This window comes from Marinomonas posidonica (genome assembly GCF_043643765.1).
In the GTDB taxonomy this organism is placed as follows: Bacteria; Pseudomonadota; Gammaproteobacteria; order Pseudomonadales; family Marinomonadaceae; genus Marinomonas; species Marinomonas posidonica_A.
In genome coordinates, this window is the sequence record NZ_JBHZSP010000019.1 from 1 (window position 1) to 45,888 (window position 45,888).

The 45,888-nt window shown below is 43.6% G+C and carries 44 protein-coding genes and 5 tRNA genes; 23 read left to right on the forward strand and 26 right to left on the reverse strand.

The genetic code is table 11. The features are described from left to right. Positions 1-221: 221 nt before the first annotated feature. The 3 genes from ACHUFM_RS17130 to tyrS all read right to left on the reverse strand — a co-directional run bounded on the left by ACHUFM_RS17130 (position 222) and on the right by tyrS (position 4,807). A complete protein-coding gene (locus tag ACHUFM_RS17130) occupies positions 222-2,237 on the reverse strand; it encodes an acyl-CoA dehydrogenase family protein (RefSeq protein WP_394183784.1) in 2,016 nt (671 codons plus the stop codon). A 126-nt stretch (positions 2,238-2,363) separates the two neighbouring features. After that, entirely contained in the window at positions 2,364-3,383 is a 1,020-nt protein-coding gene (locus tag ACHUFM_RS17135; RefSeq protein WP_394183786.1) for an AraC family transcriptional regulator, read from the reverse strand. 119 nt (positions 3,384-3,502) lie between these two features. After that, positions 3,503-4,807 (reverse strand): tyrosine--tRNA ligase, encoded by a 1,305-nt coding sequence (tyrS, locus tag ACHUFM_RS17140; protein ID WP_394183788.1) that lies wholly within the window; start codon positions 4,805-4,807, stop codon positions 3,503-3,505. 105 nt (positions 4,808-4,912) lie between these two features. Here tyrS and ACHUFM_RS17145 point away from each other — a divergent pair, with 105 nt between their 5' ends. Beyond that, complete coding sequence (locus ACHUFM_RS17145) at positions 4,913-6,313, forward strand: peptidoglycan DD-metalloendopeptidase family protein (protein WP_394183789.1); 1,401 nt, start codon at positions 4,913-4,915, stop codon at positions 6,311-6,313. A gap of 63 nt (positions 6,314-6,376) precedes the next feature. Here the strand turns inward: ACHUFM_RS17145 and trxA are convergent, their stop codons facing one another. The 6 genes from trxA to lptM all read right to left on the reverse strand — a co-directional run bounded on the left by trxA (position 6,377) and on the right by lptM (position 10,419). Continuing rightward, on the reverse strand, positions 6,377-6,703 hold the full coding sequence (trxA, locus tag ACHUFM_RS17150; RefSeq protein WP_063334390.1) for a thioredoxin TrxA: 327 nt from the start codon (positions 6,701-6,703) through the stop codon (positions 6,377-6,379). Between the two features lie 102 nt (positions 6,704-6,805). After that, positions 6,806-7,519, reverse strand: coding sequence for an HAD family hydrolase (locus ACHUFM_RS17155; RefSeq protein WP_394183790.1), 714 nt, complete (start codon positions 7,517-7,519; stop codon positions 6,806-6,808). After that, entirely contained in the window at positions 7,516-8,181 is a 666-nt protein-coding gene (locus ACHUFM_RS17160; RefSeq protein ID WP_394183792.1) for a DUF484 family protein, read from the reverse strand. Before ACHUFM_RS17160 ends, ACHUFM_RS17155 begins: the two co-directional genes overlap by 4 nt. 7 nt (positions 8,182-8,188) lie before the next feature. Beyond that, a complete protein-coding gene (gene dapF, locus ACHUFM_RS17165) occupies positions 8,189-9,019 on the reverse strand; it encodes a diaminopimelate epimerase (protein ID WP_063334393.1) in 831 nt (276 codons plus the stop codon). A gap of 10 nt (positions 9,020-9,029) precedes the next feature. After that, on the reverse strand, positions 9,030-10,283 hold the full coding sequence (gene lysA, locus ACHUFM_RS17170) for a diaminopimelate decarboxylase (RefSeq protein WP_394183794.1): 1,254 nt from the start codon (positions 10,281-10,283) through the stop codon (positions 9,030-9,032). A 10-nt stretch (positions 10,284-10,293) separates the two neighbouring features. Continuing rightward, positions 10,294-10,419, reverse strand: a complete 126-nt coding sequence (lptM, locus tag ACHUFM_RS17175; protein WP_394183796.1) for an LPS translocon maturation chaperone LptM — start codon at positions 10,417-10,419, stop codon at positions 10,294-10,296. A 178-nt stretch (positions 10,420-10,597) separates the two neighbouring features. Here lptM and ACHUFM_RS17180 point away from each other — a divergent pair, with 178 nt between their 5' ends. Beyond that, the gene (locus tag ACHUFM_RS17180) at positions 10,598-11,323 is read left to right on the forward strand and encodes a hypothetical protein (RefSeq protein WP_394183798.1); all 726 of its coding nucleotides are present in this window, start codon (positions 10,598-10,600) and stop codon (positions 11,321-11,323) included. A gap of 87 nt (positions 11,324-11,410) precedes the next feature. On the opposite strand, the gene argH is transcribed toward ACHUFM_RS17180, so the two are convergent. Further along, positions 11,411-12,811, reverse strand: coding sequence for an argininosuccinate lyase (gene argH / locus ACHUFM_RS17185; RefSeq protein ID WP_394183799.1), 1,401 nt, complete (start codon positions 12,809-12,811; stop codon positions 11,411-11,413). Between the two features lie 156 nt (positions 12,812-12,967). Here argH and hemC point away from each other — a divergent pair, with 156 nt between their 5' ends. The 4 genes from hemC to ACHUFM_RS17205 are packed head-to-tail and all read left to right on the forward strand — an operon-like array spanning position 12,968 to position 17,196. Then, positions 12,968-13,891, forward strand: a complete 924-nt coding sequence (hemC, locus tag ACHUFM_RS17190) for a hydroxymethylbilane synthase (protein WP_394183801.1) — start codon at positions 12,968-12,970, stop codon at positions 13,889-13,891. Positions 13,892-13,908: 17 nt separating this feature from the next. Next, positions 13,909-14,661 (forward strand): uroporphyrinogen-III synthase, encoded by a 753-nt coding sequence (locus ACHUFM_RS17195; protein ID WP_394183803.1) that lies wholly within the window; start codon positions 13,909-13,911, stop codon positions 14,659-14,661. Between the two features lies 1 nt (position 14,662). Beyond that, positions 14,663-15,961: a uroporphyrinogen-III C-methyltransferase gene (locus ACHUFM_RS17200; protein WP_394183805.1), complete on the forward strand. Its 1,299-nt coding sequence runs from the start codon at positions 14,663-14,665 to the stop codon at positions 15,959-15,961. After that, positions 15,958-17,196, forward strand: coding sequence for a heme biosynthesis HemY N-terminal domain-containing protein (locus ACHUFM_RS17205; RefSeq protein ID WP_394183807.1), 1,239 nt, complete (start codon positions 15,958-15,960; stop codon positions 17,194-17,196). Before ACHUFM_RS17200 ends, ACHUFM_RS17205 begins: the two co-directional genes overlap by 4 nt. Positions 17,197-17,266: 70 nt before the next feature. On the opposite strand, the gene ACHUFM_RS17210 is transcribed toward ACHUFM_RS17205, so the two are convergent. From ACHUFM_RS17210 to ACHUFM_RS17220, 3 genes are all read right to left on the reverse strand, one after another. Then, entirely contained in the window at positions 17,267-18,814 is a 1,548-nt protein-coding gene (locus ACHUFM_RS17210) for a methyl-accepting chemotaxis protein (protein WP_394183809.1), read from the reverse strand. A 96-nt stretch (positions 18,815-18,910) separates the two neighbouring features. Then, complete coding sequence (locus ACHUFM_RS17215; RefSeq protein WP_394183811.1) at positions 18,911-19,822, reverse strand: hypothetical protein; 912 nt, start codon at positions 19,820-19,822, stop codon at positions 18,911-18,913. Between the two features lie 50 nt (positions 19,823-19,872). Then, a complete protein-coding gene (locus tag ACHUFM_RS17220; protein WP_394183813.1) occupies positions 19,873-20,058 on the reverse strand; it encodes a hypothetical protein in 186 nt (61 codons plus the stop codon). A gap of 91 nt (positions 20,059-20,149) precedes the next feature. On the opposite strand from ACHUFM_RS17220, the gene yaaA reads away from it, so the two are divergent. Next, the gene (gene yaaA / locus ACHUFM_RS17225; RefSeq protein WP_394183815.1) at positions 20,150-20,932 is read left to right on the forward strand and encodes a peroxide stress protein YaaA; all 783 of its coding nucleotides are present in this window, start codon (positions 20,150-20,152) and stop codon (positions 20,930-20,932) included. Between the two features lie 68 nt (positions 20,933-21,000). Here the strand turns inward: yaaA and prmC are convergent, their stop codons facing one another. The 3 genes from prmC to hemA are packed head-to-tail and all read right to left on the reverse strand — an operon-like array spanning position 21,001 to position 24,223. Beyond that, positions 21,001-21,855 carry a peptide chain release factor N(5)-glutamine methyltransferase gene (gene prmC, locus ACHUFM_RS17230; protein ID WP_394183817.1) on the reverse strand — a complete coding sequence of 285 codons (855 nt, stop codon included), beginning with the start codon at positions 21,853-21,855 and terminating at the stop codon, positions 21,001-21,003. A gap of 8 nt (positions 21,856-21,863) precedes the next feature. Beyond that, on the reverse strand, positions 21,864-22,952 hold the full coding sequence (gene prfA / locus ACHUFM_RS17235; RefSeq protein ID WP_063334406.1) for a peptide chain release factor 1: 1,089 nt from the start codon (positions 22,950-22,952) through the stop codon (positions 21,864-21,866). A 2-nt stretch (positions 22,953-22,954) separates the two neighbouring features. Then, positions 22,955-24,223, reverse strand: a complete 1,269-nt coding sequence (hemA, locus tag ACHUFM_RS17240; protein WP_394183820.1) for a glutamyl-tRNA reductase — start codon at positions 24,221-24,223, stop codon at positions 22,955-22,957. Positions 24,224-24,462: 239 nt separating this feature from the next. On the opposite strand from hemA, the gene ACHUFM_RS17245 reads away from it, so the two are divergent. From ACHUFM_RS17245 to ACHUFM_RS17305, 13 genes are all read left to right on the forward strand, one after another. Then, complete coding sequence (locus tag ACHUFM_RS17245; RefSeq protein WP_394183822.1) at positions 24,463-26,241, forward strand: tetratricopeptide repeat protein; 1,779 nt, start codon at positions 24,463-24,465, stop codon at positions 26,239-26,241. Next, positions 26,238-26,813 carry a lipoprotein insertase outer membrane protein LolB gene (lolB, locus tag ACHUFM_RS17250; RefSeq protein ID WP_394183824.1) on the forward strand — a complete coding sequence of 192 codons (576 nt, stop codon included), beginning with the start codon at positions 26,238-26,240 and terminating at the stop codon, positions 26,811-26,813. The genes ACHUFM_RS17245 and lolB overlap by 4 nt, the downstream gene beginning before the upstream one ends. A 5-nt stretch (positions 26,814-26,818) precedes the next feature. Continuing rightward, the gene (gene ispE, locus ACHUFM_RS17255) at positions 26,819-27,676 is read left to right on the forward strand and encodes a 4-(cytidine 5'-diphospho)-2-C-methyl-D-erythritol kinase (RefSeq protein ID WP_394183825.1); all 858 of its coding nucleotides are present in this window, start codon (positions 26,819-26,821) and stop codon (positions 27,674-27,676) included. Between the two features lie 56 nt (positions 27,677-27,732). After that, positions 27,733-28,680: a ribose-phosphate diphosphokinase gene (locus ACHUFM_RS17260; protein WP_394183827.1), complete on the forward strand. Its 948-nt coding sequence runs from the start codon at positions 27,733-27,735 to the stop codon at positions 28,678-28,680. 70 nt (positions 28,681-28,750) lie between these two features. Beyond that, on the forward strand, positions 28,751-29,329 hold the full coding sequence (locus ACHUFM_RS17265; protein ID WP_394183829.1) for a 50S ribosomal protein L25/general stress protein Ctc: 579 nt from the start codon (positions 28,751-28,753) through the stop codon (positions 29,327-29,329). A gap of 17 nt (positions 29,330-29,346) precedes the next feature. Next, entirely contained in the window at positions 29,347-29,931 is a 585-nt protein-coding gene (pth, locus tag ACHUFM_RS17270; RefSeq protein ID WP_113875869.1) for an aminoacyl-tRNA hydrolase, read from the forward strand. 25 nt (positions 29,932-29,956) lie between these two features. Further along, positions 29,957-31,048: a redox-regulated ATPase YchF gene (gene ychF, locus ACHUFM_RS17275; protein ID WP_394183830.1), complete on the forward strand. Its 1,092-nt coding sequence runs from the start codon at positions 29,957-29,959 to the stop codon at positions 31,046-31,048. Positions 31,049-31,159: 111 nt separating this feature from the next. Beyond that, positions 31,160-31,234 (forward strand) — tRNA-Gln (locus tag ACHUFM_RS17280). A 10-nt stretch (positions 31,235-31,244) separates the two neighbouring features. Further along, positions 31,245-31,321 (forward strand) — tRNA-Met (locus ACHUFM_RS17285). A 17-nt stretch (positions 31,322-31,338) separates the two neighbouring features. After that, a tRNA-Gln gene (locus tag ACHUFM_RS17290) sits at positions 31,339-31,413 on the forward strand. Positions 31,414-31,426: 13 nt separating this feature from the next. Continuing rightward, positions 31,427-31,503: transfer RNA gene (locus ACHUFM_RS17295), tRNA-Met, on the forward strand. A 17-nt stretch (positions 31,504-31,520) separates the two neighbouring features. Further along, positions 31,521-31,595 (forward strand) — tRNA-Gln (locus ACHUFM_RS17300). Between the two features lie 114 nt (positions 31,596-31,709). Next, the gene (locus ACHUFM_RS17305) at positions 31,710-32,309 is read left to right on the forward strand and encodes a TIGR04219 family outer membrane beta-barrel protein (protein WP_063334415.1); all 600 of its coding nucleotides are present in this window, start codon (positions 31,710-31,712) and stop codon (positions 32,307-32,309) included. A gap of 108 nt (positions 32,310-32,417) precedes the next feature. On the opposite strand, the gene clpB is transcribed toward ACHUFM_RS17305, so the two are convergent. The 3 genes from clpB to rluD form a co-directional block, all read right to left on the reverse strand. Beyond that, positions 32,418-34,997: an ATP-dependent chaperone ClpB gene (gene clpB / locus ACHUFM_RS17310; RefSeq protein ID WP_394183832.1), complete on the reverse strand. Its 2,580-nt coding sequence runs from the start codon at positions 34,995-34,997 to the stop codon at positions 32,418-32,420. Between the two features lie 121 nt (positions 34,998-35,118). Then, the gene (gene pgeF, locus ACHUFM_RS17315) at positions 35,119-35,856 is read right to left on the reverse strand and encodes a peptidoglycan editing factor PgeF (protein WP_394183833.1); all 738 of its coding nucleotides are present in this window, start codon (positions 35,854-35,856) and stop codon (positions 35,119-35,121) included. A 55-nt stretch (positions 35,857-35,911) separates the two neighbouring features. Further along, a complete protein-coding gene (gene rluD, locus ACHUFM_RS17320; RefSeq protein ID WP_394183835.1) occupies positions 35,912-36,895 on the reverse strand; it encodes a 23S rRNA pseudouridine(1911/1915/1917) synthase RluD in 984 nt (327 codons plus the stop codon). A gap of 160 nt (positions 36,896-37,055) precedes the next feature. Here rluD and ACHUFM_RS17325 point away from each other — a divergent pair, with 160 nt between their 5' ends. Then, the gene (locus ACHUFM_RS17325; RefSeq protein ID WP_394183837.1) at positions 37,056-37,898 is read left to right on the forward strand and encodes an outer membrane protein assembly factor BamD; all 843 of its coding nucleotides are present in this window, start codon (positions 37,056-37,058) and stop codon (positions 37,896-37,898) included. A 23-nt stretch (positions 37,899-37,921) separates the two neighbouring features. On the opposite strand, the gene ACHUFM_RS17330 is transcribed toward ACHUFM_RS17325, so the two are convergent. Next, positions 37,922-38,584: a glutathione S-transferase gene (locus ACHUFM_RS17330; protein WP_394183838.1), complete on the reverse strand. Its 663-nt coding sequence runs from the start codon at positions 38,582-38,584 to the stop codon at positions 37,922-37,924. 106 nt (positions 38,585-38,690) lie between these two features. Continuing rightward, positions 38,691-38,903, reverse strand: coding sequence for a cold-shock protein (locus tag ACHUFM_RS17335; protein WP_013795222.1), 213 nt, complete (start codon positions 38,901-38,903; stop codon positions 38,691-38,693). 438 nt (positions 38,904-39,341) lie between these two features. On the opposite strand from ACHUFM_RS17335, the gene ACHUFM_RS17340 reads away from it, so the two are divergent. Next, positions 39,342-40,553 (forward strand): ammonium transporter, encoded by a 1,212-nt coding sequence (locus ACHUFM_RS17340; RefSeq protein WP_394183840.1) that lies wholly within the window; start codon positions 39,342-39,344, stop codon positions 40,551-40,553. Positions 40,554-40,663: 110 nt separating this feature from the next. Then, positions 40,664-41,122, forward strand: coding sequence for a DTW domain-containing protein (locus tag ACHUFM_RS17345; RefSeq protein WP_394183841.1), 459 nt, complete (start codon positions 40,664-40,666; stop codon positions 41,120-41,122). Here the strand turns inward: ACHUFM_RS17345 and ACHUFM_RS17350 are convergent. The 5 genes from ACHUFM_RS17350 to ACHUFM_RS17370 form a co-directional block, all read right to left on the reverse strand. Next, positions 41,112-41,819, reverse strand: coding sequence for a fumarylacetoacetate hydrolase family protein (locus ACHUFM_RS17350; protein WP_394183843.1), 708 nt, complete (start codon positions 41,817-41,819; stop codon positions 41,112-41,114). The two genes, ACHUFM_RS17345 and ACHUFM_RS17350, sit on opposite strands and share 11 nt — an antisense overlap. 19 nt (positions 41,820-41,838) lie before the next feature. Then, a complete protein-coding gene (locus ACHUFM_RS17355) occupies positions 41,839-42,474 on the reverse strand; it encodes a cupin domain-containing protein (RefSeq protein ID WP_394183844.1) in 636 nt (211 codons plus the stop codon). A 257-nt stretch (positions 42,475-42,731) separates the two neighbouring features. Beyond that, positions 42,732-43,667, reverse strand: a complete 936-nt coding sequence (locus tag ACHUFM_RS17360; RefSeq protein WP_394183845.1) for a porin — start codon at positions 43,665-43,667, stop codon at positions 42,732-42,734. A gap of 374 nt (positions 43,668-44,041) precedes the next feature. Continuing rightward, the gene (locus ACHUFM_RS17365) at positions 44,042-44,587 is read right to left on the reverse strand and encodes a DUF2058 domain-containing protein (protein ID WP_394183846.1); all 546 of its coding nucleotides are present in this window, start codon (positions 44,585-44,587) and stop codon (positions 44,042-44,044) included. A 143-nt stretch (positions 44,588-44,730) separates the two neighbouring features. After that, positions 44,731-44,940 carry a cold-shock protein gene (locus tag ACHUFM_RS17370; RefSeq protein ID WP_013795215.1) on the reverse strand — a complete coding sequence of 70 codons (210 nt, stop codon included), beginning with the start codon at positions 44,938-44,940 and terminating at the stop codon, positions 44,731-44,733. Positions 44,941-45,888: the final 948 nt, after the last annotated feature.

Consider the following 45,888-nt stretch of genomic DNA (forward strand, 5'->3'; position numbering starts at 1 on the left):
AGACTTCAATTTCTTTTTTGAAGCCCCAGCGAGCGCCCACACAAATTATCTGATTATCTATTTTAAAGAGCGTTGCCGTTACACTTAAGCTGCTTCGTTTCTCTTAGAGAGTGAAGCCCTGTCCGTGTCAGCGAGGGCGTATATTAAGGATCTACAGATTTTTAGCAAGTACTTTTTAATTCTTTTTTAAAAAATACTTTTGCGGCGTTTCTTCCACCCTTTTACTCATCCCAAGGGTGAGCAAAAGGCTGTGCTTTTATCGACTGAATCAAACTGCATTCTTCTTGTGATAAATCCTTTGCAACTCCTTTGACGGCGATGCGCAATGATTCCATACGCTTTACCGACATCGTGTTCCCCTCTAGCTCCGAACGTAAGATTTCAATTTGCGCTAATGCAATTCTTTGCGTTGATTCATCAAGCTGACTGGCATGAGCACAGAGTGTAGCAATACACACTAGGGTCTCTATGCGCTTGCCTAATTGTTGTAATGGCAATTGCGCTTGCGTTAACTCCAACTGATAAGTGGCACTCATTTTAAAATAATGCCAACGACATTGTCGAAGTTGATACTCCGCAAATCTTAGATGCGATTTTAATGGTGGCGGTATACTCTTGTACCGTTTTATCAATCGACTAGGTAACCACTGTACACAGCGATCAATCAGGCTCAACACCGTATTTCGAGTTACCCAACCTAAAAGGCGCCAGAATCCCGTATTCATTGTTAGAGATAACAGAAGACTAGATATTCTTATTGGCGATTTAATAAAGCGACCTAAAGAGAGCTTTAGAATACGTTTTTCCTTAGCAACTGGTCGACCATTTTTATCCGTGTTTGCCCGTTGCAAAAGATTTAACAGCCCAGCCATGTAGTTTTCAGTGAACGACTTCGTTAAGTCCCTTACCATTCCCAGCCGGATCAGATCATCTTCCCCCTCAACAATACCAAAGGCATGTGCTGTCGCTCTAATATCTGAAATACGAGAACCTTTATCCAAACTGCGCCCTCCCATAACCCGTTCACAGGCAATTAAAGAGCCCAATAAATAATGAGCACTGGCCGATTTAGTAACGTCTCTTAATCCCGCCAAATCTACTTTATCCTGATCTTGTGCTAAGGCTAAATGTGATAGAGCTTGTGCCGTAAGCGCTCCACCCAATATTTTTGCCAGTGCCAAGCGAGGCAATTCATGCTTAATAACCTTCCCACCAACACCTTCTCTTTGAATCGCATAATGCACAGCATCGGCTGCCATCATTCGTTGAAACCCTGCGGCTTGTGCCGCCAACATGCAACGTCCCATTCTTAAACAGTAAAACAATACTTCAACGCCATTGCCTAAAATTTCCTGCTCATAAGGGATTGGGAAATTTTTAAAATGAATTCGTGAGTTAATATTTTGTTGAAACGCACTTACATTGGAGCTTTGACAATGAAAAGAGAATTCACCATCGATGTCGGCTTCGGGTAACTCAGTAACAAACAACGCCAACTCTTTGCTGTCTTTACCCTTCCGTGCCACGATCGCCATCAGACCACCATGTGTAGCACTGGTAATGTAGAGTTTATTGCATTCGCCTTCTGCAAAGAGACGCCAGCAAGCATTCTCTTCATCCTTTTCCACATAAGCCTTAACCCGTTTGGCATTCACCCCAACCCCGACCTCAGTCAAAGCAAAGGCAATAAGTTGTCCACCACTAATAACGGGCAAATATTTGTTTTTTTGCGCTTCTGTGCCATAACCAAGCAAAGCGCTGGAACCTATGGTTAATTGCCCAGAAATTTCAACCGATAAAGCCCCTAAACCATTAGCTGCAAAGTTTTCCATTAAACATGCAAACTCACTGTAACGTTTACCTTGTCCGCCATATTGAATTGGCACAGTAAACCCATACCCTCCTTCTTTGGCCACTGCCTTACGCAATGCAGAAGTTATTTTTCCATCTTCACCAAAGGCCTCACCCTGCTGCAAACAAGACAATCCGGACTGCAATATAGAAGAAGCTTCAGAAGTCACTGACTGTTTCATATTGTCGACGCCCGAAATCAGCTCTTCGATATCAGGTTGAGGACCGTAAATCATGCGTTCAATTAAACTAGATCGAGTGGTTGCAAGATGTCGACCCGCAGCATCTGCCGCTTGCTCTAAAGCGGCAACGTCTTCTGCTTGAGCAAGGTCGCCCGCGGCCTTTAAAGCTTGAGCAGAAATCGAGGTAGGAGATTCATGAGCCATACAATATTCCTCAATAAAGTGATTAAGGAAAAGGTACGCGAGGAAAAGATATTGAGGAATAGCACAAGATGCCGATCATTAATGCAAATAGTGCCAACCTATTAATTTATGCACAGAAACAAAAAACTAAACCCGAGCATGTAACACTCTATAGTCAGTTGGACTCAACCCAGTCCAGCGCCGAAACGCTCGCGCAAACACCGCCGCATCGGAGAAGCCAACTTTTTCAGCGACCGCCGCGATGGAAACCCCTTCTTGCGATAACCAGTAGCTCGCTCGATCTTGACGCATAAGATCTTTAATCTGTTGAAAAGATGTACCCTCTTTTTCTAACTTACGAATCAAGGTTCGTCGGGACATATGCAAGCTCTTAGCCGCCTCATCAATATCAGGAAAACCGGTACCAAACGAGCGATTAAGTAAGGCTCGCAGATCACTAGCCACGCTAATCTCTCCCGGCTGCTTCAAAAATAATTCAATTGGGCAACGCTTCATGTAGGCTTTTAAAGCATCTAAACTTTGCACATTCTGTCGAGCTAAATAAGATTGACTAAAAACCAATTTCAAGGCGTCTTGATTGAACCGACGCTTGCAAGGATAAAGCTTGGCATAATCATGTTGCTGTGGTTCCGCATATGGAAAATGCACCGCCACTAAGGGAATACGCTCTTGAATCAACCAAGAAGCATAACTGTGCCAAGCCAATAAGGTCATATCTGAAAACAAGTGAGACTCATCCAAACTTGTATCCGCCAACTTAAACGCTAATACAGCCGTATTATCCACCTCACTCAGTGTCATTTCATAAGCGTCAGACACCATATTGTAGAAGCGACACGCCAGTTGCAGAACTTTACCCAAGTTCACCTCATGTACGGTGGCACGCCCCATCATAAAAAAAGCCCCAGCCGGTAAAGGCGAGCTGGCTAACCCCATGGCCTCGTCTTGCAACAAATCCCAAATCCCCTCCACAATACCTGCCAGCTTCTCGATTTCAATTTCAACATACAAATCTTCGATAACACCTGGGTCCAAATTGGCACGTTTAAAAAGCGAGTCCGCGTCCAAGTCTTTCTCTCGTGCTAACCGATATAAACGGCCTATATAATGATTTGGGGTGGTTAAGGTTTGTCTATCGTGAGACATAGCATTTCCTGTGTCGCAATCAATTCCATACTCTGTATACACCATTCATCCCGAACGGGCACTGATAAAACGAAAAAAGGCGCCGTAGCGCCTTTTATAACATCACAAATTAAGCCCGATTACAGGGTGAACAAATGATGCTTTTTCTTACCCAATTTCACTAGGAAGAATTTGCCGTAGTAACCTTTTTCAGATGAAAACATGTCCGCTGCTGACATGTTATCGTCCATGCTCTTTGCCTCGCCATTTACAAACACTGAGTTACGCTGCAATGCGTCTTTTACCTGCTTACCTGAAGCGGCTAGACCCGCTTCTGCCAATAAGCTAGTCAGAGGCGTTTCCGCAAGATTAGCCTCAGCAAGAGAACTGCTTGGCAGACCATCTAATTGAATTTGCTCTAGATCTTGTTCACTTAACTGATCCGCTTCTCCACTAAACAATGCTTGAGTAATTCGCTCAGCGGCGGCCAAACCGTCTTCGCCATGAACTAAGCGCGTTGCTTCGCGTGCCAAAATAGACTGTGCCTGCGGTTTGCCCGTACTGTCTTTATCCGCTTGCTCAATGGCATCAATTTCTTCCATACCAAGGAAAGTAAAGTACTTAAGAAATTTATAAACATCTGCATCCGCTGTGTTCATCCAAAATTGGTAGAAAGCATATTGCGATGTTTTCTTAGGATCCAGCCAGACAGCTCCCGATTCAGTTTTACCAAATTTAGTACCATCTGATTTCGTTACCAAAGGTACAGTCATACCAAAGGCTTGCGATTTATTCTGACGACGAGAAAGGTCAATACCACCAACGATGTTGCCCCACTGATCACTACCGCCAATTTGAATGGTACAGTCGTACTCGCGATTTAACTCAGCGAAATCCATACCTTGTAACAAGGCATAAGAAAACTCGGTAAACGAAATGCCAGCGCCTTCACGATTCAAACGTTGTTGCACAGACTCTTTATTGATCATGGCGTTTACTGAGAAGTGCTTACCAATATCACGCAAGAAGTCGAGCACATTCATGTTGCCCGCCCAATCTAGGTTATTTACCACGCGAGCAGGATTGGAAACATCATCAAATTTTACAAACTGACTAACCTGCCCACGAATTTTCTCAGCCCAACCAGCCACAACATCAGAGGTATTTAGCTGACGCTCTGCTGCTTTAAAACTCGGATCACCAATCAATCCTGTGGCACCGCCGACTAAAGCAATCGGGTTGTGGCCAGCATCTTGAAATCGTTTCAACACCAACAAAGGCACTAAGTGACCTAGATGCAAACTATCAGCCGTAGGATCAAAGCCACAATAAAGCGTACGACTGCCACTCGCCAAATGAGATTTCAGCTCGTCTTCTGAGGTCATCTGCGCGATCAAACCACGAGCTTGCAAGTCGGTTAAAAGGTCGTTACTGCTTACTGTCATTTTATAGATCCACTTCTTATAGAGTTAATTTCGTCAAAGCATTCAATTATAAAAGTAATATTGGTACGATTACAGAGCTTTAACAAAGAATTTTAGGTACATATTTTGATTAAACTGATACCCACTAAGCATCTACTTCTTATTGCTGTGGTATGCGTCCTGCTAGCCATTGTCCTGATTGCAATTCCTGCAGACGAAGCTACCGACGAAACACCCATCTCTATCCATGCTAACTTACAGGTGATAGATCAATCGCAAGTTATGTTAACTGAGTTGCAAGAATTAACCCCCAAAAGCAACATCATGCCATCTATATCAACATCCGGGATCGTCTCCGGTTACGATGTACCAACACCAGACAATCTCGTTAAAAAGAACAGCGCCCCAACGTTCAAAGACCATTCCGTCATCGTTAAGTCCGGTGACTCTTTATCGAAAGTACTCTCTAGTAGAGGCATTTCACCACAAGATATCTACAAGGTCTCACAGGCTGACAAGAAGCAGAAGTCATTAGTTCGAATGCTGCCTGGCCAAACATTAAACTTCACCACCAACGAAAAAAGTGGTGAGCTAACAAAATTGACACTCATTCAAAACCGTTTAGACAGCGTTATATTTGAACGAGAAGAAAACAAGTTCACTCGCACAACGGAATCTAGAACCCCTGAAATCGTTCAAACCTATAAAGAAGCAGAAATCAATAATTCACTGTTTGTTGATGGTCTTAAGGCTGGCATTAGTGAACCACTCATTATCGAAATTGCTAATATTTTTGGTTGGGATATCGACTTTGCCTTGGACATCCGTAAGGGCGACAGCCTAAGCGTATTATATGAAGAGAAGTTCTTGGATGGTGAAAAAATTGGCAATGGCAACATCATTGCCGCACAGTTCATTAACAATGGACGAACCTTTCAAGCCATTCGTTTCCAAACGAAAAAAGGCGCCCATTATTACACCCCTGATGGGTTAGCAATGCGCAAAGCGTTCATCCGAACACCGGTCGACTTTTCACGCATCTCATCGAAATTCAACCCAAATCGATTGCATCCAATCTTTAAAACTAGCCGCCCACACCGAGGTGTTGATTACGCTGCTTCCAGTGGCACTCCTGTAAAAGCAGCTGGTGACGGTAAAATTTCCTTTGCGGGCAAACAGAACGGTTATGGTAATGTCGTCATCATCGACCATGGACGAGGCTACCAAACTCTGTATGCTCATTTACGAGGTTTTGCCCGAGGCACCAAACGTGGCGCTCGCGTAAAACAGGGCAAGATCATTGCCTATGTTGGTCAAACCGGTTGGGCTACTGGGCCACACTTACATTATGAATTTCGCATTAATGGTATTCACAAGAACCCAGTGACAGTGAAACTGCCCAACGATGACCCTATGCCGAAAAGCGATTTGAAAAAATACTTACCTTACGCACAACAGGTGGTCGCCACGCTAACCAACTCTCATTCACCTGCTTTTGCTCGAAAATTAGCCGCATTGAAGCGATAACATAAAATAAAGACATAAAAAAAGCAGCCGAAGCTGCTTTTTTTATGTCTTATCGAAACAGGCTTAAACAGCGCTGTTTACGAACTCAATCAGTTGAGACTTAGAAACAGCGCCAACTTTTGTTGCGACTACTTCACCGCCTTTAACGATGATCAAAGTTGGAATACCACGTACATTGTACTTAGGCGCCGTTTCAGTGTTTTCGTCAACATTCAACTTAACCACTTTCAACTTACCGGCAAACTCATCAGCTACATCTTCTAAAACAGGCGCGATCATTTTACATGGGCCACACCAAGGAGCCCAAAAATCAACAAGCACTGGCACGTCTGAGCTCAACACTTCTTCAGCGAATTGAGCATCCGTAATTTGGCTAATATTTTCACTCATAAAAAATTCCTTAAAATCTATATTGTTCAATGAATGAGGCTAGTGTAACACTAAATCACTGGGGTAAAAATCGATTCTCTTTAATTCCACAATAGAAAAACACTATTGCGTAAGGGCTTGAATAGCTGAAGGTAATTCCAATAGAGAGTGAATTTCTGCATGAGAACGAGCACCCCAATTCTCTCCCCAACGACGCGCACCATGACGATTAAACCAGATGCTTCGAGCTCCCGCATTTGCTGCCCCAAGCACATCATCAACTGGATGATCGCCAATATGAATCAAGCTTTCCGCCGCCACACCTGCCTGATTAGCAGCATATTGAAAAAGTTCAGGAGCAGGCTTCGCCACACCATGTTGATCTGCACGTACCGCAAATTCGAAATAGCGTCCTAATCCAACATAAGGATGGAATACATCGGCATTACCATTGGTGATGACCGCTAGTCGATAATCCTGATGCAATTCCGCTAACACATCGCTCACATGTGGAAACAAGTCTACTTTTTGACGCCACTCACAAAAATGCACTAACGCCGCTTGAGCAACCATATTGGCTTCCTCTGTTGGCAAGCCAAATGCTTTTAATGCGCGTTGATAAATAAACAATCGCAAACGCGTTAGGTCTGCGATCAGGGTTGGCTCTTGCGCTAAAATTTGCTGTCGTATGGCCTGCTGACCATCACTGCCATACTGCAAGTAAAAACCAGGAAAGCGCTCTTCAAACCAAGACTCCATCGCGTACTCAGCACGGACAATCACTGGCGAGACATCCCACAATGTATTGTCCAAATCAAAGGTTATGAGTACCGTCATGGTGTCAGCCTTAGTAAAATGGCACTTAATAAATCGGCCAAATGCTGTAAGAAGAAGGTGCCTTTTTGCTGATCGAAGGTAGTGGCTTTATCCGAGCCTAATACCAGTAAACCTCGCTTTTTAATGTCACCACCAGCACGAGACAAAAGAGGCAGCACAGCAACAGAGTTCACCTGCCCCGCCTCTTCAGCAAACAAATAGGCCATTTCTTTTTCAGGTAAGATGCCACAAAAACACTCATCTAAGTTCATCGTAAAAGGCATCAAACCTTGATCAACATCCAGATTATGACATTTGATTGAACTGTCTTGATGATCGCCAAATAAAATCAAAGTATGGAAAGCGACGTCAAAATCGACCCTCACCATATCATCAACGGCCACCGCTAAATCATCGAGCGAACGGCAATTCAATCCAGCCAAAATCAGGCGACGACTTTTCTGCATGGTCGACTCATTTTCGCGAGCCACATCGACTAAGCGCTCAAATTGACCGCGGTATTCCGCCGTCGACTTTCGCAAATGGTTGACCTGATATTCCAATAAGGAAATCGCACGGCCATTAACAGGATGAGGAATCGTGAGACCATCCAACACATCTGCATTGCGCACAAAAAAGTCCGGCGTATTGGATAAATATTGAATGATTTCCTCTTCGCTCATATCGCCTCTATAGGTAAATTTGACCTTCAAACACTTTTTCAGCCGGACCTGTCATAAGAATCGGTTCGCCTTCACCTGCCCATTCAATATGCAAATCACCACCCCGTAAATGCGCTGTCACTTTAGGTGCCAGCCAACCTTGCTTAATACCTGCTACAACGGCCGCACAGGCGCCAGTACCACAAGCTTGCGTTTCACCAACGCCACGCTCAAACACTCGCAAGTTAATTTCAGATGAATTAACCACTTGCATAAAGCCCACATTAACCTTATTTGGAAAACGCTCATGAGACTCGATTTTAGCCCCTAGACTCTGTACCTGTTCATCCTGCAAAGTATCGACTTTTAACACCGCATGAGGGTTACCGACAGAAACTGGCGTAATCTGATAATCCTCACCATCAACCGTTAGTGGGTACAAACCGTCGTTAAGCTCCGCAGAAAAAGGCAGATCCGCCGGAACGAAGCTAGGCGCTCCCATATCCACGGTGACGAGTCCATTGTCCATCACTCTAAGTTGAATGGCACCCCGCTTGGTTTCAACATTAATGACGCGTTTATGAGTCAGTTCGCGATCCAATACAAACTTAGCGAAACAACGCGCACCATTGCCACAATGCTCTACTTCACTGCCGTCTGAATTATAAATTCGGTATCGAAAGTCCATGTCTGGATTAGAAGGTGGCTCAACAACCAACAGTTGGTCAAAACCAATTCCCCAGTTACGGTCACTTAAACGCTCGATTTGTGATTTATTAAAAAACACCTTACGAGAAACCGCATCTACCACCACAAAATCGTTGCCGAGACCGTGCATTTTTGTAAACTTCAATAACACAACAGCCTCCTCAGTCTGGCAGAACTTGTTCGCCAACCAACTGATGTTCAATGGTTTCACGTGCGCGTATCAAATAAGCTTTATCACCATCCACCATCACTTCTGCAGCACGATTTCGACTGTTGTAATTCGATGCCATGGTAAAACCATACGCACCCGCAGAGCGAACAGCCAATAAATCGCCTGCCTGAATATCCAGTTCACGATCCTTACCTAAGAAGTCACCCGTTTCACATACTGGGCCGACTAAATCGTATACGCGCTTACCTTCCGCTGTTGGCTGCTGAGAAACTGGCACAATGTCCATCCAAGCGCTGTATAGGGAAGGACGAATCAAATCGTTCATCGCGCCATCAATGATGGCAAAGTTTTTATGATCATTACATTTCAGGAATTCCACCTGAGTCAACATCACGCCAGCATTGGCAGCAATGGAACGGCCAGGCTCAAACGCCAACGTCACGTCCATGCCTTTGACTTTTTCTAACAGTAATTTAGCGTAGTCAGCTGGTTTTGGTGGCACTTCATCACGGTAACGAACACCAAGACCACCACCTAAATCCAAATGCTTGATTTTGATGCCCACGGCGGCCAATTCTTCCAACAATCCAACTAAACGGTCAAACGTGTCCAAGAAAGGTTTTAATTCCGTCAATTGCGAGCCAATATGACAATCCACGCCCATCACATCAAGATTCGGTAATTCATTGGCGATTTGATAAATACGAACCGCCTCTTTGATGTCGATACCGAATTTATTTTCTTTAAGGCCAGTGGAAATATAAGGGTGAGTCTTCGCATCGACATCAGGATTAACGCGTAAGGAAATCGGAGCTTGTTTGCCCATTTCTCCGGCCACCTTGTCTAAACGATACAATTCCGCCTCTGACTCAACATTGAAGCAGTGAATACCCACTTCCAAAGCACGGCGCATTTCTACTTCTTGCTTACCCAAGCCAGAGAACATAACCTTCGCAGGATCGCCTCCTGCTTTTAATACTCGCTCAAGTTCTCCAATAGAAACAATATCGAAGCCCGCTCCTAAGCGTGCTAGAACATTCAAAATAGCAATATTTGAACAAGCTTTAACGGCATAACAAATCAGCGTGGGATGAGCCGCAAATGCTTCCGCATAATCCATATAATGGCGTTCAAACATCGCTCGTGAATAAACATAGCAAGGGGTGCCAAATTGTTCGGCAACATCAGACAAGGCAACGCCTTCTGCATGTAAAGTCTGATTTGAATAAGCAAATAAATCCAAAGGGGAATCCTCAATTTTGTGACGATGTAAGTTGTGACGGCAGATTATTCTCAGGCAAATAAAGCGCACCTTTATTACCACAAGCAACTATGAGTCCGGTCAAAATAAAAATTGCTAGCCACTTAGACATCGTCATATCTCTTCATTTTTTGATGATGCTAGTATACCTTGCCAATCATGGGTTTCCCAACCCTAGCACACGAAATAGCGGGATATTCTTTACCCTAAAGAAAAACAGAGAACGCTTGAATTTACCTACAAGAACACCAAGATAAAGACAGTCATTTTCACCAGAGGTTAGCTTAGAAAGCAGAATGAAGAACAAAATCCTACCATGGAGCATCGCATTAGGTTGCGCCATTGTTCTACACATACTGTTACTAGAATGGTCGGCACCAGCAAGCTGGTTAAGCGATCGGGCGAATGTGACTCACCCTGAGCTTTTTATTCTCAAGACAAATACTACTCCTCAATCATTGGCAACGGACAGTCGACCATTGGAAAGCTCTGTCAGAGATGAACAACAAAACACATCAAACGACGTCAACCGCATACAGCCAACTGAAGTCATTATGAACAACAAAGACGCCCAAATAGAAGCAACTGAAATGCCCTCTTCGGAGTTTAACCATCAAACCGATTTACCGACAGAACGGTCATCTCAGCTTGTCGAAGACCTACATGCAAAATCGCCACTGCTAGAATTAAGTCCCCCTTCATCAAGCCAAAACGACAGCGAGACTGATGGAATCTTCTCCCCAGCACTAAGAGCCAAAATAGAAAAAGCCAAACAAGATCAAGAAGCCTATTTAAAAGGACAACAAGAAGAGACCGCTTACCCCATCACTGAAGATGCTGATGGCACAAAATACGTCAATATTGAAGGAGTCTGTTGGCGCATACCTGAACCAGGAAGCGATACAGCTTGGGCGATTGTTTTTGCTGGCTGCAATGGCCAAAAGGAAACCTTCCATTTCGAACTAAACATTGCCCCAAGTACCTTCTTAGGCCCTGACGGTGCCTTCCCTCTTGCTGAGTAATGACCGATCTTGCGCTTTAATTACCCAAAAAAAAACGACGACCCTAGGTCGTCGTTTATCTTCAACAATGTCAGTAATGCTGTTCGATTATCGAGCGGCTAACTCTGATTTTGCGCGCTCTACAGCACTTAACACTTGCGCAGGCGCGGTCCCACCAATGTGATCACGTGCTGCCACAGAACCTTCTAATGTCAGTACATCAAACACATCTTGCTCGATCATATCGCCGAATGACTGCAGTTCTTCCAAGGTCATCTCAGACAAGTCCTTGCCTTCTTTCACACCATACCCAACCGCTTTACCAACTATTTCATGAGCATCGCGGAATGCCACACCATGGCGAACCAAGTAGTCAGCCAAATCGGTGGCCGTTGAGAAGCCACGACGCGCCGCTTCATACATGTGCTCTTTACGAGATTCGATCGCCGGAATCATGTCAGCAAACGCACGCAAAGACCCTTTTAATGTATCAACAGTATCAAACAGAGGCTCTTTGTCTTCTTGATTGTCCTTGTTATAAGCCAAACATTGAGACTTCATTAAGGTAAGCAGTCCCATTAAGTGACCATAAACTCGACCCGTTTTACCACGCACTAATTCTGGTACATCCGGATTTTTCTTCTGCGGCATAATGGAAGAACCGGTACAAAAGCGATCTGGCAAATAAATAAAATTGAACTGAGCTGAGGCCCACATCACCATTTCTTCAGCCCAACGGGACAAGTGCATCATGATAATAGACGCTGCAGACGTAAACTCGATGGCAAAATCACGGTCACTGACGGAATCCAAGGAATTATAAGTCGGACGCTCAAACCCCAACAGCTCTGCTGTCATGCTGCGATCAATTGGGTACGTTGTTCCAGCCAATGCGGCCGCGCCAAGCGGCAAAATATTGATACGCTTACGGCAATCCACAAGACGCTCGTAATCACGCTGCATCATTTCATACCAAGCCATTAGATGGTGCCCAAACGTCACAGGTTGCGCCGTTTGCAAATGCGTAAAGCCAGGCATAATGGTGTCGGCTTCTTTTTCCGCCAGACTTAAAATACCTTGTTGCAAGCGTGTCACTTCTTCTAATAAAAAGTCCACTTCATCACGCATGTAAAGGCGAATATCCGTTGCAACTTGGTCATTACGAGAACGACCTGTGTGCAGTTTTTTACCCGTAATACCGATTTTTTGAGTCAGACGCGCTTCAATGTTCATATGAACGTCTTCTAGCTCAATTGACCACTCAAACTCACCTCGAGCGATTTCCTCTTCAATTTCAGTCAAGCCCTGAATAATCTGATCACGCTCTTCTTCTGTTAGTACACCAATACTGGCCAACATTTTGCCATGGGCAATGGACCCTTGAATGTCTTGTTTCGCCATTCTTTGATCAAACTCAACAGAAGCCGTAAAACGCGCAACAAAAGCATCAACAGGCTCAGAAAAGCGACCACCCCATTGCTGGTTTGTGGTTTTATTTGTATCCGTCATTCGGTTAGTTCCTACACTGGGTTCATTTTGCTGCAAAGAGTACCTTATGCGCCTTCACTTATAAAGTATTGAAAGATGACGAAGGAGTGCTTAACGAGTATCATGAACAACAAATTTTAAGGATTTTCATCGGTCCGCAACGCACTAGGAGACACAGTGAAAGATAAAATTGTGATCGCAACTCGAGAAAGCCAACTCGCTCTTTGGCAAGCCAACAACGTCAAAGCTCAACTCGAAAGTCTGTACCCTGATTTAACCGTGGAACTGCTTGGCATGACCACCAAAGGCGATCAAATTTTAGACTCCCCACTGTCCAAAATTGGCGGCAAAGGACTCTTTGTCAAAGAACTGGAAGCGGCCCTATTGGATGGACGAGCGGACATCGCCGTTCATTCCATGAAAGACGTACCAATGGCTTTTCCAGAAGGCTTGGGGCTTGCCGTTATTTGCGAGCGTGAAGACCCTAGTGATGCTTTCGTGTCTAATCAATACGCCACCTTAGACGATCTTCCTGCTGGCGCAGTTGTCGGCACCTCCAGTTTGCGTCGTTCTTGCCAGCTAAAAATGCAGCGCCCTGACCTTATCATTAAAGATTTACGTGGTAACGTTAACACTCGTTTGAAAAAAATGGACGAGGGAGAATATGACGCCATCATTTTGGCAACCGCTGGCTTGCTTCGCCTTGAAATGCAGGAGAGGATTCGTCAAAAAATGCCAGCGGAATTGAGCCTTCCCGCTGGTGGACAAGGTGCCATGGGAATTGAATGTCGTGCCGATGATCAACCTACGTTTGACTTACTTGCGCCACTTCAGCACGAGGAAACCACCTACCGAGTCACCGCTGAACGCGCCTTAAACGAACGATTAAATGGCGGTTGCCAAGCACCAATCGCCTGCTTTGCAATTCTTCAGCAAGATGAAATTTGGTTACGAGGGTTAGTAGGAAGTCCTGATGGCAAGTCCATGATCCAAAGTGACATCCGAGGACACAAAGACGACGCCAAAAAATTGGGAGTAACGCTGGCCGAAGAGCTACTTGCTCGTGGTGCTAACACCATCCTTGATGCCATTTATCAATAAATTAAGGTCTTTTCGCCGTGCCCAATCATCATATTCTGATTACACGTCCAGAACCTGAAAACCAGCTAAGCTGTGAGCGAGTCCTCGCTCATGGTTGGCAACCTATATCCTTACCGATGCTGAGCATTGAAGCGGTGAATGATCCACAAAAGATCGCAGAAATTCGCTCACAAGTTTTCAATATTGACGAGTTTAATTACGTCATTTTTGTCAGTAAAAACGCCGCGAGATTAGCCTGCGAATGGCTTGATCAATGTTGGCCCATGCTACCTGTCAGTATCAACTGGATCGGTATTGGTCAAGGTACCACTCAAACACTGTTAGATGAAGGCGTCCCCGCTATTGCGAATCCAGGCCACACAACAGAGGCGTTATTGGCTTGGCTTAAACCGGTTAAAATGCGCGATCAAAAAATCCTCATCGTTCGTGGGTATGGTGGTCGACCAGAACTTGCACAACAACTGGAAGACAGAGGCGCAAAAGTCAGTTATCTTTCTCTTTACGAAAGAAAAAAACCTCTATATCACACTCAAACTTTCTTCATGCTGCCCGATATTAATTTAATATGGGTCACCAGTGGTGAAGGATTAACACATCTTTCAGAGTATGCGATGCAACATAAACCGGAATGGCTGTCTCTGCCTATTTTTACGCCCAGCGAAAGAGTCAATCAACTGGCATTTGAATTAGGTTGGAAAAAGGCGATATGCGCTCACGGAGCGGATGATACAAGCCTAATCAACACGACGGAAATTCACACAGGACATTAGAATGACTGATAACAACAAGCACGAATCCAATGACACCAGCCTCTCAAAGAGCCCAGAGCAAAACAACGCCGCTACCGAAAGTGCTGATGAGGTTACTCGTTCTAATTCTGCTACTCCAGCCAAAGACAAGGGGAGCAATCATGGTTTCACCATGACGCTGACGTCTGTCTCTCTATGTGTCTCTTTAATAGCAATCGCCACCAGCGGCTGGCTGTATTATCAGTCAACTATCAGTCCCTTTCCTCAGAATATCCAGCAACTTAAAACGCAGCAAGATACACTCACAGCGGCATTGCAGACTAGTCAAACCAGCAAGACCCAACTCGAGCAAGTGGCAAAAGACGTCATCCGAGCTCAACAATCCGCTCAGCAAGAAACCACAAAGCTAGAACAAAAACAGATTGAGCAAAGCAACAAAATACAGTCCTTAGAAGCTAAGTTACAGCGTTTAAACAATACCACCAAAGAAGACTGGAAACTGGCCGAAGCAGAATACCTTATCCGCCTCGCCAACCAGCGATTATTGCTTGAAGCCGACACCAAAGGGGCCATCTCATTATTAAGCAATGCCGATGACATTTTAAAAGAACAGCAAGACCCAATTACGTTTGACACCCGCAAGGCCTTGGCGAAAGACATTCAAGCGTTGAGTGCAACCAGCCAATTTGATTTGGAAGGCAAATACCTACAACTCACAGCGTTGCATGACAGCATTATCACTTTGCCGCAAAGAGAACCCTCAAAAGAATGGCAAAAGAGTCAGCAAGATACCAGCTCCGAAGACACAGCAACTACCAGTCGCATTGAGTCAGAACTGCAAAGTTTCTGGCAATCATTGCGCTCTTTAGTGGTGATTAACTATCAGCACAAACCAATCAAAGCTTTGCTACCGCCAGCAGAATATCAAGAACTAACAACAGGCCTACAGTTACAGTTGGATGTGGCACAGATCGCCCTGATGAAAGGTGAAAGCCTCATTTATCAGCAAGCTTTATCCCGTGTCGCTACGGCCATCACGGAACACTTTGACACCCAATCAAACCTAGTCACGTCTTTCCTTGCCAGCTTAACCGAATTGCAACAAATCGACCCATCACCCACCTTGCCTTTGCCAAGATCGTCTTTATTAGCCATGAAAAACCTAATGAAAGACTGGAATCAGCGTCAACCCACTGATAATAATGCTGACCCAGCGAGCACGGAACAACCATCCGCTGTTGAGAACAAGACAAAAATAATGGACCAAGAAGAAAACGCAAACGCTGTGGATGACGCTCGCTCTGAAGGAGAAAATTCATGAGAAAGCTACTCTTTCTACTGGTGATCATGATGGCAGCTGGAGGTATCTTAGGACTCCTTATGCGCCAAGACTCTGGCTATGTGCTTATTGCGTTCAATGGCGTCACAATCGAAACGAGTTTTTGGGTATTACTAGCCGCTATGATCGTCACGTTATTTGTGATGAGCTGGATTAAACGCATTTTATTTATCACTCTCAGACCCAGTAACTCCATTGCGAAAGTCACAGGCAACCTAGCCCAAAAAAGGGCCTCACGTAATACCATTCGAGGTCTGTTGGAATTAGTCGGCGGCAACTGGCATCGTGCTGAAAAGTTGCTCACCAACAGCGCTGACCGTGTACCTTATCCACTCATTAACTATATTGGCGCCGCATATGCTGCCAGCGAACAAGAAGAACATGAGCGCTCTAAATCTCTTCTTCGCTCCGCTCACAAGTCAACGCCTGAAGCCGAGTTTGCAATTGGTTTTGCACAAAGCCAATTGCAAATCAAACAAGAGCATTACGAAGGAGCATTGGCTTCATTGTTGCGACTTCACAAACTGAAACCCAAGCACCGCCAAGTTGTCAAAATGCTGGTGTCCGTTTACACCAAATTGAAAGATTGGGATGCTTTGTTAGCGTTAACCCCGACACTTAAAAAAGACGGCATTTTTGATGAAGACAATATGCTAGAATTAGAGCGCAATGCATTCTTAGCCTTGTTAGATAAAATAAAATTCCGCAATAAATTAGGCCAAAACAGCAAAGAACTGGTTGCTGAAGTAGAGTCTTTATGGAACAAGCTGGACACCCTCTCACAAGACGATCGTATGCGTCAGCTTTATGCACAAACCTTGATTCACTTTGGCGATGACACCAAGGCCGAACATTTTATTCGTCAGAGTCTAAACCAAAAATGGTCAGAAAAACTCGTCTATGAATACGCTAACATTCAACAAGGCAATGTAAAAAAACGCCTAACAAACTGTGAAGGTTGGCTAAAGAAAGAACCTGCTAGCGCAAACTTATATCTAGTAGCAGGACGTTTGAGTCAAACCATGATGTTATGGGGTAAGGCGAAAGACTATTACGAACAAGCGCTATCCCTCGATGGACAAAGTGAGGCCTTGGCAGAGTTAAGCCGCTTACTTGATGCTATGGGCGACAGTAAAGCCAGTCAAAACTTGATGATGATCAACCTAAATCAAGCCAGTAACCAATTAAAGCCTCTACCTTTACCCTCTCCTCATTAAGCAAAAAATAGAAGCTGCCCAAAGGCAGCTTCTATTTTTGCGTTTGCGTTTCAGATCAAATGGATCAAAACTATTTAAATCGCACCACTAACTCATGCATATCGTCTGCCACTCTTTGTAACAAACGAATGCTGTCGCTGGAGAGCTGCGATTTCTCAGAGCTTTGCTCAGCCAAATCAGAAATACGGACAACTTGACGATTAATGTCTTCAGACACTTGTGCTTGCTCTTCTACTGCGGCAGACATTTGAATCGACATATCAGTGATATTCGACACGGAAACCACAATTTCCTCAAAAGCCTGAGCCATTTCAACGATTTTTTGCAAACCTTGCTCGGCATCTAACTTGCCCTGATGAGCGACTTTTACCGAGCTTCCAGCACCCACTCTCAAAGTTTCAATGATCTTATGAATATCTTGAGTCGAGCCCTGTGTACGCATCGCCAGCTGACGAACCTCATCAGCAACCACCGCAAAGCCTCGACCATGCTCTCCAGCACGAGCCGCCTCAATCGCCGCATTAAGTGCTAGTAAATTTGTTTGCTCTGCAATTTGATCGATCACTTGAGCCACATCGGCAATTTTTTCCGAATGCTGAGCTAAGTCCTGAACCGTCGTACTGATCTCATTCACTGTTTCACTGAGGTCTTGAATTGAAGCTTGTGCATCCGTAATGATCACCTGACCAGATTGCGCAGAATGAAGCGAGGATTTCGCACTGTCGGCCGTCACTTGAACATGATGCGCCACATCATTAATGGTTGATGTCATTTCTTGCATAGCGGCAGCCACATCTTGCGTTTCATGTTGTTGACTCACCATGCCTTTGGTCGTTTCCATAGTGAAAGAAAGCCCGACTCTCGATTGTTCAGAGACTTTAGATGACTCATCTTCAAAGCGTGTTAGCACCGCATCAATACGAGACATCAGACTCTTCGCTCCAACTTCCAGTTGAGCAATAGAAAGTACTTGATCTGAATAGGTCACGGCCGCTAAAGGATGCATAAAAGCAGTAGATAATCGGCTTTTTAGTTGTTTATTCAAATTGACTTGATAACGCCAAAATAAGACATTCGCTAGCAAACTGGCTAACAGCAACACGCCCAAACCAAGGTAAATATTTTGCAACGCAGACAATAGGGACGCAGCCACCAAAACTAGAGGCAAAAGAAGCTGCCACGATTGCCATATTCTAGGAACGACCTGCTTCCCTTGGCGAATTGCTTTATATTGCTTCTCCGCTCGTGCCACGTCTTCACGTTTCGGTAATGTTCGCACCGATTCATAACCAACGACCTTGCCATTCTCCGTCACTGGTGTGACATAGGCATCTACCCAGTAAAAATCGCCATTTTTACAACGATTTTTTACCAACCCCATCCAAGCCTTACCCTGTTTAAGGGTTTGCCACATCACCTCAAACGCCTCTTTCGGCATATCTGGGTGTCGAACTAAGTTATGGGGACTGCCAATCAGTTCTTCTTTATCAAAACCACTCACTTGAATAAAAGCATCATTACAATGAAGAATCGTACCTTTAAGATCTGTTGTGGAAACCAGTTTAACACTCGGATCAAAACTTCTTTCTTGATCCGTTACTGGGGTGTTGTTGCGCATAACATTATCCTTAATCAGTTTACAATTATTTCCTTCACCTTAGGCATACCCTAAGGCACAGCGAGGATATCAAATTCATAAACAATGAATTAAGAATTACTGTAGTAAGTTTTTATGTAGCCAGCGAGTAACGACAGGCAACAGATATGTAGGGATTTGTAATGCACCGGCTAAGGGTAAAAAGGCCGGTCCTAAAAGGACTCCTGCCACACTATAAGTTAGCAAGACATTACGATTCCCTGAGGTAATCGCCGCCGTTAACGCAATTTCTACTCCCTGTTTACGAAACACCATAAAGGTAGTCACGAAAAACGCCATGCACAATGCCACCGCAATGATGAAGTAGCGCAACGCCATCATAGGATCAGCATCAAACATCAAACGAAAGCTCCCCACTAACCCTAAAGGAAAAGCAAACACGAGCAATATGGTATAAGGAGAAATTTTCAACAAAACACGATTAAGCGGCTCTGTAGGGCAATAAGCATGCACTAAAAATGAGAACACCATAGGACCAAAAATAAAAATAAGAAGACGAGCAAAGTAACTGATCCAATCAAGCCCCAAGTCATTCAAAGGCGCACTCAATAACGCCACACTGACCGTAATAGGTAAGAGCAAGGTCGTTGCAATGGTCATGGCCATAGCTTCAATATTATCAAAGCCCAATGCTTTGACGATGGCCGGCGTAGCAAACAAAGAACCAGTCGCTGCGACAGCCAGTATCGCCAGCAACAAATCATTTGTTAATGAAAACACCCAACCTAAAAGCGTCGCCAACCCCATAAAAAAGAACGCGTGTAAAACAGCATATCGCCAAACACGAATCTGGCTCAATCGCTTCAGTAATTCGCTCTGTTTCATGCCAAGCAGTGTTAACGTCATTAAGCTAAATAACACCAGAGGTAAATAAGGAAAAACGGCCAGAGAGAGAGATGGGAAGACAAATCCTAATAAGGTAAACAAAAACATAAAAGGAAGAGAATGGCGAACCAAAAAGGACAACATGACGGCACCTTAGTTAGGCAGCCCTAGATAAAATTCGTCCGTAAGTGCGATTATTTTTCCGAGCCACAATATCGTTTATTATTTTCAGGCAATTCAGCCATTTCTAATGACCAGTCCTCACGAGCACGCTCGAACTCTTCACGTAGAGCAATCAACTCAGCACGCTTTTCAACCGGCCATCGACTTTCATTAGAACGCTGATTTACTCTCGGGAATAGTATCAGATTATCATTCATAAATTATCTCTATTAATGCATTGTCTGGATATCTATCGACACTCTATGGATAATCTTTAGAAAACGCAAACTCGACGTAGATGAGAATATTATGAAATGTTTAATCTCCCCAGCAAAAACTCTGGACCTAACCTCTAAACCAAGCTTTACGCTTTCTAGCTTGCCGCAACTCACGCAGGAGTCTCAAGTATTAATCAAGACATTGTCTAACTATTCTCCCGCTGATATCGCCAGCTTAATGAAACTCAGCGACAAACTGGCAACCCTCAACGTTGCACGCTACCAAGCATGGCAAGAAAACCACACCAGAGACAATAGCCGACCGGCTATTTATACCTTTATGGGCGATGTGTACACCGGCTTAGATGCCTACTCCCTAAGCGAAGAAGACATGCAGTATGCACAGCAAAACTTAAGGATTTTGAGTGGGTTATATGGCCTATTAAAGCCTCTTGATCTTATGCAGGCTTATCGTCTTGAAATGGGTACCAAACTCACTAATCCTCGTGGTTCTAATCTTTATCAGTTTTGGGGAGACATTATTGTCGACAAGCTTAACCAAGAACTGGATGAAAATGAGCTATTGGTTAACCTAGCATCCAATGAGTATTTTAAAGCCGTCAATAAGAAAAAACTGACTACGACACTGGTTAGCCCTAACTTCTTAGACGAGAAAAACGGTCAGTTTAAAGTCATCAGTTTCTACGCCAAAAAAGCACGAGGCTTAATGGCTCGATACTTAATTGAAAACCGCTGTCAGACATTAGAAGAGTTAAAAGCATTTGACCTGGTTGGCTATCGTTATGATGCTGATCGCTCAACCTCCGACATCCCTGTGTTTATCCGCCCGGAAAGCGCACAACCAAATAAGTAAACGTAGCAAGAAATGGACTCAGTGACACTTAAGACAAATTAAATAGCCTGAGTATCACTGAGAGGTCCTTATGAAGGATCAGGGCGAGACAAACACCCCATTGTCACACGGTCATTACCGCCAAAATCCTGAACACTTTGAACATCATGGAAACCCGCGGCAATCAACAAACCACGGACAGCTTCCGCTTGGTCATAGCCATGCTCAAACATAAGATGACCGTCTTGCTTCAAAAAGGTTGCGGCTTGTTCAATGATATGCTCAATATCGGACAAGCCATGGTTTTCAGCTACCAGCGCCGTCTTTGGCTCAAAACGTACATCGCCTTCAGACAAATGATGGTCCTCAGGGTCGATATAAGGTGGGTTTGATACAATCAAATCAAATTTACTCGATTCTGGTAACTGCTCAAACCAACAACTCTGCACAAAACGAGCATTGCTAATATGATGGCTGGCGGCATTTCGCTTAGCCAACGCTACCGCATCGGCAATCAGGTCTACCCCAAGCACCTCTGCATCACGACATTCCATCGCCAACGCCAAGGCGATCGCTCCAGTGCCCGTGCCTAAATCCAGTATTCTTTTACCTTTAGGAACATCCAATACCGCCAGTGCGGCTTCGACTAAACATTCTGTATCCGCTCGAGGAATTAACGTGCAAGGTGATACTTCTAGATCTAAGGTCCAAAATGCTTGCTTACCTAAAATATAGGCAATTGGCTCCCCCTGCTCTCGGCGCTTAAGAAGTACATCGAACTGAGCCTGCTCGCTATCCGTTAATATCTTTTCTGGCCAAGAGTAAAAGTAAGACGTTGCGACATTTAGCACTTGCGCCAATAATAATTGGGCATCAAGTAATGCAGTGTCAGACATAAAACGAAGGCGCTCTACAGCGCCTTGTAAGGATTCATCTATACGCATGGGCGAAATCAATGATCACCACTTAATGTAGCAAGTTGTTCTGCTTGGAACTCATTTACCAAAGGATTAATCAGAACATCCAAATCCCCTGTCACAATTTCGTCTAGCTTATACAAGGTCAAATTAATTCGATGATCGGTCACTCGACCTTGAGGGTAGTTGTAAGTTCGAATTCGTTCTGAACGGTCACCACTTCCCACCAAAGATTTACGTGCTTCGGATTGCTCGCTAGCAGCCTTTTCTTGCTCAGCAGCCAACAAACGAGACGCTAATAAAGACATGGCTTTAGCTCGGTTCTTATGTTGCGAACGCTCATCCTGACACTCCACCACAACACCGGTTGGAATGTGTGTAATACGAATCGCAGAATCAGTTTTGTTGACGTGCTGACCACCGGCACCGGATGCACGAAAGGTATCCACGCGTAAATCAGCCTTATTAATATCAATGCCTTCCACCTCATCCATTTCTGGCATGATGGCAACCGTACAGGCAGATGTGTGAATACGCCCCTGAGATTCGGTCGCTGGCACACGCTGTACACGGTGGGCTCCTGATTCAAACTTTAACTTAGAATAGGCACCGTCACCAACAATACGAGCAATGACCTCTTTATAGCCACCATGTTCGCCCTCACTGGCACTGACGATTTCAACTTTCCAACGCTGGGTTTCAGCGTAACGAGAATACATGCGGAACAAATCACCAGAGAAAATAGAGGCTTCATCACCACCTGTTCCAGCACGAACCTCAAGAAAAACGTTACGTGAGTCATTCGGGTCTTTTGGCAACAAGAGTTTTTGCAAAGTTAGCTGCAAAGCTTCTTGCTGCTCCTGACCAGCTTTCATTTCTTCTACACCCATTTCTTTGATGTCTGGGTCAGAGTCGGTCATCATCAGCTCAGCTTCTTCGATGTTTTCCACTACCTGCTGGTACTCATTAAAACACTGCACTACCGGCTCAAGTTCCGCGTACTCTTTTGAATAGGAGCGAAATAAATCTTGATCCATGATCACGTCGGCTTCACTCAATAAAGCAGCCAATTCCTCATAGCGTTCTGCCAAGCTTTCTAGTTTTAACTTAATCGATTCTTTCATTTTTAATTATCTTTTTCTTCATTAATGCCGAGCACATCTGCGGCAATGGTTAATGCTTCTTGGTCGGCTTCACTACCAGCCTCCCGTAAATAACGGGTCGGAGCATGAATCAGCTTGTTCATCAAACCATGAGCAAGTTTATTCATAACTTGCTCTGGGGATTGACCACTTTCTAAACTTTTTAAGGCCTTTTCTAACTCAGCCTGTTTGGTCATTTCAGCAGATTGGCGAAAGCTGACAATTAAGTCTGATACTTTTCTAGATTCCAACGTTTTACGATAAGACTCAACACCTTGCTCAATCAAAGCCTCAGCGGCTTTTGCGGCATCTTGCCGCGCCCTGACATTTTCTTCGATAACAGAATGCAGATCATCAACGGTATAAAGATAGGCGTCTTTAACGTCTTCAACTTCTGCTTCAATATCACGAGGGACCGCAATGTCCACCAGCAACATTGGCGAATGGCGTCGTTGAGCCGTGGCTCGTTCAACCATGCCTTTACCTATGATCGGCAACTGACTGGCGGTTGAGGAGATCACAATATCAGCCTGTGACAAATAGTCTCCAAGCTCACCCAGCATAATGGCTTCAGCATTCAACTCATTAGCAAGAGCTTCAGCTCTTGCTAGGGTGCGGTTAGCAACAATAATTCGCTTGACACCATTCTCTTTCAAATGACGCGCCACTAATTCGATGGTTTGTCCTGCACCAATCAGTAAAGCTGTGCTGCGTTGAATATCAGCAAAAATTCGTTGCGCTAGACTAACAGCCGCAAACGCAATCGACACAGGATTTTCACCAATGGCCGTATCGGTTCTGACTCGCTTTGCCACTGAGAAAGTACGCTGAAACAAGGACTCAAGCTCTGGTCCTATGCATGCGCCTTCTTGAGAAACAGCGTATGCTGATTTCACTTGTCCAAGGATCTGTGGCTCACCCAATATCAGAGAATCCAGTCCAGACGCCACTCGCATAATATGACGAACACTGTCATCCGCCACATGGGTATAGCAATATTGTTTCAGGTCAGCCAAGTCAATATTGTGATACTGCCCCAACCAGTCCACCACGTCTTGTGCTTTATCTGAATCTTCAACCGAACAATACAACTCGGTGCGATTACATGTCGACACAATAACGGCTTCCTGCGCTCGCTTCTCTGCCACCAGAGAAGACAACGCTTCAATCATTTTCTCCGGCGCAAACGCCACCCGCTCGCGTATCGAAACAGGAGCAGTTTTATGATTGACACCTACGGTAATTAGCGGCATTCAGGACTCTTCTCAAAAATCGAGATATTAAGATAACGACAGGACAATACCGTCTCTACATGACTCTTTACATAAAGAAGACACATTATACGAGAAATTCGCTTTTTTTCGCACCCCAAAAAGTCAATAAAAGTAATAGGATTAGTTTATAGTTAGCACAAGTGACCTGGCGACCACTGACATTCAAGTTCACCATGGATACTATTAAGTGGCTTAAAACGATATTGTTAAGGAATTTCATGCTATTCGGTTTTACCCCATCATCGGCTCAACGCTCAACGGCATCGTACACTCGAGCTAAGTGGTGGCTAGTGTCTTTCTGCTTACCCTTTTTGTTTGCTTGTAGCCAAACTCGCCTACCAGAAAGTAACGTGTTTCAAGAGACAGCTAATGACCAAACGCAACGCCATGAAGAAAGCCAAATCAGTGATTTACTCAAGGCCGAATTCACTCTACAACGAGAAGGCCCCAACAAAGCTTACGACAATTTTTACAGCATAGCCCAAGAATCAAAAGACCCTGCCTTCATTGAACGACTTGTTCGTATTGCCGTCGCGTCCAGAAACAAAGTCTACATCGAGCAAAGTGCCGACCTATGGCGCTCTGTTGAACCAACATCAGAACAAGCCTACTCACTCGCCATGCAAGTATATGCGCAAGGTGAACGACCAAATGACATCGCCAAGCTACTTGATACGGCAATGCTAAATCATGTTCCCTTACGTTTTTTCCCTCTATACCTTGAAGACAATGTACGTGACAGTCAGGTGATGGATACATTAGAAAGCGCCATCAAAATGGCGTCTCCTTTAACTCAAAAAAATCAGTTTATACGCTTGAGCCAAGCCCATTTGTGGCTACTATCAGGTCAATATGAACAAGCCCGTCAACAGGCAAACGCTCTTATAGAAGATCCAAGTACAGAAAAAAGTGAAGCCTTATACTTGATACTGGCGTACAGTGAAAAGAATCAAAATCAATTAGATAAAGCCATCTCAACACTCACAACGGCTAATCAGACCTATCCACAAAGCGTCAACATCCTAAGCCCATTATTAAACCTACTGGTCGAAAACGAACAAGCTCAGACAGCCATTAAACTGTTAGACAACACTTCACTCAGTGAAGACGACAAGCTTCAAGCCTGCCTAAACTTAGCTCGCACGCTACTCGAATACAAACAACCAGATTTAGCCTTTAATGTACTTAACGGGCTCCCGCAACAAAGAGCTTTCCGCAACCAAATATACTATTTGCAGGCCATTGCACTAGATGAATTAGGTCGTCATAACGATGCTATTGAAAGGATGAATCAAGTTCATGGAACGTTACAAAGCAGTGCCACCAACCAAATGGCTTTGTGGCTTTATGAGCAAGGCAGACAAAAAGACATTAATGATTTAGTACTCACTCGAACCAATCGTGAATACCTACCAGAACAAGTCACCACCATTAGTCAGCTTCACCAAGAAAAAGGCCAACCTATGCTGGCCTATGATCTGTTAACAAAAGCCGTCGACTTATTTCCAGAATCAGACGAATTACGTTATCAAAAGTCTTTGTTTGCCGAACATTTAGGCTATTGGGACATAACCCTTGAAGAACTCAACAATTTATTAGAAAAACACCCAAACAATGCTCAGTATCTAAACGCGCTGGGATATACCTTATTGACTCGTACCGACCAGCTAGATAAGGCGATGATCTATATCGAAAGAGCCTATGAACTCTCAGATGATGATCCAGCTATTATAGATAGCTTGGGATGGGGCATGTTTTTGAAGGGTGAATACGAGCAATCTTCCTATTACCTTGAAAAAGCTTGGTCCATTTTACAAGATGCCGAAATTGCGGCTCACTATGGTGAATCACTATGGCGACAACGTCATTATGATCAAGCTCTTAGCATTTGGAAAACGGCCTTACAACAGTCGCCGAACGCCACCATTTTATTAGACACCATCAAGCGCCTTTCACCGTCGCTGCTTGAAAACCACCAACAGGATGAAAATTCATGATGTACCGATTGACCAGCCTATTGGCCTTGAGTCTTGTTCTTGCTGCCTGTAGCACTCAACCACAAGGACCTATTGTGCCGCCGCCACAAAGCGTGAGTGCAATTAAGCAGTGGGAAACCGCTGGCCGAGTAGGCATACGCACCCCTGATGATGCCATTTCAGGTAACTTTAATTGGCACCATACTCCTACTACTTTCTCATTAAATATTGTCGGTCCATTTGGTCAAGGCGCAACCAAACTCAGTCAAAGCCAAGACAACAAAGTGACCTTAACGTATGAAGATAAAACCATTACGGGCCAAGACCCAAGTCAGCTACTTTACAACGAGTTAGGTTGGGATTTCCCGATTCAACAAGTGACATATTGGATTCGAGGAATGGCATCCCCAAACACAGACTCACATATTGAACTTGATGAGGAACAACGTCCTAAGTCGATCGAACAAGATGGCTGGCTGGTGAACTATACTCGCTTCACCGACGTGGACGGATTAGAACTGCCACAAAAAATCCAAGTCGCTAAACCGCCCTTCAAGGTCAACCTTATTATCAATCAATGGACCATTCAGTAATTACTATGCAATTACCCTCTCCTGCAAAACTTAATCTCTTTTTACACATCACAGGGCAAAGAGACGATGGCTACCATGAACTGCAAACTGTTTTTCAGTTCATCGATTTATGTGACACCTTAACGTTTCATCTAAACACACGCGATGACGTGGCAATCACTCCCGTTATATCGGAATTACCTGTTTTTGATAATTTGATCTACAAAGCCGCTCAACAGTTGCGTCCCTATCGCAAAAATTCCAAATGGGGTGCCGACATTCATCTAGAAAAATGCTTACCCATAGGCGGCGGTATCGGTGGTGGCAGTTCCAATGCAGCCACAACCTTGTTAGCGCTTAATGAATTGTGGAAATGCGGATTATCTCATCAACAGTTGGCTGACATTGGCGTCACATTAGGCGCTGATGTACCCATTTTTGTCATGGGGTTTGCGGCCTTCGCAGAAGGGATTGGTGAAAAGCTACAAGCGGTCCAACCACTGACTCCTTATTATTTGCTTTTAAAACCCAATTGCCATGTGACAACTGGTCAAATTTTTACCGATAAACATTTGACAAGAGACACCCCTCCCATCAAAATATCGCACGCCTTGAAGCTGGGTGGGCACAATGATTGCTTGGACGTAGTCAGAAAGCATAATCCCGAAGTTGATGAAGCGTATTTATGGCTGAAAAACCATGGCGATGCGAAATTAACCGGGACTGGAGCTTGCCTCTTTATAGCCTTTGATAATCAGCAGGATGCAGAGCGAGTAAAACGATTAATACCCTCAAAATGGCAAGCTTGGGTTTGTCGTGGGTGTAATCAATCTCCTACTCATGAAGCGCTAGACCAGTGGATAAAGCAATACAAAGACAAATAGTCGTTTTTTGTCAGGCCAGTCTATTACATCGCTATGAAAAACAAAGGGTATACACAGTGTCCAAGTTGATGGTTTTTACCGGTAATGCAAACCCTGAACTCGCTCGCAGGGTGGTACGCCGCCTGGGACTACCCATCGGTAACGCAACCGTTGGTAAGTTTAGCGACGGTGAGATTACGGTTGAGATCAATGAAAATGTACGAGGTAAAGACGTTTTTATCATTCAGTCTACCTGTGCACCTAGTAATGACAATCTCATGGAGCTGATTGTCATGGCAGATGCTTTGCGACGTGCCTCAGCAACACGTGTGACCGCTGTTATCCCATATTTTGGATACGCTCGCCAAGATCGTCGTGTACGTTCTGCAAGAGTGCCTATTACAGCAAAAGTGGTCGCCGACATGATTTCAGCTGTTGGCATCAATCGCGTACTGACTGTGGACTTGCACGCTGACCAAATTCAGGGTTTTTTTGATATCCCGGTAGACAACGTTTATGCAACGCCATTGCTGTTAGATGACCTGCAAAGACAAGGTCACGAAAACATCACAGTTGTCTCCCCTGATGTAGGTGGTGTGGTTCGAGCTCGTGCTTTTGCGAAATTGCTCGAAGATGCAGACTTGGCCATCATAGACAAACGTCGTCCACGTGCCAACGAAGCGCAGATCATGCACTTGATTGGTGACGTTGAGGGCAAGACTTGTGTCTTGGTCGATGATATGTGTGATACAGGTGGTACCTTGTGTGCTGCCGCCAAAGCACTTAAAGAACATGGCGCAGCAAAAGTATTAGCTTATTGTACTCACCCAGTATTATCGGGCAAAGCCATGGAAAACATTAAGAATTCTGTGCTTGATGAATTGGTTGTCACAGACACCATTCCATTAACACAAGAGGCGCTTAACTGCCCTCAAATTCGCCAACTGTCGATGTCTGACATTATGGCGGAGGCTGTTCGTCGTGTTTGCAACGAAGAGTCAATCAGTGCCATGTTTGGGGCCTAAAACCAAACATTTACGCTCGGAACGGGTCGCAGTTTTGGGCACAAACTTTGATTATTATTAGGAAAATATCATGTCATTATCTATTAATGCTGTAGCACGCTCTGAAGAAGGTAAAGGTGCGAGCCGCCGCCTTCGTAACCAAGGTCTAGTACCTGCTGTCATTTATGGTGGCGACGCTGAGCCAGCGTCTATCTCTCTAAAAGACAACGAACTTCTTAAAGCTGTTTCTACTCCTGGCTTTTTGACATCTGTTGTTGAAGTAAGCGTTGATGGCAACGCTCAAAAAGTACTTGTTAAAGCATTGCAACGCCACCCAGCAACAGGCAATGTTATGCACATGGACCTGCAGCGCGTACAAGAAGACACTGTGATCACAACCCGTGTTCCTCTAAGCTTCATTAATGCCGCTCAAAGCGACGGTGTTGCTAAGCAAGGTGGTCGTTTAACTATCGAAGCTAAGCTTGCTGAAGTTCGTTGCCTACCTGCAAATCTGCCAGAAGTATTGGAAGTCGATATTGCAAAAGGTCAACTTGGTGACATCTTCCACCTATCTGATGTTAGCGCTCCAGAAGGCGTTGAGTTGATTTCTTTGCTAAAAGGCGAAGATCACGACCAACCAATCGCTCGTATTGGTAAAGCTAAACGCTAAGCATTGAAGGCAGTATTGTGGCAGGTTTCAAATTATTAGTCGGCTTGGGAAACCCAGGCAGCGAATACGAGAATACTCGCCATAATGCTGGCGCTCAATGGATTGAGACACTGGCTCGTCAGAGCCAGTGTCTTCTTCGTTTAGAAAAGAAGTTTTTTGGCCAATTCGGAAAAGTTTCTATAGCTGGTGAAGAATGTTATTTATTGATTCCCACCACCTATATGAATTTAAGTGGCAAAGCGGTTCAAGCTGTCTGTCAATTTTATAAAATCCCTCCTGAAGAAGTCTTAGTCATTCATGACGAACTGGACATTCCACCCGGCTCAGTGAAGCTAAAAAAAGGTGGCGGTCATGGTGGCCATAATGGCTTAAAAGACATCATTGCAAAACTGGGCAATAACCGAGAGTTTGGGCGTTTACGAATTGGTATCGGGCACCCTGGCCATGCCAGTCAAGTAGCGAATTACGTACTTAAAAAAGCCGCACCGGTAGAATACGCTAAAATAGAACAAACCATTGACGAATCATTGCGCTATGTAAATGACATTGTTTCAGGCAATTTAAATGCCGTAATGAACCAACTGCATAGCTTCAAAGCATAAACACACATATATTAGGAATTTCATTATGGGCTTTAACTGCGGCATCGTAGGTCTACCTAACGTTGGTAAATCCACTCTATTTAATGCATTAACCAAAGCGGGCATTGGCGCTGAAAACTTCCCGTTCTGCACCATTGAACCCAATGCAGGTGTGGTCGCAATGCCTGACCCACGGCTCGACGCATTAGCTGACATTGTTAAACCGGAAAAAGTTCTGGCGACAACAATGGAATTTGTAGACATTGCCGGCCTAGTAGAAGGCGCTTCCAAAGGGGAAGGCCTAGGCAACAAGTTTCTTGCAAACATTCGTGAAACGGATGCCATCGCGCACGTTGTTCGTTGCTTTGAAGATGACAACGTTATTCACGTAGCCAATCACGTAAACCCGAAAGCCGATATTGAAGTCATCAACCTAGAGTTGATTTTCGCTGACCTAGAATCCATCGAAAAACAAATCGTCCGCACCGCAAAAAATGCCAAAAGTGGTAACAAAGATGCCATTGCTCATAAAGCCTTTTTAGAATCTGTTAAACAGCACTTGGAAGATGGCAAGCCAGTTCGCGTTATGGAACTGAGTGATGATCAGGCAAAAGAAATTAAACAACTTCACTTATTAACCACTAAACCCACCATGTACATTGCTAATGTGTCTGAAGATGGTTTTGAAAACAATCCACACCTTGACGTGGTCAAAGAAATAGCTGCTGCCGAAGGCGCTATGGTGGTACCAATTTGTAACCAGTTAGAAGCTGAAATCTCTGAGCTTGATGCCGAAGAGATGCAAGACTTCCTAGACGAAATGGGCATGAAAGAACCCGGCCTTGATCGTGTTATCCGTGCAGGCTACCAACTATTAGGCTTACAGACCTACTTCACAGCGGGTGTAAAGGAAGTTAGAGCTTGGACTGTAAAACAAGGTGCAACAGGGCCTCAAGCCGCTGGCGTGATCCATACGGACTTTGAGAAAGGCTTCATCCGTGCTGAAGTAGTTAGCTATGATGATTTCATTCAATATAAGGGTGAGAGCGGCGCAAAAGAAGCCGGCAAGTGGCGCCTAGAAGGTAAAGATTACATCGTAAAAGATGGCGACGTGATGCATTTCCGTTTTAATGTTTGATTAATTGGAAAACATTAAAGAAAACACTTGACCCATGAATGGGTTATATGAATAATATCGCGCCACAGAGACAGAGTATCTGTTTAAGTGTTTTGTTTCTGTGTTGTCTGTTGGGGTATAGCCAAGCGGTAAGGCAACGGGTTTTGATCCCGTCATGCGTTGGTTCGAATCCAGCTACCCCAGCCAACAGACAAACGGCTATGTAGCTCAGTTGGTTAGAGCACATCACTCATAATGATGGGGTCACTAGTTCGAATCTAGTCATAGCCACCAACTTTTTAATAGAGTATTGGGGTATAGCCAAGCGGTAAGGCAACGGGTTTTGATCCCGTCATGCGTTGGTTCGAATCCAGCTACCCCAGCCACTCTTATTTAAAAGGCTATGTAGCTCAGTTGGTTAGAGCACATCACTCATAATGATGGGGTCACTAGTTCGAATCTAGTCATAGCCACCAACTTTTTAATAGAGTATTGGGGTATAGCCAAGCGGTAAGGCAACGGGTTTTGATCCCGTCATGCGTTGGTTCGAATCCAGCTACCCCAGCCATATTTCTTACTCGAATACCCTCTCCTATACAAAGCATGCAATATTTTTACTGGATTTTACTCCACTAAAATTTATAATTAGCGTTAACCGTCTAACGAGATATGGATACTGATTATGAAATCTGCACTTTTACTTTCCACCGCTTTGCTAGCAAGCGCTGCACAAGCTGATGTTTTAGGACTGACGGCTGAAGCTGGCTCTTACGTGACAAATGACGGTGAAGACTTCAACTCATACTTTGGTGTGGCCGTTGAACACCCAATTCCAGTTATCCCTAACTTCCGCCTGCAAAGCCAAAGCCTTGAAGGCAAAGTGGGTAGCACAACAGTAGACACATCTTATAATGACTACACGCTTTATTACGAGTTTCTAGATGGCCTACTTTGGCTTGACCTAGACGCTGGTATCACACTGCGCAGCATTGATGGCTCTATCGGCTCAACGGATGTGAGTGATTCATACCCTCTAGGTTATGCATCGGCATACGTTACTTTCCCAGGCACTAGTCTATCTGTCGGCGCTGAATACAAAACTGGCGGTGGTAGCGATGCTGATATCACGGACACAACATTTAAAATCAAATATCAAGCTCTATACTTTGGCGGCCTAGAAGCGGGTTACCGTAAAGTTGAAGAAGACATTGATGATATTGATGGTTCTGCTTTTGACATCAAGTTTACTGGTGTCTTCATTGGCGCATTCCTCGACTTCTAATCCTGAAAACGACTTTAAACTAAGTCGCTGTTAAGGCTCATTCATGACGTTGATATAAAAAATCCCCAGCATCAAAGATACTGGGGATTTTTTTAAGCCAACGAAAAATTAACCCTTAGTAAAGACGATATTACTCCCCTCCACATCCGCTAAGATCTGATCTCCCGTAACAAACTGCCCAGATAACAGCTCATTTGCTAATGGGTTTTCAATCCACTGCTGAATGGCACGTTTCAATGGTCGCGCTCCATATATTGGATCATAACCGACTTCTGCCAGACGCTCCTGAGCCTCTTCCGTAAGAGTTAAGCTCATACCCATCTCAGTCAACCTGTCATTAAGGTGAGCTAACTGGATAGCGGCAATCCCTTTAATCTGCGAACGCATTAATGGGTGGAAAACAACCGTTTCATCAATCCGGTTAATAAACTCTGGACGGAAGTGTGTCCCCACCACTGACATCACCTTAGCTTTGATCTCATCATATTGATCATCAGACTGATATTCTTGAATCAGATCCGATCCCAAGTTCGACGTCATGACGATGACCGTATTTCTAAAGTCCACGGTACGACCCTGTCCATCCGTCAGACGCCCATCGTCTAATACTTGCAACAAGATATTAAACACATCCGGATGCGCCTTCTCGACCTCATCAAGCAACAGCACAGAGTATGGTCGACGTCTAACCGCTTCAGTTAGGTAACCACCTTCTTCATAGCCAACATACCCTGGTGGCGCACCAATCAAGCGTGCTACAGAATGTTTTTCCATGAATTCTGACATATCTACTCTCACCATCGCTTGTTCAGTATCAAACAAGAACTTGGCTAAGGATTTGCACAACTCGGTTTTACCAACACCTGTCGGCCCCAAAAAGAGGAAAGAACCATTTGGCTTGTTGGGGTCAGCTAAACCAGAACGAGATCTTCTCACCGCATTAGAGACCGCTGAAACCGCTTCATTTTGCCCCATAACCGACTCATGCAATGCCTCTTCCATACGTAATAGCTTGTCACGCTCACCTTCCAACATTTTATCCACTGGAATCCCTGTCCAGCGAGAAACCACCGTGGCGATCTCCTCTTCTGACACATGTCGCTTCAATAGACGAGTTTCGGTGTTTTCTTCCTCTTGACCCGCCTTTTCAATTTCCGCTTCCAACATTGGAATGACACCATATTGCAACTCAGACATTTTCGCCAAATTACCATTACGACGCGCCTCTTCCATTTCATGTCTAACGCCTTCCAGCTCTTCTTTTAGCTTTTGTGCCCCATGCACTGCCGCTTTCTCTGCATTCCAAATCTCTTCCAAATCAGAGAACGATTTTTGCAATCGCTCTATTTCACTATTCAATTCATCCAAACGCAGTTTAGACGCTTTATCTTTCTCTTTTTTAAGCGCTTCTTTTTCAATTTTTAATTGGATGAGTCGGCGCTCCAAACGATCCATGTCTTCTGGCTTCGAATCCATTTCCATACGAATACGACTGGCTGCTTCATCGATCAAATCAATAGCTTTATCCGGCAACTGTCTATCCGTAATATAACGCTGAGATAATTTTGCCGATGCGATAATCGCTGAATCGGTAATATCAACGCCATGGTGCACTTCATATCGCTCTTTTAAACCGCGTAGGATGGCGATGGAATCCAGCACACTTGGCTCATCCACTAACACTTTTTGAAAACGTCTTTCGAGCGCCGCATCTTTCTCAATGTATTGACGATATTCATCCAGTGTCGTCGCGCCAACACAGTGGAGCTCACCTCTTGCCAATGCAGGCTTCAACATATTGCCAGCATCCATTGAACCTTCGGATTTCCCCGCACCTACCATAGTATGAATCTCATCAATGAATAAGATTACCTGCCCTTCTTGTTTAGACAGCTCATTCAACAATGCTTTTAGTCTTTCCTCAAATTCGCCTCGATATTTGGCTCCGGCGATTAACGTCCCCATATCTAGAGACAAGACACGCTTTTTCTTTAGCCCTTCTGGCACTTCGCCATTAATGATACGCTGAGCCAAACCTTCTACAATGGCAGTTTTACCCACACCTGGCTCACCAATTAATACCGGATTATTCTTACGGCGACGCTGTAAAACCTGTATCGTGCGACGAATTTCATCATCGCGGCCTATGACAGGGTCCAAACGACCTTCAGCTGCCCTTGCCGTCAAATCAACCGTATACTTATCTAGAGCCTGACGACTTTCCTCAGCATCAGGATCATTTATCGAATCACCGCCGCGAATGCTGTCTATCACACTAATAATGTCGGCTTTGGTAACGCCAGTATCTTTGAGGCTTTTCGCTAAATCATCTTTACCATCAAACATTGCCAGCAAAACAAGCTCTGAAGAGATATATTGATCTTTACGCTTCTGCGCTTCTTTGTCTGCTAGGTTTAATAAACGCCCCAATTCTGGGGACATTTGTACATTGCCATCGTGATCCTGAACCTTTGGTAGGCGACTCAACAATTCATTTAAACCATCACGGAACTTAGCGACAGGGATACCCGCCTGCTGAAGGATTGGACGAACGCCACCACCTTGCTGATCAATCAGAGCGATCATTAAATGCAAAGGCTCAATATAAGAATGATCTTGTCCGAGCGCTACGGACTGAGCGTCAGAAAGAGCCAACTGTAATTTACTTGTTAATCGGTCAATACGCATAATCTGACATCCTTTAAATAAATAAGGTCAAATAGTTCATTTAAGGACTTAATGGTTATCAAAAAACACTTTTCAAGACAGGGGTGTCATTTTTTTGACACCTATCAATAAAATGTCACTTTTACGCCTCGATCCAAACAACGGAAGCCATTCTTCCGGTCTGCCCATCACGCCGGTACGAGAAAAACTGCTCTTCCTCGGTATAGGTACAATAATCGCCACCGTATACTCGCTCAACCCCAACCATTTCTAGGCGTTGCCGCGCCAAGGTATACAAATCCGCTAACCACTTTCCTTCTGAAGTCGGCTTAAACGCCACATGCGCATTTGCCTCCTGTTCACAAAAAGCCTCAAATACCTCTTGCCCCACTTCAAAAGCATTCGGCCCAATAGCAGGCCCTAACCACGCCATAACCTGCTTAGGATCAGTAAACTTAGCCAGTGTGGTCTCTAAAACACCAGCACACAAACCGCGCCAGCCAGCATGTGCTACCGCCACCTGCTGACCTGCCAAATCACAAAAAAAGACAGGAAGACAGTCTGCTGTTAATACTGCGCACACTTGCCCTATTGACTTAGAATACGCCGCATCTGCCGAATCAATTTGCTCTTTCGTTGGCAAGGTCACCACTTCAGTTCCATGAACCTGATTCAGCCAAACAACACTACCAGGCATATTGATTTGCTGAGCAAATCTCTCTCGATTGGTCTCCACTGCTTGCGACTCATCACCAACATGTGTCCCTAAATTTAAAGTCGAAAATGGTGACTGACTAACGCCCCCCTCTCGAGTGGACACAAAACCTTTAATAGAAGTTGGCGCCGGCCAATTTGGTGCAATATAGGACGCTCCTGACATAAAAAACTCCTTTCATGTCATAATAAAAAAGCAGCCTTAGCTGCTTTATTTAAATTTAATAGTATTCCGAGTCTTCACTGCCGGATTCCTGCATGTCCCGTTTTAGTGCGTCCAGCAGGTGCTGCATATCATCCGGTAGATCGATTTCCCACTCCATCCATTCACCAGTAGTAGGATGAGCCAACTCTAGCTTTTTCGCATGCAAAGCCTGACGACGAAAGTCTCTTAGGGCTTCTTGCAATTCAGGCGAGCAAGCCTTGGGCATTTTTAAACGACCACCGTATTGCGGGTCACCCACCAAAGGGTATTGAATGTGAGCCATGTGCACACGAATCTGATGCGTGCGCCCCGTCTCCAACTTCAAACGAATATGGGTGTGATTTTTATAGCGATTAACTAAACGATAGTGCGTCACAGCGTCTTTGCCATTAACGGGCTCAACAGCTTGTTTTTGACGGTTATGAGGATGGCGCCCAATCGGCTCATCCACAATCCCACCACCTGTCATTACACCAATGCTAATGGCCTCATATTCTCGTCCCATGCTGCGCTCTTGTAGCTGAGCAACCAAATCCGTTTGCGCCACAAGAGTTTTAGCAACAACCATTAACCCCGTTGTTTCTTTATCAAGACGGTGAACGATCCCTGCTCTTGGAACGTGTGCTGTTTCTGGCGCATGATGAAGTATCGCATTCATTAAAGTACCATCACGATTTCCAACCGCAGGATGGACCACCAAACCTGCCGGTTTGTTAATAATCATAATATCTTCATCTTCATAAACGATATCAAGATCCATTTCCTGCGCTTGATGCTCTTCTTGCGCTTCAATCTCGACATTCAGACTGATGGTTTCACCGCCAAAAAGCTTTTCTTTTGCTTTCATTGGTTGACCATCCACTAGGATGACACCCTCTTTTATCCAAGCTTGAATTCGAGAACGAGAATAGTCACTGAATAAATCTGTGGCAATCTGATCAAATCTATTTCCCCCCAAATCAAACGAAACTTGGGCTTCTTTTACTATGCGCTCTGCCATACAATACACTTTAACTAATTATTTTCAGTCCATCCCAATGTAAATATGATGTCTGAAAGTGAATAAAAATGTGTAGCACCTTGCACCGAGTTAGGATTCGCAATATAACGCTACGAACGCCAAACAAGGCCAATCAACTACATCAAGGTTTTGATTATACATGGGATTTTACCACTCATTACTCCGATTCACAGGAATAGTCGGTTTTTCTTTATTGACTGCTGCCTGTTCTAGCCAAAAAGTACAAGACCCCGATCTACCAGAGCGCGTTTATTACGATAAAGCTCAGCAAGCTTTGTCTGAAAACCTTCCTTCTACCGCCATTAAACACTTAAAAGATTTGGATTCACGCTATCCTTTTGGCAAATTCAGCACACGAGCCGAATTAGACTTAATCTATGCTCAAATCGAAGCTGGGGACTTCATTGCAGCTCATGCTACAGCCGAACGATTTATCAAAAATCATCCAGATAATGATTCAATTGATTATGCCTATTACATGAGAGCCTTGGCCACATACAAAGGTGCTGAGAGCTTACTGTCACGCTACTTAGGTATGGATCCAAGCGAGCGAGACTCTAAAGAGCTCACTAAAGCCTTTAATGAACTAGCCGACTTCTCTGCTCGCTACCCAGAAAGTCAATATGCGCCTGATGCAAAAGCCAGAATGTACTTTTTAAGAGAAATGGTTGCTCGTCATGAATTACAAGTAGCGCATTATTACATGAAACGCAAAGCACCTATCTCTGCCTTACGTCGTGGTCAAGAAGTATTACAACACTACCCAAGCACAAACTCTGTAGAGGAAGCTTTAGCGATTACCATCCAAGCCTATCAAGACTTGTCACAGGAAAAGTTAGCAAAACTAAACTTTGATATATTGAAATTAAATTTCCCCACCTCTAAATATATAGATGAGCAAGGAAGCTTTATTCGATTTAAACTGCCAAATGATGCAGATCCTGGTTTTTGGTACTGGGTTTCATTTGGATTAATTGATTAAAAATCACATTTTAAAAAATTGCCCTATTGGCAAAATGGGAACACAATATCCCCTTGACCATTTTGCCAAGAAGGTAATTTCTTCATAATGATATCCGTAAAAAAATCTTCTTTTATAAATGAATCAAGCCATAATTTTAAATTATGGTATTCAGATATTTCAAACCAATTTTTATCAACATTAGAAAATTGCCTAATAAAAGGAAAAATAGCGATATCAGCCAAACTCATATCATCTCCTAATAAATATCGACATTTTTCTAACCGCTTGTTCAAACGCCTAATAAACACTTCCGCATTCTGTCTATATTCCAACTCCGTTTTGTCGGGGTAACGATCGGCGTATTTGTACCGATCTAACCAATACTTAAACTGATTATCGTTACAAGCGATCCAAGTGTTTATTTTTTTCTGTCGAACACCAGAGCTAGGCCAAAGTCGCTCTGCTAACTCTTTTCGAGTTGTCTGCTTTAAAGCCCAGAACATAACATCCAGACTTTCAGGATAACGATTGCCCTGATCATCGAGCATTTGAGGTACCGTTGCTCTACCTCCTAACGCCAATAAAGCAGAAGGCTTCGACTTCAAATCAACCTCTCGAAGAAACACCTCACAATCCAAAAAAGCTAATACATAGCGAGCCCTAATAGCATAAGGACAACGTCTAAAGGAATACAAAATAGGCATGAAACAATACACCAATGAATCAAAAAAAAACCATGTTGCCTAAAGCATTCAACTAGAATGTCTTAGGCAACATGGTTTCGTGTTTTATAATGACAAATTATGTCAATTATACAATCGTAACGTTTTCTGCTTGAGGGCCTTTTTGACCTTGAGTTACCTCAAAAGTTACTTGTTGTCCTTCAAGCAAAGTTTTACGGCCTGTACCATTGATCGCTCTGAAATGAACAAACACATCAGCACCACCATCACGCTCAATAAAACCAAACCCCTTCTCGTCGTTAAACCATTTAACAACACCAGAAACTAACTGATCAGACATAATAACCTCGTTATTATAAATAATATCCATTAAATAAAATCGATTGTTCCATAATTTTAAGAAACAACTTAATGTTAAGTTTACATAAGATAATATTTACCTTAATAAAGTTAACAATCAACAGATAATATGATGTTCAAAAAAAAATAGAAAGCTATTCGAATATAAGTATTGTTAAAAAAAGTAAACTTCCTTTACAACTCACATCAATGAACCTACCGCTTTGATCAAGCAGCCATCTCTAAAAAGTCAAAAAACCAACCCATATCAGGGCAAAGACAAAACAAAGCACCAAATAGAGGCATAAATGGAACAGGTATTGCATAAAATGAGTTCGAATGAAGTATTTGTGATTGTTTTGGCCTTAAAAGCCTCAAGATAATGCAAAAAATAATAACGATCCCCATTTTGGGGCAAAATAATACACAGGAGACACTTGTGACCCCCTTAAATAGTGCAGTGGAAACTCTGATTTCCAGCTCGAATACACTTTTCATACTCCTAGGCGCCATTATGGTGTTTGCTATGCATGCAGGCTTCGCTTTCTTAGAAGTTGGTACTGTTCGCCATAAAAACCAAGTCAATGCTCTCGTAAAAATCATGACCGACTTTGCCATATCAGCATTAGTCTATTTCTTTATTGGTTATCAAATTGCTTACGGAGTAAGCTTTTTTGACAGTGCTAGCGTCCTAGCTGAGAACAATGGTTATGCACTAGTCAAATTCTTCTTTTTAATGACTTTCGCTGCCGCTATTCCGGCCATTATCTCTGGGGGAGTCGCTGAACGCGCCAAGTTTTACCCCATGTTAATTTCAGCAGCCATAATGGTTGGTATTGCCTATCCATTTTTTGAAGGCTTAATCTGGAACGGTAACTATGGCTTTCAGGCTTGGCTGGAGCGATCATTTGGTGCGCCTTTCCATGACTTTGCAGGATCTGTCGTGGTCCATGCCTTTGGTGGCTGGGTAGCTCTAGCGGCTATTATCTTGCTTGGCACACGTAATGGACGCTTTAAACAAGGGAAATTAGTCGCCTTCGCACCTTCTAATATCCCTTTCCTTGCTTTAGGAGCTTGGATTTTATGTATAGGCTGGTTTGGCTTTAACGTTATGTCTGCACAAACACTGGATGGTATCAGTGGCTTAGTAGCCGTTAACTCATTGATGGCAATGGTCGGCGGCACATTAGCAGCGATGATTTTTGGCAAAAATGACCCTGGATTTATACATAATGGTCCTTTAGCAGGCCTTGTGGCAATTTGTGCTGGCTCTGACATCATGCATCCTATCGGAGCATTGACAACGGGCGTGGTCGCTGGCGCTATTTTCACCTTCCTTTTCACTTTTATTCAACAGAAACTCAAACACACAGATGATGTTTTAGGGGTTTGGCCTTTACATGGCGTATGTGGACTTTGGGGTGGCATCGCTGCTGGCATTTTTGGTCTTGAACAATTTGGCGGGTTAGGTGGTGTTAGCTTTTATGCGCAAGTAATCGGCAGCCTTCTTGGTGCCACAGTTGCCTTGATCAGTGGATTGATCGTTTATGGCGTCATTAAATCCATCAGCGGTTTGCGCCTGTCAGAAGAAGACGAGTTTAACGGTGCCGACCTTGCCATCCATAAGATAGGTTCAATTGGCAAAGAATAATATCAAGCACTAAACACACGCAACGAAGAAGTAAAAAGCCAAATAATTGGCTTTTTACTTCTCTCTCCAACAAAGCTCACTATACTAAGCTTTTTTAGCGAGTAAATTGTATGAAACTGTGGCTCATAACCCACTCAGAAGAACTGAAAAAAAGCACTGGCACCGGCAAATTAGTTAAGCAAGCCCTGCAACAAGATTGTGAAATCATAGAATGGTCAAGAGTTGAACCACACCCTGAAATATTAGCACTCGATAAACAAAATACTTTATTAGTCTACCCATCCAATCAAGCCCAAGAACAAACTCAACCAATGATTAACCGACCTATCAAGCACCTCATTATCATTGATGGAACATGGCAGCAAGCTCGAAAAATATACAACCGCTCCCCTTATTTACATGACTTCACTCATTATGAAATTCGTGACATTCAATCAACATACAGTAAACGTCGTAACCAAAAACAGACAGGATTATGTACGGCCGAAGTGGCGATTCATCTACTAACAGAGCATCAACACCCAGCCGCAACAAAACTACAACAAGCGTATGATGATTTTAACCAGTAACTCGAACCCTGATGTCACCTAACCCTTCAATCCAGGCAAACATTTCGTCTCCTTTTATCACCGGGCCTACATTCTCAGGCGTTCCAGTCATGATTAAGTCTCCAGGACGTAATTCATACACCTCTGATAACTTGCAAATAACCTCTTCAATGGACCAAGTTAAGTGATCAACAGAACTTAACTGCTTAACATCACCATTTACTTTTAGTCCGATCTCCGCCTTACGCACCTTGGCATTTAATTCTGCACTTTTTAAGACGATAGGGCTGATGGGGGCAGACTCATCAAACGACTTCCCAACTTCCCAAGGTCGCCCTTTCTTTTTAGCTTGAGCCTGAAGGTCTCGGCGTGTCATGTCTAAACCAAGGGCATAGCCTAAGATGGCGTCTTCTGCCTCGTCAATAGACAACTGACTCCCCCCTTTCGCAAGCGCCACCACAAGCTCCACTTCATACTCCAGCTGAGACGTAGCTAACGGATACCGAATCGAAGACTTCTCAGAAAAAGCGACTGGCGTAACGCAAGCGGCGTCTTTTTTAAAAAAGAAAGGCGGGTCGCGATCAGGATCATCCCCCATTTCTCTTGAGTGAGCCGCATAATTTCGGCCAATACAAAACACTCGACCCACTGGAAAAAAACGCTCATCACCTTCAATAGGCAAACTAGTTTGTTGTTGTACAGGCACTACATACTTCACATTACATACCTTAATTTTCTTAAAAATGACCTGTCTTAAGCCAAATAAAGCATTCACCATCAACTCGCCAATCTATGGGCGAAAAGCTAGGCTCTCGAAACCAAATACCTGTAGACAGTGAGTATTCTCCATAGCTCGCTTGTCCAGAAATCACAAAAACCTCAACCGCTTTAGACAAAGCCAATGTGGTTAATGTATTTTCACCTGACATTCGGATTAGATACACCCTTTCTTCACCATATTGATACAAAGGCAATATTGATGAGTCTTGTTGATACCAAATACTAGAAGCATCTAAGGAAACCTGATTTAAATCAGATGGATGAAATTGATGCAATTTTACAAACAGCAAACATCCCTCATCACTATGAGGAGCATGACTGGTCCCTGGGGGGTTACGAAAATAAGAGCCAGCCTTAAAATCACCAGATTCATCCGAAAACACACCACTCAATACCAGAATCTCTTCTCCTAGAGGGTGAGGGTGAGGGCGAAAAACCGATTTTGGTTGATATTGCACTATGCTAGTCGCGTGACCTCTTTCCGCTTCTTCCCGCGCCAGAGGCTTCCTAAACACACCTGTCATAGGGCTACCAATCCACTCTTCTTGATTCGTATCTATAACGACAGTTTGAGCAAAATCCATATTGAGCATAAGCAACAACCAACTGAACAAAATATACTCAGTTTAACGGTTAGCTTAAATTGTAATCAAGTAAATTCGTAAAAGAATCAACTTATTAGAAATAAAAAAAGGCACCAAATGTTGCCACTTGGTGCCAAAAATGTTCCAACAATCCGCCTACAAGAGAAGAAATATGGAACCTTGAATGATCGTATTTAACATAAGGCTCCCTCCTTCAAACCATCAGGAAGAAGCCTTAGAGTAAATAAAATCAAATATCTATGATTTTAGAAACCGTAGTAAACGCCAACGGCTGTTTGAGTGTCTGTGTCGCTGTTAGAAGCATTTTCAAAGCTACCCACTTCACCGTATACGTATACGTTAGACGCAAGGCTGTATGTCACACCTGCACCGTATTCGTTGTAATCATCACCACTGTCTGGAGAGATAGACTGAACAGATGCGTAAAGGTCACCTGCACCGTAACCATAACGAGCGGCTAGACCTAATACGTCTTGTGTATCGGTAGTTGTTTCAAATTTAGCAGAAACATTCAGATTAGGCTGAAGCTCGTAGCCAGCAGACAAACCGACTGTACTTTCACCATCAACATAATTGCCATTTTGATCGTAACCAAGAGCAACGGTTAAAGCACCAGTAGAATATTTCACAACACCAGTTACACTTGAACCATCTTCAGTCTGAAGATCATCACCTGTTGCAGTCGGAATTGAGTCATCATCACCTGTCACTTGCGTAGACAACTGGACTTCAAAACCGTTCATAGAAGGAGAAAAGAAAGCAATAGTATCACCCTCTGCTGTTGTCGTTGCATTAGCAAAACCTAGCACCTCGAACTGATCAACAGAATCTTGGATAGCGTTGTTATAGATACTGTCAAACGTACCTACTTGCACTTTACCAAATCCACCTTTCAAACCGACAAAAGCTTGATCAAGGTTAACATCTACACCGCTTTTCTTTTCGTCTGCATCTGCTTCAAGTTCATATTTGAAGAAAGCAGTTAGATCATCATTAATTAATGTTTCGCCTTTGAAACCAAATGTAGAACCATTGTCAGCGAACTCAGATCCAGCATCTTTGTCAGTTAGTGCGTACTGGATGTTACCGTAAACATCAACGGTTGAACCTTCAGCTGCATGAACGGATACAGACGCAAGGGCTGCACTAGATACAGCAATAGCAATAATCGATTTTTTCATTCTCGTTTTCCCTTTAATGTGTACATAGTTTCTTGTAGGCGCTTGATACGTGCAAGCAACAATAAAACAATCTAAAGATTCTGCAGAAATTAACAATACCACACACATTAATTGCATAACCAATCCATTAATCGTGCATATTTCATGACATCTGTTATTAAAAAAGGAAGGAGAGAAAAAAAGAATATCTTAAAAAATCTTTAAAATCAGACAGTTGAAAACAAAAAGGACAGTAAATATGGAGATAATAAGGAGTGGAAATTAGATAAAAGGCAGCAGGATTGAAAGATAAGTGTAAAATCTTAATAAAATTAGCTGATAAACAACTAAAAATAGACAACCAAGGCTTTACTAAAGCAAAACCTTGGTACGAATTACCACATTAAATCATCAGGAATTTGGAAATCTGCATAAGGATCGTCATCAACCGTTTCAACTCTGTTATTACAAACCAGAATATAGCTGTCATCACGTTCACTGATCTTTACTGCGGCAGGCTCTGGAATAATTTCATATTGACTGTCTAGCTTCGCAATTGCTAATCGACCACCACTCAAGTCATTATGCATACCCTGGCTAATATAAAGCTGCTTAACTTTTTTGTTATCAGTAAAATGATAAGCAATATCACCATCCTCTTTGACAATTCGATTTTGCAGAATCATCTGACGGATTTGACCATGAACGGCTTTGTTTTCAATGTCTTTTTGGCGCTGCAAGTTTAACTGACGATCCTTTTCAAGCTTCTCATCTCTTTGCCTCTTCAACTCAGCTGCACGCTTATCCTTTTCATCATCAACGGCTTTACCGTTTTTCACCTTTTGCTTCTGCTGTAATTTCTCAGCCTTAATTTTCTTGGCTTTCTTCTTATCAACAATACCAGCACCTAAAAGCTGCTCTTGTAATGATTTAGCGGCCATCAGAACCTCCTTTAGAGAAAATCATACACATCACCAATCATCATTCAGATTTAATTGGAAACTCAAAATTTAGATACAAAAAAAGCGACTCGAAAGTCGCTTTTGTCAATCTATAACTAGATCAAATCTCTTAAAACGCTACCTTATAAAGGTGTTACGTTTTGAGCTTCAGGGCCTTTTTTACCTTGAGCTACTTGGAATTCAACTTTTTGGCCTTCAGCCAAAGTTTTGAAACCAGAACTGTTGATAGCAGAGAAATGAACAAATACATCAGGACCTTGATCCTGAGTAATGAAACCGAAACCTTTAGTTTCGTTGAAGAATTTTACTGTACCAGTTACTACGTCAGACATGTCTGTTTATCCTGTAGGTTAAGTTAATTTACACGGAAAAATTTCCGTTATAGTGCTAAAAAAACTCGGTATTACTTATGACTTAACAGGATCGAACATACTTAACGTAGTATTCGCAACTCTGGACATAAATATTGCCAACTCTTTTAAACGAACTTGATTGTAGTCTTCTTTTAACACCAGGGTCAATCAAGTTTTGAACAAATTTGCACCTATTTGTAAAACAACTGCCCTTTTCTGAGGCAAAGACCCTAATTAACGTCTTTAGATCAAAAAACGAATGACTATTTTCTCATAGCAACAAAATAACGGGGAAAATAAGAATTCAACACAAGAGTAAATCTTGATACAAGTAAACCAGAAATGCGTGCAATACTGAAATGCACTTAAAAGAAACACACCAAAGCCGCTGACGATGGATGGCTGTGACACAGTTGAGATAGTGCTATGTCTGGATGACTTAGAAAACTGAGGATATAAGAAATGACGACCTATATAAGCCCTTTGGGTACAATAATCTGAGACGATGGTATCTCAGTGGGTCAGATCCCTTTACGCGCATCAGGTTCTTTCCACTATTAACGGATTAGGAATTTGCTCCTTTTGTAAATGCAACGACTGCAAAAGTAAGATCCAAAGCAACGTAAGCCGATGTCGACGGCAGTGACGCAAGGCATCACTGCTGGGAATCGTGACTCTTCTACTTATACCAAGCTGATCTATCGCTACCTGAATTTGTTTAGAGTTTAGCTTTAAAGTATTCATAGTCTCTTTTTTGTTGTTTAGTTTGTTTTTTGATCGGAATAAAATAAATTTAACGAAAGAGAGGCGCTTATTAAAGCGCCGAGACACACTTCTACCTCTTATGTCCCCTGAAGACATAAGAGGTAGAAAAACCCTAATGCACGCCACCTTGGCATTGGAGTCGTGCTGACGCGTTGAACTTGC

Bases quoted from the DNA above. Each gene is read 5' to 3' on its own strand.
- ACHUFM_RS17130 (WP_394183784.1), bottom strand. From the start codon at position 2,237: ATGGCTCATGAATCTCCTACCTCGATTTCTGCTCAAGCTTTAAAGGCC.
- ACHUFM_RS17135 (WP_394183786.1), bottom strand. From the start codon at position 3,383: ATGTCTCACGATAGACAAACCTTAACCACCCCAAATCATTATATAGGC.
- tyrS (WP_394183788.1), bottom strand. From the start codon at position 4,807: ATGACAGTAAGCAGTAACGACCTTTTAACCGACTTGCAAGCTCGTGGT.
- trxA (WP_063334390.1), bottom strand. From the start codon at position 6,703: ATGAGTGAAAATATTAGCCAAATTACGGATGCTCAATTCGCTGAAGAA.
- ACHUFM_RS17155 (WP_394183790.1), bottom strand. From the start codon at position 7,519: ATGACGGTACTCATAACCTTTGATTTGGACAATACATTGTGGGATGTC.
- ACHUFM_RS17160 (WP_394183792.1), bottom strand. From the start codon at position 8,181: ATGAGCGAAGAGGAAATCATTCAATATTTATCCAATACGCCGGACTTT.
- lptM (WP_394183796.1), bottom strand. From the start codon at position 10,419: ATGACGATGTCTAAGTGGCTAGCAATTTTTATTTTGACCGGACTCATA.
- ACHUFM_RS17180 (WP_394183798.1), top strand. From the start codon at position 10,598: ATGAAGAACAAAATCCTACCATGGAGCATCGCATTAGGTTGCGCCATT.
- argH (WP_394183799.1), bottom strand. From the start codon at position 12,811: ATGACGGATACAAATAAAACCACAAACCAGCAATGGGGTGGTCGCTTT.
- ACHUFM_RS17200 (WP_394183805.1), top strand. From the start codon at position 14,663: ATGACTGATAACAACAAGCACGAATCCAATGACACCAGCCTCTCAAAG.
- ACHUFM_RS17205 (WP_394183807.1), top strand. From the start codon at position 15,958: ATGAGAAAGCTACTCTTTCTACTGGTGATCATGATGGCAGCTGGAGGT.
- ACHUFM_RS17210 (WP_394183809.1), bottom strand. From the start codon at position 18,814: ATGCGCAACAACACCCCAGTAACGGATCAAGAAAGAAGTTTTGATCCG.
- ACHUFM_RS17215 (WP_394183811.1), bottom strand. From the start codon at position 19,822: ATGTTGTCCTTTTTGGTTCGCCATTCTCTTCCTTTTATGTTTTTGTTT.
- ACHUFM_RS17220 (WP_394183813.1), bottom strand. From the start codon at position 20,058: ATGAATGATAATCTGATACTATTCCCGAGAGTAAATCAGCGTTCTAAT.
- yaaA (WP_394183815.1), top strand. From the start codon at position 20,150: ATGAAATGTTTAATCTCCCCAGCAAAAACTCTGGACCTAACCTCTAAA.
- prmC (WP_394183817.1), bottom strand. From the start codon at position 21,855: ATGCGTATAGATGAATCCTTACAAGGCGCTGTAGAGCGCCTTCGTTTT.
- prfA (WP_063334406.1), bottom strand. From the start codon at position 22,952: ATGAAAGAATCGATTAAGTTAAAACTAGAAAGCTTGGCAGAACGCTAT.
- hemA (WP_394183820.1), bottom strand. From the start codon at position 24,223: ATGCCGCTAATTACCGTAGGTGTCAATCATAAAACTGCTCCTGTTTCG.
- ACHUFM_RS17245 (WP_394183822.1), top strand. From the start codon at position 24,463: ATGCTATTCGGTTTTACCCCATCATCGGCTCAACGCTCAACGGCATCG.
- lolB (WP_394183824.1), top strand. From the start codon at position 26,238: ATGATGTACCGATTGACCAGCCTATTGGCCTTGAGTCTTGTTCTTGCT.
- ispE (WP_394183825.1), top strand. From the start codon at position 26,819: ATGCAATTACCCTCTCCTGCAAAACTTAATCTCTTTTTACACATCACA.
- ACHUFM_RS17265 (WP_394183829.1), top strand. From the start codon at position 28,751: ATGTCATTATCTATTAATGCTGTAGCACGCTCTGAAGAAGGTAAAGGT.
- ychF (WP_394183830.1), top strand. From the start codon at position 29,957: ATGGGCTTTAACTGCGGCATCGTAGGTCTACCTAACGTTGGTAAATCC.
- ACHUFM_RS17305 (WP_063334415.1), top strand. From the start codon at position 31,710: ATGAAATCTGCACTTTTACTTTCCACCGCTTTGCTAGCAAGCGCTGCA.
- clpB (WP_394183832.1), bottom strand. From the start codon at position 34,997: ATGCGTATTGACCGATTAACAAGTAAATTACAGTTGGCTCTTTCTGAC.
- pgeF (WP_394183833.1), bottom strand. From the start codon at position 35,856: ATGTCAGGAGCGTCCTATATTGCACCAAATTGGCCGGCGCCAACTTCT.
- rluD (WP_394183835.1), bottom strand. From the start codon at position 36,895: ATGGCAGAGCGCATAGTAAAAGAAGCCCAAGTTTCGTTTGATTTGGGG.
- ACHUFM_RS17325 (WP_394183837.1), top strand. From the start codon at position 37,056: ATGGGATTTTACCACTCATTACTCCGATTCACAGGAATAGTCGGTTTT.
- ACHUFM_RS17330 (WP_394183838.1), bottom strand. From the start codon at position 38,584: ATGCCTATTTTGTATTCCTTTAGACGTTGTCCTTATGCTATTAGGGCT.
- ACHUFM_RS17335 (WP_013795222.1), bottom strand. From the start codon at position 38,903: ATGTCTGATCAGTTAGTTTCTGGTGTTGTTAAATGGTTTAACGACGAG.
- ACHUFM_RS17345 (WP_394183841.1), top strand. From the start codon at position 40,664: ATGAAACTGTGGCTCATAACCCACTCAGAAGAACTGAAAAAAAGCACT.
- ACHUFM_RS17355 (WP_394183844.1), bottom strand. From the start codon at position 42,474: ATGCTCAATATGGATTTTGCTCAAACTGTCGTTATAGATACGAATCAA.
- ACHUFM_RS17360 (WP_394183845.1), bottom strand. From the start codon at position 43,667: ATGAAAAAATCGATTATTGCTATTGCTGTATCTAGTGCAGCCCTTGCG.
- ACHUFM_RS17365 (WP_394183846.1), bottom strand. From the start codon at position 44,587: ATGGCCGCTAAATCATTACAAGAGCAGCTTTTAGGTGCTGGTATTGTT.
- ACHUFM_RS17370 (WP_013795215.1), bottom strand. From the start codon at position 44,940: ATGTCTGACGTAGTAACTGGTACAGTAAAATTCTTCAACGAAACTAAA.